42 protein-coding genes, 1 tRNA gene, 1 pseudogene and 1 other annotated feature (2 of these 45 cut by a window edge) are annotated in these 57,671 nt (G+C 45.2%); of the genes and pseudogenes, 39 read left to right on the plus strand and 5 right to left on the minus strand.

The features are described from left to right. The 13 genes and pseudogenes from rph to ACRRU2_RS14690 all read left to right on the plus strand — a co-directional run. On the plus strand, positions 1 to 485 hold the 3' portion of the coding sequence (rph, locus tag ACRRU2_RS14630; protein ID WP_432502677.1) for a ribonuclease PH. 262 nt of this gene lie to the left of the window's left edge; only the last 485 of its 747 coding nucleotides appear in the window; its start codon lies off the left edge, out of view; its stop codon occupies positions 483 to 485. Continuing rightward, complete coding sequence (gene rdgB / locus ACRRU2_RS14635) at positions 482 to 1,150, plus strand: RdgB/HAM1 family non-canonical purine NTP pyrophosphatase (RefSeq protein WP_331697079.1); 669 nt, start codon at positions 482 to 484, stop codon at positions 1,148 to 1,150. Before rph ends, rdgB begins: the two co-directional genes overlap by 4 nt. A gap of 120 nt (positions 1,151 to 1,270) precedes the next feature. Next, positions 1,271 to 1,603, plus strand: coding sequence for a hypothetical protein (locus tag ACRRU2_RS14640; protein WP_432502680.1), 333 nt, complete (start codon positions 1,271 to 1,273; stop codon positions 1,601 to 1,603). 248 nt (positions 1,604 to 1,851) lie between these two features. Continuing rightward, positions 1,852 to 2,784, plus strand: a complete 933-nt coding sequence (locus ACRRU2_RS14645) for an ABC transporter permease (RefSeq protein ID WP_432502741.1) — start codon at positions 1,852 to 1,854, stop codon at positions 2,782 to 2,784. A 31-nt stretch (positions 2,785 to 2,815) separates the two neighbouring features. Beyond that, positions 2,816 to 3,715, plus strand: a complete 900-nt coding sequence (locus ACRRU2_RS14650) for a carbohydrate ABC transporter permease (RefSeq protein WP_331697076.1) — start codon at positions 2,816 to 2,818, stop codon at positions 3,713 to 3,715. Between the two features lie 64 nt (positions 3,716 to 3,779). Further along, positions 3,780 to 5,441: an extracellular solute-binding protein gene (locus ACRRU2_RS14655; RefSeq protein WP_432502744.1), complete on the plus strand. Its 1,662-nt coding sequence runs from the start codon at positions 3,780 to 3,782 to the stop codon at positions 5,439 to 5,441. Positions 5,442 to 5,521: 80 nt separating this feature from the next. Next, positions 5,522 to 7,096, plus strand: coding sequence for a response regulator transcription factor (locus ACRRU2_RS14660; protein WP_432502682.1), 1,575 nt, complete (start codon positions 5,522 to 5,524; stop codon positions 7,094 to 7,096). Positions 7,097 to 7,127: 31 nt separating this feature from the next. After that, a complete protein-coding gene (locus ACRRU2_RS14665) occupies positions 7,128 to 8,891 on the plus strand; it encodes a sensor histidine kinase (RefSeq protein WP_432502684.1) in 1,764 nt (587 codons plus the stop codon). Positions 8,892 to 9,001: 110 nt separating this feature from the next. Beyond that, positions 9,002 to 10,279 (plus strand): annotated as a pseudogene (locus tag ACRRU2_RS14670) (glycosyl hydrolase family 8); the annotation flags it as partial. Positions 10,280 to 10,303: 24 nt separating this feature from the next. Next, entirely contained in the window at positions 10,304 to 10,795 is a 492-nt protein-coding gene (locus ACRRU2_RS14675; RefSeq protein ID WP_432502747.1) for a DUF7594 domain-containing protein, read from the plus strand. A 20-nt stretch (positions 10,796 to 10,815) separates the two neighbouring features. Beyond that, on the plus strand, positions 10,816 to 15,927 hold the full coding sequence (locus ACRRU2_RS14680; RefSeq protein ID WP_432502686.1) for a glycosyl hydrolase family 8: 5,112 nt from the start codon (positions 10,816 to 10,818) through the stop codon (positions 15,925 to 15,927). 79 nt (positions 15,928 to 16,006) lie between these two features. Beyond that, positions 16,007 to 16,972 (plus strand): N-acetylglucosamine kinase, encoded by a 966-nt coding sequence (locus ACRRU2_RS14685; protein WP_432502749.1) that lies wholly within the window; start codon positions 16,007 to 16,009, stop codon positions 16,970 to 16,972. A 29-nt stretch (positions 16,973 to 17,001) separates the two neighbouring features. Further along, positions 17,002 to 18,306 (plus strand): 6-phospho-beta-glucosidase, encoded by a 1,305-nt coding sequence (locus ACRRU2_RS14690; RefSeq protein WP_331697072.1) that lies wholly within the window; start codon positions 17,002 to 17,004, stop codon positions 18,304 to 18,306. Between the two features lie 96 nt (positions 18,307 to 18,402). On the opposite strand, the gene ACRRU2_RS14695 is transcribed toward ACRRU2_RS14690, so the two are convergent. Then, positions 18,403 to 19,074, minus strand: a complete 672-nt coding sequence (locus tag ACRRU2_RS14695; RefSeq protein WP_432502689.1) for a helix-turn-helix transcriptional regulator — start codon at positions 19,072 to 19,074, stop codon at positions 18,403 to 18,405. Between the two features lie 150 nt (positions 19,075 to 19,224). Between ACRRU2_RS14695 and ACRRU2_RS14700 the strand changes: the two genes are divergently transcribed. Continuing rightward, a complete protein-coding gene (locus ACRRU2_RS14700; protein WP_432502691.1) occupies positions 19,225 to 20,625 on the plus strand; it encodes an MFS transporter in 1,401 nt (466 codons plus the stop codon). A 396-nt stretch (positions 20,626 to 21,021) separates the two neighbouring features. Here ACRRU2_RS14700 and ACRRU2_RS14705 read toward each other — a convergent pair whose 3' ends face one another. Then, entirely contained in the window at positions 21,022 to 21,312 is a 291-nt protein-coding gene (locus tag ACRRU2_RS14705; RefSeq protein WP_331697069.1) for a phosphatidylinositol kinase, read from the minus strand. Positions 21,313 to 21,436: 124 nt separating this feature from the next. Then, positions 21,437 to 22,234, minus strand: a complete 798-nt coding sequence (locus ACRRU2_RS14710; protein WP_331697068.1) for a DUF2935 domain-containing protein — start codon at positions 22,232 to 22,234, stop codon at positions 21,437 to 21,439. A 209-nt stretch (positions 22,235 to 22,443) separates the two neighbouring features. On the opposite strand from ACRRU2_RS14710, the gene ACRRU2_RS14715 reads away from it, so the two are divergent. Then, positions 22,444 to 23,208 (plus strand): polysaccharide deacetylase family protein, encoded by a 765-nt coding sequence (locus tag ACRRU2_RS14715; protein ID WP_331697067.1) that lies wholly within the window; start codon positions 22,444 to 22,446, stop codon positions 23,206 to 23,208. Positions 23,209 to 23,547: 339 nt separating this feature from the next. Here the strand turns inward: ACRRU2_RS14715 and ACRRU2_RS14720 are convergent, their stop codons facing one another. Together ACRRU2_RS14720 and ACRRU2_RS14725 are read right to left on the minus strand one after the other, a co-directional pair. Further along, positions 23,548 to 25,092: a glycine betaine uptake BCCT transporter gene (locus ACRRU2_RS14720; protein WP_331697065.1), complete on the minus strand. Its 1,545-nt coding sequence runs from the start codon at positions 25,090 to 25,092 to the stop codon at positions 23,548 to 23,550. Between the two features lie 247 nt (positions 25,093 to 25,339). Continuing rightward, positions 25,340 to 25,416: transfer RNA gene (locus ACRRU2_RS14725), tRNA-Arg, on the minus strand. A 243-nt stretch (positions 25,417 to 25,659) separates the two neighbouring features. On the opposite strand from ACRRU2_RS14725, the gene ACRRU2_RS14730 reads away from it, so the two are divergent. The 24 genes from ACRRU2_RS14730 to ACRRU2_RS14845 form a co-directional block, all read left to right on the plus strand. After that, complete coding sequence (locus ACRRU2_RS14730) at positions 25,660 to 26,553, plus strand: hypothetical protein (RefSeq protein WP_432502694.1); 894 nt, start codon at positions 25,660 to 25,662, stop codon at positions 26,551 to 26,553. A 100-nt stretch (positions 26,554 to 26,653) separates the two neighbouring features. Next, positions 26,654 to 27,946 (plus strand): trigger factor, encoded by a 1,293-nt coding sequence (gene tig / locus ACRRU2_RS14735; protein WP_432502696.1) that lies wholly within the window; start codon positions 26,654 to 26,656, stop codon positions 27,944 to 27,946. A 224-nt stretch (positions 27,947 to 28,170) separates the two neighbouring features. Next, positions 28,171 to 28,761 carry an ATP-dependent Clp endopeptidase proteolytic subunit ClpP gene (gene clpP, locus ACRRU2_RS14740; protein ID WP_331697062.1) on the plus strand — a complete coding sequence of 197 codons (591 nt, stop codon included), beginning with the start codon at positions 28,171 to 28,173 and terminating at the stop codon, positions 28,759 to 28,761. Between the two features lie 21 nt (positions 28,762 to 28,782). Further along, entirely contained in the window at positions 28,783 to 30,039 is a 1,257-nt protein-coding gene (gene clpX, locus ACRRU2_RS14745; protein WP_331697061.1) for an ATP-dependent protease ATP-binding subunit ClpX, read from the plus strand. Between the two features lie 155 nt (positions 30,040 to 30,194). Then, on the plus strand, positions 30,195 to 31,304 hold the full coding sequence (ispG, locus tag ACRRU2_RS14750) for a flavodoxin-dependent (E)-4-hydroxy-3-methylbut-2-enyl-diphosphate synthase (RefSeq protein ID WP_432502699.1): 1,110 nt from the start codon (positions 30,195 to 30,197) through the stop codon (positions 31,302 to 31,304). Between the two features lie 165 nt (positions 31,305 to 31,469). Beyond that, positions 31,470 to 33,176 (plus strand): ATP-dependent protease LonB, encoded by a 1,707-nt coding sequence (gene lonB, locus ACRRU2_RS14755; RefSeq protein WP_331697058.1) that lies wholly within the window; start codon positions 31,470 to 31,472, stop codon positions 33,174 to 33,176. A 38-nt stretch (positions 33,177 to 33,214) separates the two neighbouring features. Further along, positions 33,215 to 35,548 (plus strand): endopeptidase La, encoded by a 2,334-nt coding sequence (gene lon / locus ACRRU2_RS14760; protein ID WP_331697057.1) that lies wholly within the window; start codon positions 33,215 to 33,217, stop codon positions 35,546 to 35,548. Positions 35,549 to 35,572: 24 nt separating this feature from the next. Next, positions 35,573 to 36,160 (plus strand): ribosome biogenesis GTP-binding protein YihA/YsxC, encoded by a 588-nt coding sequence (gene yihA, locus ACRRU2_RS14765; protein ID WP_331697056.1) that lies wholly within the window; start codon positions 35,573 to 35,575, stop codon positions 36,158 to 36,160. A 257-nt stretch (positions 36,161 to 36,417) separates the two neighbouring features. Further along, on the plus strand, positions 36,418 to 37,008 hold the full coding sequence (locus tag ACRRU2_RS14770) for a non-ribosomal peptide synthetase module (RefSeq protein ID WP_331697055.1): 591 nt from the start codon (positions 36,418 to 36,420) through the stop codon (positions 37,006 to 37,008). A gap of 1,432 nt (positions 37,009 to 38,440) precedes the next feature. Continuing rightward, complete coding sequence (speD, locus tag ACRRU2_RS14775) at positions 38,441 to 38,839, plus strand: adenosylmethionine decarboxylase (protein WP_331697054.1); 399 nt, start codon at positions 38,441 to 38,443, stop codon at positions 38,837 to 38,839. Between the two features lie 191 nt (positions 38,840 to 39,030). Beyond that, complete coding sequence (gene hemA / locus ACRRU2_RS14780; RefSeq protein ID WP_331697053.1) at positions 39,031 to 40,401, plus strand: glutamyl-tRNA reductase; 1,371 nt, start codon at positions 39,031 to 39,033, stop codon at positions 40,399 to 40,401. A 141-nt stretch (positions 40,402 to 40,542) separates the two neighbouring features. Beyond that, entirely contained in the window at positions 40,543 to 41,355 is an 813-nt protein-coding gene (gene ccsA, locus ACRRU2_RS14785; protein WP_331697052.1) for a cytochrome c biogenesis protein CcsA, read from the plus strand. Positions 41,356 to 41,377: 22 nt separating this feature from the next. After that, positions 41,378 to 42,352, plus strand: a complete 975-nt coding sequence (hemC, locus tag ACRRU2_RS14790) for a hydroxymethylbilane synthase (protein WP_432502704.1) — start codon at positions 41,378 to 41,380, stop codon at positions 42,350 to 42,352. Positions 42,353 to 42,398: 46 nt separating this feature from the next. Next, on the plus strand, positions 42,399 to 43,241 hold the full coding sequence (locus tag ACRRU2_RS14795; RefSeq protein WP_432502706.1) for a uroporphyrinogen-III synthase: 843 nt from the start codon (positions 42,399 to 42,401) through the stop codon (positions 43,239 to 43,241). A 1-nt stretch (position 43,242) separates the two neighbouring features. After that, positions 43,243 to 44,241 (plus strand): porphobilinogen synthase, encoded by a 999-nt coding sequence (gene hemB / locus ACRRU2_RS14800; RefSeq protein WP_432502708.1) that lies wholly within the window; start codon positions 43,243 to 43,245, stop codon positions 44,239 to 44,241. 1 nt (position 44,242) lies between these two features. After that, complete coding sequence (gene hemL, locus ACRRU2_RS14805) at positions 44,243 to 45,547, plus strand: glutamate-1-semialdehyde 2,1-aminomutase (protein WP_331697048.1); 1,305 nt, start codon at positions 44,243 to 44,245, stop codon at positions 45,545 to 45,547. Between the two features lie 103 nt (positions 45,548 to 45,650). Further along, positions 45,651 to 46,628: an RluA family pseudouridine synthase gene (locus ACRRU2_RS14810; protein WP_432502711.1), complete on the plus strand. Its 978-nt coding sequence runs from the start codon at positions 45,651 to 45,653 to the stop codon at positions 46,626 to 46,628. 100 nt (positions 46,629 to 46,728) lie between these two features. Then, the gene (locus ACRRU2_RS14815) at positions 46,729 to 48,156 is read left to right on the plus strand and encodes a LysM peptidoglycan-binding domain-containing protein (RefSeq protein ID WP_432502713.1); all 1,428 of its coding nucleotides are present in this window, start codon (positions 46,729 to 46,731) and stop codon (positions 48,154 to 48,156) included. Positions 48,157 to 48,348: 192 nt separating this feature from the next. Beyond that, a complete protein-coding gene (locus ACRRU2_RS14820) occupies positions 48,349 to 49,719 on the plus strand; it encodes an extracellular solute-binding protein (RefSeq protein ID WP_432502715.1) in 1,371 nt (456 codons plus the stop codon). A gap of 83 nt (positions 49,720 to 49,802) precedes the next feature. Next, positions 49,803 to 50,696 (plus strand): carbohydrate ABC transporter permease, encoded by an 894-nt coding sequence (locus ACRRU2_RS14825; protein WP_432502717.1) that lies wholly within the window; start codon positions 49,803 to 49,805, stop codon positions 50,694 to 50,696. A 75-nt stretch (positions 50,697 to 50,771) separates the two neighbouring features. Then, a complete protein-coding gene (locus ACRRU2_RS14830) occupies positions 50,772 to 51,584 on the plus strand; it encodes a carbohydrate ABC transporter permease (protein ID WP_432502752.1) in 813 nt (270 codons plus the stop codon). A 9-nt stretch (positions 51,585 to 51,593) separates the two neighbouring features. Beyond that, positions 51,594 to 53,381, plus strand: a complete 1,788-nt coding sequence (locus ACRRU2_RS14835) for a cache domain-containing sensor histidine kinase (protein WP_432502719.1) — start codon at positions 51,594 to 51,596, stop codon at positions 53,379 to 53,381. Next, complete coding sequence (locus tag ACRRU2_RS14840; protein ID WP_432502721.1) at positions 53,378 to 54,550, plus strand: response regulator transcription factor; 1,173 nt, start codon at positions 53,378 to 53,380, stop codon at positions 54,548 to 54,550. Before ACRRU2_RS14835 ends, ACRRU2_RS14840 begins: the two co-directional genes overlap by 4 nt. 232 nt (positions 54,551 to 54,782) lie before the next feature. Continuing rightward, positions 54,783 to 55,018 (plus strand) — a binding site (T-box leader). Positions 55,019 to 55,171: 153 nt separating this feature from the next. Next, positions 55,172 to 57,671: the 5' portion of a valine--tRNA ligase gene (locus ACRRU2_RS14845; RefSeq protein WP_432502723.1), read on the plus strand. It continues 152 nt past the right edge of the window; only the first 2,500 of its 2,652 coding nucleotides appear in the window; the start codon lies at positions 55,172 to 55,174; its stop codon lies off the right edge, out of view.

Here is a 57,671-nt window from a genome sequence, read left to right on the forward strand (position 1 = left end):
TGGAGATTCAGCGTTTGATCGGCAGAGCGCTTCGTTCTGTAGTAGATTTGCACGCATTGGGCGAGCGTACGATTACGCTGGATTGCGATGTTATACAAGCAGATGGCGGCACAAGAACAACTTCGATAACAGGAGCATTTGTAGCTCTCTCAATAGCAGTCCACAGATTGTCTCAGTCCCATTCCTTCACGAAATATCCAATTACCGCTTTCCTTGCTTCAAGCAGTGTTGGTATTATTAATGACGAGGCTATTCTTGATTTGAACTACGAGGAAGATTCCAGCGCGAAGGTGGATATGAATGTAGTTATGACTGGCAGCGGCAAATTTGTAGAGGTGCAGGGAACAGGAGAGGAAGCTCCATTTTCTCGCCAGGAGCTCAATGAGCTGCTTGAGCTGGCTGAATCTGGCATTCAACAATTAATTTCAATTCAAAAGGAAGTGCTTGGCGAAAGAGGCACGAGAATTGGGGAGGCTTCACAATGAGTAATGAGCAACTGGACTCGAGCCCAAAAACAATCGTTATTGCTACAAGAAACCCTGGCAAATTGCTAGAATTTCAGCATGCTTTGCAAACAGGCGATACGATTGTAACCAGCCTAGCCGATTATCCTGATATACCGGATATTGTAGAGGACGGCGATACTTTTGTTGCCAATGCGCGCAAAAAAGCAAAAACAATGGCTCTTGCACTTGGCATTCCTGTGCTAGCTGATGATTCGGGCCTTTGTGTAGATGCGCTTGACGGTGCACCGGGCGTCTACTCCGCGCGTTATTCCGGCGAAGGCGCAACTGATAAGTCTAATAATGACAAACTGCTGCATGAGCTTAAGGCCGCAGCTGCACATATAGAAGCCAAGGAAATAGAAGCATGGCCAGCGGACAGAAGCTTGCTGAGCAAGGCGCATTTCGTATGCGTGCTGTCCTTGTATGATCCAATCAAAGATGAGTTTATAGAAGCAGAAGGTACCGTTAGCGGTTATATTATGGACAAGCCTCTAGGTGAAGGCGGCTTTGGCTATGATCCGCTGCTATGGCTGCCACAGCTTGGGTGCTCTATAGCTGAGCTTTCAAAAGCGGAAAAGCAGCAGATTAGCCATCGCGGAGAAGCACTGAGGAAATTGCTGGCTAAGCTTGAAGGGCAAATGTAAGCTAATACATAAGTACATAACCCGGTTTGCGGCGTAAAGAAGCAGGAATAAAAAAGGGATATGTTGGGGGAAGCTACCTTATCACCTATTAGAAATGCAGGTTTATAAGGAGGCTTTGGCATGGAGCAGCACAATCACAACGAGCATAATAAAAAACCTTATTATGTGTCTGTACACGCGATGCAAATACTCGCTGATCCTAAGGCGGCAGATTACGAGCTTGAAATTATTGCTAGCGAGCAAGAAGTCATGCAGCTTAAGGAATTATTTGATGAAATGTATCATAGCGATAATGGTATAGCCTTGACGAGCTTTCTCACCTTTTTTGAGTCAACGCCCAGCTCGGAGCTTATGGATGATTATGATCGAATTATTAAAGAAATCTATTCCAAGCTTTATGAACACGGGACGGACGAAACTAGGCAGCATATTGAATCAATGAATATATTGTAATGAAAAGCCCATCGAGATGATGGGCTTTTTTGTGCAATTATAAGCATTAATAAGTTTTACTATAAACTTGGACGGCGGAGAAGTTTATCCTTGCGAGAAATTGATGATTTTTAACGCAATCATTAATTAGTATCACAATTCGTTGACAATACAAGTAGTTTCTTCCATCGTCCTGTCGCTATAATGAGTGTCACAAGCCAAGTATGAAAGGAAGGGAGAAAACGTTAATGCCTCAACCAAATAAAGCGATGGGCAAGGCGCTTCCGCTTGAGCAACGATCTTATTGGAATCGGCTGGCTGCTCAATGGGATATACAGCTGATGGTCATCCCTGCGCTGCTCATGATCTTTGTATTCCAATACATTCCTATGTATGGGGTGATGATCGGGTTTCAGGATTACAGCTTATTCAAAGGCTTTTTGGATAGTCCTTGGGTAGGGTTTAAACATTTCAGCGCTTTTTTCAATGATTCAGATTTTTCAAGGGTGATGCGAAATACAATCGTAATCAGTTTTCTAAAGCTGCTAATAGGTTTTCCGGCACCTATCATCTTGGCGCTTATGCTGAATGAAGTAAGAAAGATGTTTTTTAAACGCTTCATCCAAACGATCAGCTATTTGCCGCATTTTATATCCTGGGTAATCGTAGCCCAAATGGTTTCCTCCATGCTGTCCACCGATAACGGCAGTGTGAATATGCTTTTGGTCAATTTTAATTTAATTGAGGAACCGGTCAGCTTTCTTTCTTTGCCGCAGTACTTTTGGAGCATTCTCGTTATGGCCGATGTATGGAAAGGAATCGGATTCGGATCGATTATTTATTTGGCAGCGATTGCAGGCGTCAATCCGCAGCTTTACGAAGCGGCATCGATTGATGGCGCCAGCCGTTTTAAGCAAATGTACTTGATTACCATACCGACTATTATGCCGGTCATCATTATTTTTATGATTCTTGCTATCGGCAATTTGCTCAGTGCCGGCTTTGAAGATATTTTGCTGCTGGAATCCCCGGCTATTCGTGAAGTGTCTGATGTTATTGATGTTTATGTTTATCGTATCGGCATTCAAAATCAAAGATATTCCTATGCGACAGCGATTGGGCTGTTCAAAGCGGTTATCAGTATAGCATTGCTGGCTGCTGCCAACTACGCTGCCCGCCGAAGCGGCAATAGCTTGTGGTAGTAGGCTTGCGGCCAAGAAAGGATGATCAGCTATGATGAAGTTAAGCGGCGGGGATAAGGCTATGTATATCGTAATCTATACATTCCTATGCCTGCTCGGGTTTGCTACCTTTTATCCCTTTTGGAATTCAGCTGTTATTTCGGTCAACAATGGCGCGGACACCGCATTGGGCGGGGTAACCTTCTGGCCGAGAAATTTCACTTGGGATAATTACCAAATTGTATTTAAGGACAGCCGCATCGTCGACGGGTTTATCATTTCCGTTTTGCGGACGGTTGTAGGAACGTTCCTGTCCATTATAGCTACAGCAATTTTCGCATATGGCATGTCCAAAAAAAATTTGATGAACAAGAAATTTTATATGGTTATGTGTATTTTTACAATGTACTTTAGCGGCGGTTTAATCCCGTATTTCCTGCTAATTCGTGAGCTTGGCATGATGGATACTTTTTGGGTCATGGTTATACCAGGAATGATTAGTGTATGGAATATGATTATTTTCAGAACTTTTTTTCGAGGGCTTCCCGATGGGCTGGAGGAATCAGCGAAAATTGACGGTTGCACGAACTGGGGAACACTTTTCCGAATTGCTCTGCCGCTGTCAGGCCCGGTAATTGCTACGTTATCTCTATTTACGGCGGTGTATCACTGGAACGATTGGTTTGCACCAAGTATTTTTATTAATAAAGCAGAGCTGCTGCCTATTCAAACGAAGCTTCAGCAAATATTGAATTCCAACATTATGACTGAGCAAATGTCGCAGCTCAATTCAGCTGCAAAGTCTGCGATGTCGCGCATGAGAAGCAATGTGACTACTAAGTCCCTATCGATGGCTACGATGATGGTCGCCTCAATCCCGATCATGCTTGTTTATCCGTTTGTTCAGAAATATTTCGTAAAAGGCGTTTTGATAGGTTCGCTTAAGGAGTAGTTTGAAGCAAATTGCTTTGAACATATAACAAAAAAATGAAAGGGGATATTTACAGATGAACAAAATGAACAAAATGAACAAAAGCTTTAAGATTTCACTTGCCGTCATCTTTGTTTTTACGATTATATTAACAGGCTGCAGCAAAGACAGCGGATCAAACGAGAAACCAAATACAAGTCCTGCTGCGACGAACGTGAACAAGGATGAAGAGGAAAAAGGCTTTGTACTTGGGGAAACACCAGTTGATTTTACCTTTTATGGCCATTATGACTGGTACACGATGTACCCTTGGGGTGAAGATGCAGCGACTGCCTGGATTAAAGAAAATAAAAAGGTAACGGTAACAAGTATTCCTTCCGGCAACAACGCTGAGCAAAAGTTAAGCACGATGATTGCTTCGAAGTCTTTGCCGGACGTCATATGGCTGGAACGCGGCTCCGATGTGGAGAAGCTGCGCGAAGCCGGCATGCTGGTGCCTTTTGATGATTGGCTGGATAAGTACCCGAATATGAAAAAATGGGTTGGCGAGTCTACGATTGATTTACTTCGCTCTCCAGACGGTAAACTTTATCAGTTTCCGAATTGGTATACAACACAGCCTAACGGAAATTCCGGCTATGTCGTCAATAAGCGTATTTACGAAGAGCTTGGCAGCCCTAAGCTGGAAACCTTCGACGATTTGTACAGCTATTTGAAAATGGTAAAGGAGAAGTATGGTTCAAGCGTTACCCCTTTTGATCCGGGCATAGAACGCCAAGGAATCGAGCTGATGGTATCTGGCTTTGCAAATGATTTCCCTAAAACTTATATTAGTCAGCTTGCGGTGCCAGAAAACGATAAGCTTACTTCATTATTCGTAAACCCTGTTTTCCGCGAAATGATGGTTTTTGCCAACAAGCTGTTTCAAGAGAAGCTGATTACGCATGATGCCTTAACGCAGACAGAAGATCAAGTGAAGGAGAGAATGTATTCCGATCGCGTAGCTGTATTTGCTGCCTCAACCCCTACAGAGATTGCTGCGCTTGCAGATTCGCTCGTAAAGGAATCAAATCCGAATCATCCAGGCTATATGATGATCTGGCCGCTTCATAAGGAAGGCGTCGATAAAAACAAAGTGTGGCCGGGAGACTGGGCGAGTGTTGGCTGGAACGTAAGTGTTATTACAACGAATCATAAAAACCCTGAGCATATTTTTGCATTTTTAGATTGGTACACGGGAGAAGAGGGACAGCGCACGATATTCTGGGGTCCTGAAGGCTTGTACTGGGAAGGCACAAACGAGGAAGGCGGACCGCTATTTAATGATCGTTACTTCTCTGAGAGCGCTAAGGTTGCCGAGCTGATGAATACGACCAACAACTTCCAATGGAATGGAAATACAGTCTTTATCGATACGCGCAAAGCTGCAATTGAGCTTACTTTTCCGGAAGAAAAACGAAATTGGGAAACGAGATGGCAGACAGAAATTACTTGGAAAACGCAATTTAACGCCTCGGCATTTGTTAATTTGCATCCTTTTCCAGATTCAGATGAAGGAATTATTGAGCAAAAAATAGAAGATATTTACACGGAATCCTTCTCCAAAGCGCTATATGCCAAAAACGAAGAAGAAGTGATTAAAATTTTAGATAAAGCCGAGGCAGATGCCCAGAAGGCAGGATATGAAAAATTGCTTGCTTTCCAAACTAAAATTTGGCAGGAAAATTTAAAGCTATTAAGCCAATAGTGCTTGAACTTCAATAGGATTGGGGGGGCTCCCCCCTAATCTCTTTTAACTTCACATAAATTGCTTATTGAGGTGAGTGCATGGCATATAAAATTGTTATCGTGGACGATGAACTGCTTGATTTGCAAGCGCTGGAAGTGTTTTTTCCTTGGAGTGATTTAGGATTTGAAGTTGTGGGAGCCGTTAACAGCGGCTTTTTGGCGTTGGAGCTCATGAATGAACACACTATTGACCTCCTAATAACAGATATACATATGCCGCTTATGACTGGACTGGAGCTTGCCAGAAAAGCGATCGATAAGCAAAGTGATCTGCGAGTTATGTTTATAAGCGGTCATCAGGAATTCAATTATGTCAAGGCAGCTCTGTCATTGCAGGCCAGCGGCTATTTGCTTAAACCATTTGATGATGATGAAGTGAAACAATCCTTGCTTTCGATTAGAAGCGAGCTTGATAAAGAAAGAATGAGACGTGAAGCCGAGGAAAATTATAAGCAGCTAATTCCCAAGATACAAAAAGACTTCTGGCAAATACTGTTGGAGGACCCTGCCAATCCACAATATATGCATACATTTAATGAAATCGAAGAACAGCTTCAATTATGCTGGCCGATCCAAGTAGCTGTCTTGGAGCCTGACGATTTGGCCTGGAAGCTCAATCACTACTCGGAACATGAAAAGAATGAATGGATTGCTATTTTTCGCAAATACACCTATGAGGCATGTCAAGAAAGAAACATTAATTATGTAAGCAAAATAGGGGAGCATCGCCTCGTGATCCTGTTGGAAAATTGCCTGTCAAGAGGTGTAGATTTGCATGATATGAATGATAGGATACAACAAGAGCTGCCATTTTCAATTACAGGCGGCATAGGAGAAGCTGTTTATTGTAAGGAGAAGCTTCGAATGTCCTTTAAACAGGCTGCAGCAGCGCTTGATCACAAAATGTTCGCCGGAAAAGGCAAATGGATTGCCTACTCCGACATACCGTGCTCTGAGAAAATGCATGCAGAGCATTTGGACATTCAATTGGATACGTTGCTTGAATCTGTTGCTAATTACGAGCTCGTTAAGCTGCATGATGAGCTTGCGGTTTTATTTCGAATGACTGCGCAATGGTCATCGCGGTTTACCGTATACAATTTTGTTTTGCATATTGTGATGAAACTGCAGCTGTTTCTGCATCAGGAGAATGAAGACTTGTTTAAAATATTGAATCTTGAGCTGAAGGATTTGGACGTGTTGCTTCGCTTCGAGACGATCAATGATATTCAAAGCTGGCTGAGAAGAAATTTGTATGAAATATCCGAGCTTCTTAACCAAAAACGTCAAAATAAAAACAGCCGTTTAATCCGAGATGTTATGGATCACATCAAAGAGCATTTGCAGGAAAATTTGACTCTGCGGCAAATGGCGGATCGCTTCACTTTCTCTCCTAATTATTTGGGTTTGCTGTTTAAGGAACAGACAGGCAAGCATTATAGTGAATATGTAATCGAGCTGCGGATGGTCAAGGCGGCAGAGCTGCTAAAGGATCCTACGATAAAAGTATATGAGGTAGCGGACATAGTCGGGTATCGCTATTTGCCTTATTTCAGCAGACAGTTCAAGAAGAGCTTTGGCATGACCCCCAATGAGTATAGAAAACAGGTATAAGTTCAAGATTTGATTCCAAAGGAGAGCTGATATGGAGCCGCGACAAAAGCTGCGATTTATACCGATAGGCTACAAAATGATGCTTTCTTACTGCTTGCTTATTGTGGTTCCGCTAGTTACTGTCGTTGCTATAGCCAGCACGATCTATGTGACTTCTATTCGCGAACAAACAAAAAACAATATTAATGGCACTTTGCAGCAAATAACGGACAATATTACATATAAGCTGGATGCGGCCATTCATACCTCCAGGCTGCTGTATCATGATTCTAAGCTCATATTCATTTTAAAACAAAAACATGAGGGTTGGGATGAGTATGATAATACAGCTAATTATTTGTTGCCGAAGCTGCAGGATACTATAAAATCGTCCAATTTACCGGCCTTGCTTTCCTTCTACATCCATAACAAAACACTTTATGAAGTGTACAGCCTAAAAAGGATAGCTGTACCCTATGTATTAACCAATGGCAGCTTTGACTTATATTATATTGATCGGATAAAAGACACAGCTTGGTATATGGAATTTCCTGCGGAGGAATACGGGCATACGATGCGTTGGGCTCAAATAGAGGATGATGCAGAGCATGGTTTAATATCGTTGCTGCGGCGTGTAGTTGATGTGCGAGAATTTAGAGACTTCAAAGAGCTGGCTTTTATGAGAATTACATATAATCTGTCGGATTTATTTCATAGCGTGGACAGCGAAAAAATTGGCGAAGGAAGCTCCATCTATATCGTGAATGAGCAGGGAGAGATTGTATATTCCTCTGGGGAACTGCTGCTTGCGGCTCCAAATCAGATTGACAGCGATTATTATAGTGAGCATATTGTGCTTGAAGAAAGCCTGCCTTATTTGAACTGGAAATTGATAACGCTTATTCCGACTACAATTATAGAAAAAGATATTGACCAAGTGCGTACGGTTACGGTAATTGTCGGCATCGCTTGTTTAATTGTGTTTATTATGGTCGGCTATTTTTTAAGCGGTTATTTCTCAAAAAGGGTTGGGAAAATTGTGTCGGTGCTAAGCGCATTCCGCGAAGGGGAATTTCACAAGCGGATGAACTATAAAGGGAATGACGAATTTGGCATGATCGCCAAAGCGCTGAATGATATGGGAAAGGATACCGAAGCGCTCATAGACGAAGTTTATTTGACGAATATTGAAAAAAAGGAAGCAGAGCTGGAATCCCTGCAATCCCAGATTAATCCCCATTTTTTATATAATACGCTGTCTTCCATCAGCTCGTTGGCTAAATTCGGCGAAGTAGAGAAGCTTAACCGCATGGTAATCGATCTTTCCAAATTTTATCGCCTAACGTTGAATGACGGGAAGCACCTAATATTGCTGAGGGATGAATGGGCGCAGGCGCAGGCTTATATTAATATTCAGCGGACGAAGTATGGCGAGCAGCTGCAAGCCTGGTACGACATAGATCCCGATGCGCTGGATTGTGAAACAATCAAGCTGATTCTCCAGCCGATCATTGAAAATGTGTTTGAGCATGCCTGGACGGAAAGCGGCGTTAGAATGCGTGTCATTATTCAAAAAGCAGATAAAAAGGTTGTCATAAAAATAATTGATGACGGTTATGGCATGCATCCGGATACGATCCGGCAAATATTCGATCCTTTGGATCAATTAAACGTAGGCATCGGCATCCGCAATGTCGATCAGCGCATTAAACTTCATTATGGCAAGCCGTATGGCGTTTCTATCTTCAGCAAGCTGGGAATAGGAACAACCGTCTTGATCATCATTCCGGCAAATCCACCCATATCTGCAAAATAATTAATTTATATCAGTAATCGTTGATTATGCAAGTAGTTTAACTTGTTACGCACCTTCTATAATGAACATGCAGATCAAAAAATCATCTGTAATTCCAAGGAGGTGTCTATATGTTAGTCTCTATTTTTACGCGTGTAAAAAGCTTGAGAAAAACGTTGCTGGCCGGTCTAGCAGTGCTGCTGCTAGCCAGCTTGCCACAGCTGCCATTTGTACCGGGCGGCTTGGCAGCAGCGGCCAATGAAGCAAGGCCGTTTCCTCAGCAGCAAACATTTGCCGGCATCATTAAACCTAATCATGTCAGTCAGGCTTCACTCAACGCATCTGTTTCCTCCTATTATGACTACTGGAAAGGCAAGTACCTTAAAAATAATCTATCCTCGCTGCCAGGCGGCTATTATGTGAAAGGAGAAATTACCGGCAGCGCGGGAGGTTATACCCCTCTTGGCACATCCGAGGGTCAAGGCTTCGGCATGATTATTACCGTGCTGATGGCTGGTCACGACTCTCAAGCCCAAACCATATACAACGGATTATTCAAAACTGCGCGAGCGTATAAAAGCTCCATTAACCCTGCATTGATGGGCTGGGTAGTCGCAGATCATGTGAATGCTCAAGGAAATTTCAGCTCGGCTACTGACGGCGATCTGGATATTGCGTATTCGCTCATACTAGCTCATCACCAATGGGGCTCGGGCGGCACGATCAACTATTTGCAAGAAGCTAAAAATATGATAAATGCGATCAAGTCAAGCAATTTTACTACGAATAATCGCTTGAATCTTGGTGATTGGGACTCCAAGAGCGCTTTGAATTCCAGGCCATCTGACTGGATGTTCAGCCATCTGAGAGCTTTCTACGACGTAACAGGCGACAATACGTGGAACAACGTCATTAACACGCTATACACGACTTATAGCCAGGTAAGCAACAGCTACGCTTCCTCTACAGGACTTATTTCAGACTTTATTGTAGACAATCCGGCCAAACCGGCGCCTGAATGGTTTTTGAATGAATTTAAAGAAACCAATCAGTATTACTATAATGCTGCCAGAGTACCGCTGCGCGTAGTAATGGACTATGCCTTTTACGGGGAGACAAGAGCAAAGACGATTGCGGACAAGATTTCCGGCTGGATAAAAGGCAAGACTGGCGGCTCGCCTTCAGCGATAACCGCGGGTTATACACTAAGCGGCAATGCTCTGAACAGCTATAGCTCTGCCGTATTTACATCGCCTTTCATTTCTGCAGCAACCGCTAACTCTAGCCACCAAAGCTGGGTAAATGCCGGCTGGGATTATATGAAAAACGCGAAATCAAGCTATTTTAGCGACACTTACAATTTAATGAATATGCTTTTTGTTTCCGGAAATTGGTGGAAGCCCGCTCCTGCAAGCGCCTCCACAGGCTATACACTGGCAGTTACAGCCGACAGCTATGTACATGGCGGTATGACAAGTACCAACTATGGTACAGATACGACATTGACGGTAAAGAAAAGAGATAACAATTCTGCCTATGTGAGAGAAGCTTACTTGAGATTTAATAAATCCTCTGTTTCTGGAACGATTAATTCTGCTCAAATCAAGCTGTATGTGACTAGCTTGCATAGCAACACGCCGACCTTCCCTCTTAGAGCATATGGCATTCAGAACAACTCTTGGACGGAGACGGGAATTACGTATGCCAATCGGCCAACGGAAGCTGGAACCGCTTTGGGCTCTGCTACTGCCAGTGCAGCGGGACAGTATGTTTATTTGGATGTTACTTCCTATGTTCAGCAGCAATCAGGCAATCAATTGAATTTTAGAATCATAGGCTTGACCGAAGATTATGGGGCGGCATTTGCATCGAAAGAAAATACAACAGCCTCCAGACGTCCAGTTCTTGTTATTAACGGCGGTTAACGTTCGAGAGGAGAAAAATAATGCCCAGATTCAATCAATCAAATAAGCGGGGAATAGCGATACTGCTGGCAGCTATGCTGCTGCTGTCGAACCTGTTTGTAACCAGCAAAAACTATGTCAGTGCCGAATCCGGCACTGGCAGCAATCATACGATTGCAGCCTGGATGTCGCAGGGCGGCATTGTGAATGAAAATCGGATAGCCGGTGCCACGAGCGGATTATATCGCAATCTTGCCCAAATGACGGTTATCGGTAATGTCAAATATGACTCCGCTTCAGGGAATACGGGGTATGTTGACTGGAGAGAAGGCATTAATACAAAGTATTGGCTTGTTACACTATCTACTAAGAATTTCGACAATATTACATTATCCTCCGAGCAGCGCTCCGGTAACTCTGGGCCGAAGGATTTTGCTGTAGAAGTAAGTACAGATCAAATCCATTGGACGAAGGTGAAAGATGTAGTGCTGCCGCCTTCAAGCAGCTGCAATTCCGATGATTGCAGGCTTGTTGATCAGAAACTGCCGGAATGGATGAGCGATCAGGAGCAGGTTTATATTCGCTGGGTCATTCAATCGGCTGCTGCAGCAAACCCGCAAAGGGAGCTTGGCGAATGGGGAGTCAGCACGATCGATAATGTCATTATCAAAGGAAACGCGCTCGGCGAAGTGATCGAGCCGCTGATCGCTGTCAGCACAACGCCAGCTCATCAAGACAAGCAAGTGAACAAAGATACAGAGGTCGCAGTCGTTTTTAATAAGGAAATCACACTCCTTGATAACGGCATTCAAGTCGTAAATGGAAGCGATGAAGCTGTTAGCGGAACATATGCAACTATTGATGAGGCAAATAAGTCGCGTCTGATCATCCATACACCTCAGTTTGACTATGGAGAAACTTATACGATAACGATAAAGAAAGAAAATGTGCAGGGTATAGAAGGAGCAGCTCTTATTAGTGATTTTACCTGGTCCTTTACTTTGGCTGAATCGCCTAATAAGCCGAGGCTCGTAAACATGGCTTTCAATGGTGACCCGAGAACGAGTATTGCTTTTGCATGGTATACCGACCAAATGACTCCTACAGTAGCGGAAGTGATCGAGGCTGATAAAGTAACTGGCGATGTATTTCCTGATACCGGTGCCAAAGTATTTCGCGGAACAGAAGAAATTGTAAACACCTATTTGGTCGCCGGTGATCGTCAAACAGATAAGCGAACGGCATTTGTAAGCCACAAGGTCATTGCCGATGGTCTTGAGCCAGGGGTTACATATCGGTATCGCCTAGGTAATGGAGAGAGTGGTTCGTGGAGCAAGGTCGGCTCTTTTACGACAGATACCGCTGAGCATCAGGATTACCGCTTTATTGTAGGGGCTGATTCACAGGCCTCCAGCCTTTCCAATTTCGAAGCATGGGGCGATACGTTTAGAAAGGCTGTTCAATATATGGGGAGCCCAAAATTTTTAATTTCGGCTGGAGATTTAGTGGACAATGGCGATCTGGAGACGCAGTGGCAATGGATGCTTCAGGTAGCAGAGGATTCCTTGCTGCATGTGCCTTTCGTGCCTGTGCTGGGCGGGCATGAGGTCAATGATTATGATGGGGACGTTACGACGGACAACAGCAATTTTTATCATCATTTCAATGTACCGCGGCAAGTAGTAGCAGGCACTCATGAAGGCTCGGTATATTCTTTTGAGTACGGTGACGCTCTTTATATCGTGTTTAATTCACAATATGAAGGCGGATTGGCATCCAATGGCAAGGATATTGATTGGGAAGATCCGGAATTTAGAGCGCAAGTTAATTGGATGAAGCATACAGTGGCGAAATCGGATAAAAAGTGGAAATTTGTTTCGTTTCACAAAAGCCCATACGCCTCTGGCGATAATTCTGCGCTTTACGAGGACGAACGTGTTCAATTTTACCGTCAGCATTTGATTCCTGTTTTTGATGAGCTCGGTATTGATATGGTGTTTGAAGCCCATGACCATATGTATATGCGATCCTTCCAGATGTATGGAAATAAGGTTATCCCTGAGGATGAACTGACATTTGATGGAAATGGCCATGCCGTTAATCCTAAAGGAACGATTTATTTAATGCCGAATGCACTTGGCAATAAATTTTATACGAAGCAAGAATATTTGCATGAATTTGATGAAAACTGGAATCCAGTTATTAAAAAGGACGAGAACGGAAATCCGATTCTCTATGATCATTTCTTTGCCAATATTAACGAGCAGCCATTCAAAAAAATGTTTATCGATGTGTCCGTTACTAGTGATGTTCTGTCCTTTGATTCTTTCACAGCTGCGGTTGCTGATGAAGAAAAGGAGGGTACAGTCGGCAAAGGCCTATTTAAATATGATTCCTATGGTATTAAACGTACTGATTTAAAGCCGAACGCGCCAGCAAATGCGGCAGTAAAAGTAGACGGAACAGCAGCAACGATAACCTGGTCCGCGCCTGAAAGCAGCGATGAACCAATTAGAGGCTACCGCATCTACGAGAAAAACGACAAGCTTGCCGTTCATTGGAGCGAGTATATTGCTGCTGAACAGGATATGGCAGATTACAGCTTGGTTGTCCCACAGCTGAACCCCTCAAAAAAATATGATTTTGTTATAAAAGCTGTTGGCGCCAGAATGAACTCAATTGGCGTGGAAGTAACGACAATTGACGGGCCTGTGGAGCTGGAGCCGCCTTCAGCGCCAACTGATTTGTCCGGAACGGCGGTTTCTCAATTTGAAGTTAATTTGAAGTGGGCAGCTCCATCAGGAAACGTAGAAGTTTCCGGGTATCATCTGTATCGTGACGGCGTAAAAATTGCCAACCTGCCAGCGAGTGCAGCAGCCTATGCGGATTCAGGGCTAAGTCCAGATACGAATTACCTCTATCATGTTACGGCTTACAGTCCTGAGAATGTGGAATCCATGGCCAGCAACAGCATTGATGTAAGGACAAATACAGAGCCATCCAGTACTGGTCTAAACAGGCCGTTTCCGCAGCATACCGATTATGCAGGCAATAGCATCAAGCCGAATCATATCTCGCAAGCGGAGATGGATGCAACGGTTTTACGCTTATTCCAGGAATGGAAAAACAAATATTTAACTGAAAATCCATATGACGCATCGCAAAAGTATGTCTGGTATTCAGACGGAAGCTGGTTTGAGGAAGAAACGGATGAGGAAACCGGCATGACTTATATGCCGATTACGGTATCCGAAGCACATGGCTACGGCATGCTCATATTAGCGCTAATGGCAGGTCTGGAAGAGGATACACGCGATGATTTTGATGCTATGTTCCGTTATTTCAAGGCTCATCCAAGCGAAATCAATCCAAATTTAATGGCTTGGCAGCAAGGGGATACAGGAACTGCGATTATTGATATCAATGGAGTAGATTCAGCTACTGACGGCGATATGGATATTGCCTATGCGCTGCTGCTGGCTCACAGCCAGTGGGGAAGCTCGGGCGATGTTCATTACTTGAATGAAGCGAAAAAGTTAATTAACGCGATTATGGACGCAGAAGTCAATAAGACGGATTGGACACTGCGCATTGCGGATTGGGCTACTTCCGGCAAGTGGGCAAGCGCTACTCGCCCTTCCGATTGGATGACGCAGCATTTGAAGGATTACCGCCTCGTAAGCGGTGATAAGCGCTGGGATCAAGTGATAGACCAGACGTATGCCATATTAAACAGTCTATTTAAGACTCATAGCACAGAAACAGGGCTTATTCCGGACTTTGTTATTAAAGATGGCCAATCCTTTATACCTGCTCCGCCTTGGTTTTTAGAATCCGAAAATGACGGAGATTATTATTACAACTCTGCGAGAACACCATGGAGACTGGGCACTGATTATTTAATATCTGGCGAGAAACGTGCACTAGAACAGCTGACAACTATGAATAATTGGATTCGCGCCAAAACGGATCATACGCCTTCGAATATAAAAAGCGGATATACGCTTGACGGCGACACGGAGCTGGCAGAATGGGAGGATCTTACGTTCTCTGCCCCATTTATGGTAAGTGCAATGATTGATCAATCCAATCAGCAATGGCTCAACAAGTTGTGGGATTACAATGCTGCGCCAAAAACAGAGGATGAGGTATATTTCAGCAACAATATCCGGCTGCTCAGCATGATCGTTGCATCAGGGAATTGGTGGACACCGGCAATCGTTGACTATGAAGCGCCTGCTAAACCGGTTATTGATTACGCTAATGCAGTTTCTAGCTCGACGATTCAGCTGAAATGGCTGGCTTCGACTGATAATGTAGGGGTAAAAGGGTATAAAGTTTTCCGTGACGGCGTAGAAATTACAACAGTTGCTAGTCATGAATTTAAAGATACAGGCCTACTGCCAGCAAAGCAATATGCTTACACTGTTATTGCCTATGATGCAGCTGGCAACCAATCCGAAGCAAGCAATGTGCGGCTCGTTACAACGTTGAACAATGTGCCAGGCACCTGGCAGCCGGAAAAGCCAGTTAAAGAGGAGCCAGGCGATGGTGACGGAGATGAAGACCTTGAAGAAATAGACGATCAGGAAGTTCCAAAATTTGATGTTAGCGATATTAAGCAGCATTGGGCGGAAGCTATTATTAAAAAGGCTTTACAGAGCGGCCTGTTTAAAGGCTACCCTAATGGCACCTTCCAGCCTGATCGGGCTATTACAAGGGAGCAATTTGCAGTTGTAGCAGCTAGAGCGCTGGATTTGCCTGCCAGCAAGCGCAGCTTGACCTTCTCAGATGAAGCAAGCATTAGCGATTGGGCTAGGCAGGCGGTAGCCCAGTCGCTCGAAGCGGGACTGGTGCAAGGGTACGGTAACGGCACCTTCCAGCCCCAAGCTAATATTTCCCGCGCTGAAATGGGGGTGATCTTGGGCAGAATTATTAGGCTTAAAGGTTTGTCCGAGCAAGCCGGTACAAGCGATCAAGCTTCATACGCGGATGAGTCAAGCATCCCGTTTTGGGCGAAGCAAGAGGTTGCTGAAGTAAGCAGAATTGGAATTATGCAAGGCAAAGGACAGAATCGATTCGCGCCTGCTGACAATGCTACAAGGGCTGAAGCTGTGAAGGTATGGCTTAAATTGATGGAATTTATAGAGTAGGACAATGTAGTCCGTATTAATTGGGCAGGCTGGCATTTGATGAATGCCGGCCTGCTATTAGCAGGAGGGGAGTAACGTGATGTATTTAGGCATCGATGCTGGAGGCAGTAAAACTCATGCTGTATTGACGAACAATAAAGGGGAGTTGATTGGCCAAGGCATGACGGGCAATGGCAATCATCAGGTGAAATATGAAGAGGCAAAAGTTAATATTGTTAAGGCCTGTAATTTAGCACTGCAAGCTGCAGGCGCTGTCAAAGATGATGTAGCTTTTGCTTATTTCGGACTGGCAGGGGCGGACAGAGAGCCTGACTATAAAATTTTAAGACCATTAATAGAATCGATAGGGTTTCCTGCTTATAGTTTAACATGCGATACGATGATCGCGATGAGGGCAGGCACGAAAAGAGCGTATGGAGCGGTTGTTATAAGCGGAACAGGCTTTAACAGCGCTGCAAGAAACAAACATGGAGAAGAATTGCAATATGGCGGCTTTGGCTATTTGTATGGCGATGGGCAGGGGGCAGGAGCGGACTTGTCTGTTCATGCGTTCCGCAGCGCGGTGCGCGCCTGGGATGGCCGCGAACAGCGTCCAACGCTGCTGAGCAGCTTGGTGCCCGAGCATTTGGGCTACGCAACAGTTGAGCAAATGTACCATCATATGCTTGATCATCAAATCTATCCTCCATTAGAGCTTGCCAAGCTCGTGTTTGAGGCGGCGGAGCGCGGGGATGAGGTGGCTATTTCCATATTGAAAGAAGTGGGCGATGAGCATGGCAACGCGGTAAACGCGCTTATACGCCGTTTAAATATGCAGGCTGAAGCTTTTGATGTTGTTCTGGCAGGCAGTGTTTTAACAAAAGGCAAGACGCTTCATATGGTGCGAGCGATAGAAGATGCTGTAACCCGTGTTGCACCGCGGGCATCGATCGTCAAATTGGATGTGGAGCCTGTTATAGGTGCTGTAATGAGCGCAATGGAAGGTGGCGGAGCAGTTATTACTGCAGAGATTGACGCAGCGCTGCGAGCAATTAAATTTGAATAAAGCTATTTTGGAAATAAGGAGCGGACAGGATGCAGAAAAAACACTTGAAAATTGCAGTTATTGGCGGAGGATCTTCTTACACGCCGGAGCTGGTAGAAGGGTTGATAAATAAATATAATGAAATGCCGATTAAGGAGCTATGGCTTGTTGATATTGCCGAAGGAAAAGAAAAGCTTGATATCGTAGGAGCGTTGGCCAAACGAATGATCGCGAAAGCCGGCTTGCCCATTCGGGTGGAGCTTACGCTAGATCGGCGTGCAGCGATAGAGGGCGCTGATTTTGTAACGACACAAATGCGTGTCGGACAGTTGCAGGCAAGACGCAAGGATGAGCATATACCGATTGCTCACGGCGTTATCGGACAGGAAACGACTGGTCCAGGCGGCATGTTTAAAGCGCTGCGCACCATTCCGGTTATATTGGATATTTGCTGTGACATAGAGGAGCTGGCGCCGCAAGCATGGCTGCTTAATTTTACAAACCCTGCTGGGATGGTTACTGAAGCCGTGCACAAATATTCCAACGTCAAATCGATAGGCTTGTGCAATTCTCCTATTAATTTTCTGAAGTTTTTATCGAAAATGTACAAAGTAGAGGAGAACCAGGCTTTAGCGGAGTTTGTCGGCATTAACCATTTGCACTGGGTAACTGCAGCTTACGTTAATGGCGTGGATAAGCTGCCGGAATTGCTGTCAGGCGAGCAGGAGTATGTGGCGGCTAATGTGTCTGCGCTTGATTGGGACCGAGAATTTTTGCAGGCCCTGAGGGCAGTGCCAACGTATTACTTGAAGTATTTTTATATGAAAGATGAAATGTATGCTGATTTATTGGCTCTTCATGAAAAAAATGAAACTAGAGCGGATGTCGTGAGCCGGGTGGAGAAGGAACTGTTCGAGCTGTACAAGGATGTGGAGCTAAGTGAAAAGCCGCAGCAGCTGCAGCAGCGCGGTGGAGCCTACTATTCGGAAGCGGCGGTTAACTTGATGCACTCCTTATATACGGATAAACGGGATATCCAGACATTGAATGTGCAGAATGACGGCACACTGGATTTTTTGCCGCAGGATGCCAGCATTGAAGTGAACTGCGTCGTGACAGCGCAAGGAGCTTTGCCATTGCGTCCGCAGCACATCCCAGAAGCGATTACAGGGCTGATCAAGGCAGTGAAAACCTATGAGTCACTCGCTATTAAAGCTGCAATTACAGGTGAATACGCTGCCGCGCTGCTCGCGATGACGCACCATCCGCTAGTGCCGAGCGCTGCAGTCGCCAAAAAATTGCTTGACGAAATGCTGGAAGCAAACAAAGCTTATCTTCCTCGATTTTTTGCATAATTAACAGCAAATTGCATGAAAAGGGTATCCTTTGGGAAGCGCTGCAGACAGCGTTATTCTATCAAACGGATACCCTGCTTTAGTATACAAAACTATTTATGAGTCAGATTTGGCGTTCGGCGTAACTTTATATAGACAGCGGTTATCCCCTTTAAGAATATGCTCGCCTCTAATAACCTCAGTTCCTTCACCAATGACCGTACGGAACATTTCCAGCTCCATTTTACATAAATTCGTACATGCCTTGGCAGCCTCGCAAATTGGGCAATGCTTCTCGATGAAATAATAGGAGCCGTCTTCATTCTCGACAACTTCGGCCATATAGCCCTCGGCTGTACGGGATTTTGCGAAGTCCTCTAATTTCACTTTCAATGATTTGGCATGCTGAACCATACTTAGATAGCTGTCTGACAGCTTGCGGTTATGAACCTCAAGCAGTCTGTCGAGACCCTCTTCCCCGAACGTTTCCTTCATAGATTCGATCAAGCCGATCGTAAGCTCAGCGTAACCGTCAGGAAATAAGCGGTTCGCTTCAGTTGTAAGCCGCCACATTTTGGCGGGCCGTCCCATTGCACGCGGCTCCTCTGTATAATCAACCATTTCCTGCTCCTGCAAGTCATAGAGATGCTGTCTGACTGCCATCGCTGTAACCTGCAGCTGACCAGCCAGCTGATGGGCGTCCATAGCACCATTATGTTTAAGCAGCTTTATAATCGATCTTCTTGTCCGGTCTGCGCCTTCTTTCCCGCGGGAAGGCTTATTATTCATCACAATCACCCTTAAAATCTAATTCTAAGGAGATTATAAAGAAAAAAGTTGACAAAGTCAAAGCGGCAGTTTATTTTGTTTGTAAAGATCTTTTTTTAGAAAGTATCCGGATGCTTAATAATATTTACATCGGATGGAAGGTGAGAGAGATTGTCTTCATCAAGTATTTTTAGTCCCCGTTATCTGGCTTTATCGATTGGTATTATTTTGGCTGCGATGACGATCGGCTTCGAGGGGCTTGCCGTGACGACGGTTGCTCCGGTTATTGCCGGCGAATTGCAAGGACTTCATTTATTCGGATGGATATTCAGCGCTTATTTGCTTGCACAAATTATCGGAACCTTGGTCGTTGGCCGCCAAGTAGACAGAAAAGGGCCTGCTATTTTATTTTCGATAGCTATTTGCTTGTTTGCCGTCGGTTTAATTGCAGCAGCTGTTGCTGACAACATGTATGTGCTTATTGCCGCACGAGCCCTGCAGGGCTTCGGAGCAGGCGCTATGTATACATGTATATATACGGCTATTTCACTAAGCTATCCTGATGAGCTGCGTGCCAAAATATTAGGAGCGCTCGGTACAGCGTATGTTCTTCCTTCCATGCTTGGCCCTTATGTGGCTGGTTTGATAGCTGAGCAATGGTCCTGGCGTTTTGTATTTTGGGGAGTGCTTCCCTTTCTATTCCTGGCTGTACTGCTCAGCTTGCCGGTTTTTCGCAAAATTAAAATGGCCCAGGTTACAGCGAAAAAGGAATCAGGCGTGGTCGGCTTGTCCGTATTGCTTGCTATAGGTACGGGTGTGTTTCTAAGCGGACTTGGCATGCTGCCAAAGGTGCTTGGCATTGTGCTGACCGTAGCCGGATTGGCGCTTATGGCTCAGCCCCTGCTCAAGCTGCTTCCACAAGGGACACTAACCTTTCGGGCAGGGCTGTCAGCGCTCATCGCTTCCAGAGGGTTGTTTTTTGCAGCATACGTATGTACGCAAAACTTTCTCGTGCTCGCTTTGACTGATACAAAAGGCTTGTCTCCGGATATGGCGGGCTTAATTGTCGCAAGCGCAGCGCTCAGCTGGTGTATCGTCGCTATTTTGCAGGCGCGCTGGGATGCGGCAGATCAAGGCCGGGGCCGTCAAAAACGCATTATTGCCGGAATTTTACTAATGCTGGCCGGCATTGCTATTATGGTTTGGATTCCGGTCCTTACGATTTGGACTGCGATATTGGGTGAAGTTATAGCAGGAATCGGTATCGGTCTTGCCCATACAACGAGCGGGACTCTAGCATTCACCTTTTCTAAAGAAGGCGAATCCGGTCAAGTGTCTGGAAGTCTTCAGTTTGCAGATTCCTTTACTCCCGGTGTTGCAATAGGTATCGGCGGTGCGCTAATCGCATTGACTCAGGCAGGCGGAATGACCATGGAGGGCAGTATCACATTGGCAATGGCATTTAACCTTCTATTAGTATTACTAAGCATATTGGCAAGCGCCCAAATTAAGAAGAATCAGCCTGCACAACTGAATAAAAAGCATGCTCAGTCCTCTCCACGATCTACATAGCATGTACATATGACGAGCTGCTTTTCTGATTTTTGCGGTGCAGTCACCGCAACCGCAGCACCTTGTGCAACCGCAACCGCAACAACCTGTGTAACCGCAACTGCAGCATCTTGTGCAACCGTAACTGGACAGACGTTCCGTTATTGCGCTTAATCAGCTCTATTTGCCTTGTAAAAGTGACAGGCGTTCCGCTATTGCTCAAAAAAATCATAAGATAGGGTGAAAAATGAGCCCATAGCGGAACGTGTGTCCGTGAAATCTCGAAATCAGCCTTTTTAGGGCAAATAACGGAATGAGTGTCCGTGAAAAATTAAAAAAGACAGGGCAATCCCCGTCACAATCATGACATAGGGGAGAGCCCTGCTTTTTGCATGAGTCTGGATTTTTCTATCTGGATTAGAAAAAGAATGGCAGCAAAAATAAGCTGGCAATTAGCGGGAACGGAATGCGGCGGTGAATAAATCTGCGCCGCGGGAAAAAGCCCGGAGCAAAGCCGAATTGCCTGAAGGTGGCATCATTAGCGGGCATGCCAGACCAGCGATGCATCATTTCATTGGTCGGAATAGCAAGTGTGACATAATCCTGGTCGACATGTGCAATAAATCCGTCATGGGTCGCTCCGTCAGTTGTTTGAATGCCAACATATTTATTCATACAGCTCCAACAGATTTGCTGATAATTTTCCATAGACAGCCTCCTAAATCTTGTTATAAACCTTGATAGCAGTCTATGGATATTTATCCTATAATGCTCCCGGCAAACGCCTATTTCATTTGAAATAATTATTGTAGAGTGATGCTCAATGCAGAAGCTAAGCATTATTCCCCGTTAAACTATTTTCAAACATGTCTATGATGACGAGAAAATGCTCTGCTTCCCTAAATACATGGTCGGCTAATAAAGGATGAATAATACTCTTTATTCGGCAGGCTTCAATCAGGTCGCGTGCTGTTTTCTTAAAATCGCGAAGAGATTTGACAGAAACCCGGTTTTGATCGAGAAATTGATCCAAAAGCGGTACCGTTTGCGATTGTGGGCGCATAGAATCAAGATCCCTCGCTTGATATAGCAGTTGATCGAATTCATGGCTGAAATTATTGGCTTGTTCAATAAGCTTTCTTTCTGAAGGGTCGAGCAGATGGCTGATAAACTTGGCATGATCAGCCATTATTCGTAGGAAAAATACATTCTCATCGATAATGGCATCCGGCAGCGGCTCCAATTTGCCCATATTTAATTCTGCAAGCCGATTTCTAAAATAGTTGGCCTCTCTGCTCGTATGATCAACAAGCAAAGGGAAATTATTTGCTCCCGGAAGCTGACAGGTTACGATTAGCCCCAGAACCTTTCGTTTGAATGCCCAAATAAAAGAGGCCGCATGATAAACCTCTTCATTGAACCTTCTAATGACACTGGGGTCTGTACCTAAAGTAAAGGAATTAGCCCGATTTTCAATCCCTTCAAATACATTGTAAAATTGATTGGCTTCATTAATTAATTGTGTATCCTCGCATCGAAAGCCCAATTTTAAAAATAAAGAATGCTCCTTCATAATCCGCGACCAAAATCTTATTTCCTCAAGCGATCGAGCCACGAACTGATCTGACAATAGCAACAACTCCTTAACCTTCATAATCATTCTGATTATTAAGTACTGTATGACCGTACATACTTGTTCTATGTCAAATACCACGCGGCTTTGTCTCATTATTATTCAATCGTTATCATCAGGAAATTGTAATCAAGATCGGATAATTAACGAACCGTCAGATCATAATATGCGGAGATATATGTTACATTTTTTAAGGAGGGTGTCATTTGAATAAAAAGCGAGCAGTGATTGTAGCTTTATCCATATTAATCGTTGTACTTTTGTCAGGGTTTGAGAGCAGTCCTCAAAGAAAAAATCGCGATTATTACGAAATGCGAGGCGAAGTCATGTGGGAGGTTCATACGGATGAGAAGCTAATTGCATTCACATTTGACGATGGACCTAATGCCAATACGACTCCTTTAATACTGGATGTGCTGCAGCAATATGATGCGAAGGGTACTTTTTTTGTTATAGGCAATCGGATTGAACATAATGAAAATATAATAAAGCGTCAAATTACAGAAGGGCATGAGGTTGCTAATCATGGCTACAGCCATAAATTTTTTGACCGCAACTATCCAATCAGCACAATTAATAAAGAAATTACTGAAACAAAAAATAAAATTTTTGAACTAACTGGAAGCATTTCCCCCTGGTTTAGGCCGCCTGGAGGCCATATAAATGATCAGGTTGTGCAAGCGGCGAAGGAAAACGGATATACCGTAATTCTTTGGTCATGGCACCAGGATACGAAGGATTGGCGCTCTCCAGGAGTGAGATTTATCGTAAAAAAGGTATTAGATAATGCCCGTAACGGCGATATCGTGCTTATGCATGATAATGTTTACGGCTCTAACCAGACGGTTGAAGCGCTCAAAATCATTTTGCCGGAGCTGAAGGCAAGAGGCTTTAAATTTGTTACAGTGTCAGAGCTTGTCAGACATAAAAAATCAAACGAAGTAAACAAATTGCAGCTTGATTTAAAATAGTACAACATAAAAATGCCTCGAAACCTGTTTCAGTATTTCGAGGCATTTTATTATGGCTGAGTTACACCCAGCAAATGTAGTTCATTATTGTTATTTTAGAAGAAACCTCCAAAGCCAAAGCAGCTGCATACAATGATGACTAACAAAATGAAAAGTACCAGGATTTGACCTGTGTTATGACGGAAACTATCGCCAGCAATACCGGACATAGATAAACACCTCCTGTGTTTTTGTACATGATAGATTATGTCGTTTATTTATCATGTGATTGGGTGTTTGTTCCTTATATATTTGAATATGGGCCATTCATTAAGATTGAATTATCATATTCCCCGTTAACTATTGTTTAGCTGCTTCAATACTTTCCTCCAGCAAACGTTTTAATTTCAGGCGCTGCAACTTTTCTTTTTTACGTCGCTCTTCATCTTCTTTTTGCAAAGCTTTTAATAAAGAGAGACACATTCCAATTAAAACAACCGCAAACGGAAGTGCAGCTACAACGGACGCTGTTTGCAGCCCGGTTAACCCTCCGCTAATGAGCAATACGACCGCAATTGCAGATTGCAGCACTCCCCAAGTAATTTTAATTTTATTACTCGGGTTTAATTTACCATCTGTTGTCAGCATGCCGAGCACAAATGTCGCTGAATCGGCAGAGGTAATAAAAAATATCACAATTAAAATTGTTGCGACAACCGCTAAAATAGTTCCAAGGGGCAGCTGCTCAAGCGTTAAAAATAACGCAAGTGTCGTATCCTGCTGAATAACCTCAGATAATTTGACAGTATCAAAAAGCTCTAAATGCAACCCCGTTCCGCCAAACACAGAAAACCAAATGAAACCGAACAGACTAGGAATAATCGCAACAAAGATGACGAATTCCTTAATCGTTCTTCCTTTAGATACTCTGGCAATAAATGTGCCCACAAATGGAGCCCAGGAAATCCACCATGCCCAATAAAATAGCGTCCAGGTCCCAATCCAGTTTGATTTAGAAAATGGAGTAAGCCGCAAGCTCATGTTAACAATATTTTGCAAGTAATTCCCTAACGTTGTCGTAAACGTATCAAAAATAAACGAGGTCGGTCCCATCATCCATACAAAAATCATCAGCAGCACTGCGATAATTAAGTTGGTATTGCTCAAAAGCTTAATGCCTTTATCCAAGCCTGTGCTTGCTGATAATATGAACAAGACGGTAACAAAAACAATAATAATGATTTGCCATAAAACGGAAATCTCCACTCCAAACAAATGGTTTAAGCCGCCGTTAATTTGCAATGTGCCTAGACCAAGCGAGGTTGCGACACCGAACACTGTGGCGATAACCGCCAAAATATCGATTGATTTTCCAAGCCAGCCAGCCACTGCCTTTTCGCCCAACAACGGGATAAACGTAGAGCTGATCAAACCTTTATAGCCTTTGCGAAATTGGAAATACGCCAGTGCCAGCGCAATGATTGTGTAAATAGCCCACGGATGCAGCCCCCAATGGAAAAAAGAGTATCGCATGGCCAGTCTTGCCGCATCTGTCGTTCCTCCTTCTACTCCTTCGGGAGGAGATATATAATGAGAGAGCGGCTCGGCTACTCCCCAAAACACAAGCCCAATGCCCATTCCGGCGCTGAACAGCATCGACAGCCAAGAAAGTGTCGAATACTCAGGCTCGTCATCCTCATCGCCTAATTTAATACTGCCAAAACGGCTGAAAGCTAGATAAAATGCAAATAAAAGAAAAAACAGTGTCGCCATTAAATAAAACCAGCCGAAGTTTTTAATCGAGAAAGTGTAAGCCGCATTAGCGATGCTTGCCAGTTGTTCTGGCGCAATAGCCCCCCATATAGCAAAAAGAGCTACAATTACAATTGTGATTATAAATACCATCTTATCCCACGCTCCAAATCTTAGCCGCATCACTGCAAACATCTCTAGGGTGTTGAAAATATGTACATTTTGAACACTTTTACAGTATGTGTAGCTGCAAATTTGTTATGCAAAATAACTGGCTTGTTCGGGAGAAGATGTAATTTTTTACATAAGCAGACCAATAGCAAAAAAGCCCTGAACCCCAATTTACCAAAGGATTCAAGGCTTTCTCATATGTATCAATCTTATTGATTCTTAATTAAAATGGCGTCCCAGGAGGGATTCGAACCCCCGACAACTCGCTTAGAAGGCGAGTGCTCTATCCAACTGAGCTACTGGGACATATGTATAATGCGCATGAGTAATACTATATCACGGACATTAATAATTGCGCAAGTACTTTTTTAAAAAAATTCGCAAATTAGCCGATAGTTTTTTATTGAACGCTGGCATGATATAATCTTACGCGAGATTGCAAAATACATATACAACAGAGTTTCGTCATAAGGCGGTGTTAGTATTACAACTCCAGACGATAAGGATAAGACAAACAACAACAAGGATAATATTTATTTATTTCCTAAAATGCTTGATGAATATCAAATTCAATTAACAAGAATGCTGGAAGCCGAACAGTTCGAGGAAGCCAAGCGCCTGCTTCATTTTTTGCTTCAATGCCAAGGCCAGGATGATGTGCACTACTCCGAATGGGAGAGCTTGCTTGAGTGGCTTAATATGGCGTTTCCAGCATATGAGACAGAGGATGCGCTGCAGATGGCGGATCAGGCGGATGACGACCCTTATGGGGAGGAAGAGCGTCTGAGGGCTGAATTGCTGAAGTCAGAGCAGCTGGACGAAGCGTATATGAATCAAATCGTATATATTATTCAAAATCATCCGATGCTGGAGCAGCAGCTGCTGGCGCTGGAACGTGCAGTCTATATGTCCTTGCCGCTTATTGATGACCAGTTGATACAATGGCTGGAGTCTGAGCAAATTCATCCTGTGCTTCAATTCAAAACGCTGCAGTGCTTGAAGCGCAGAGGCGTAGACCGATCGGTTACCCTGGAGCGGATGGGCGAGAAGGTGACGCTTGCTGTTGCGGACACGCCTTTGTCATTGTCCGAGTACCCCGAGCCGATTTCCGCTATTTTGAAAAAAACTGAATCTGTCATCGAGCAGGACGATCCTACGCTGCCTTATTTTGCAATGGAGCTTTGGAAGGACTGCTTGCAATTTCTTTATGGAACGGCTACATACGCTCGAATGGCGGATGAAAAAGTTTTATCCACTCAATGTTTTGCTGCAGCGCTGCATTTGACGTTGTGTTTGACGGTATACGGAAGGGCCAATGATGATGAAATCCGCGATTTGTACGAAATAAATGACAGCTCGAGATTTTGTTATGAACAGGCCTGCAGAGTGCTACGGCAGGTAGCTGTATTGCTTCAAGGCAATGGAGATGAACATCAACCTTGATCTCAATCTTGAAAAGCTAGTACATCTTGATTATAATGGAATGGTTTATAAAACGTGATAACATGCGTAGTATGCGCATTTTTGGAGGGGAAGGCATAAAATGAAAGCAACATGGGAAAAAATAGACAAGAATCTTGTCTCAATCGAGGTTGAGGTAGAAGCAGAGAAAGTTGCTCAAGCACTTGACCAAGCATTTAAAAAAGTAGTTATGAAAGTAAACGTACCTGGATTCCGTAAAGGCAAAGTGCCTCGCGGCATGTTTGAATCGCGTTTTGGTGTAGAAAGCCTGTACCAGGATGCAATTGATATTATGCTTCCTGATGCTTATACACAAGCGATCAAGGAAAACAATCTTGAGCCGGTTGACCGTCCAGAAATCGACGTTAACCAAATTGCAAAAGGCGAGGCTTTCAAATTTACAGCAAAAGTGACTGTAAAGCCTGAAGTTAAACTTGGCGATTACAAAGGTCTTGAAGTTAAAGAAGTTACAGCTGAAGTTTCAGACGAGGAAGTAAATGCTGAGCTTAATAATCTGCAGCAGCGTCATGCTGAGCTTACTGTTATTGAAGAAGGACCAGCAGAAAACGGCGACATTACCGTTATTGATTTTGACGGTTATGTTGACGGCGAGCAATTCGAAGGCGGCTATAGCGAGCGCTATTCTCTAGAGCTTGGCTCGAATTCCTTTATTCCAGGCTTTGAGGATCAAGTTGTTGGCATGCAGCTCGGAGACTATAAAGATGTAGAAGTTACATTCCCAGAGAGCTACCATGCTGAGCAGCTAGCTGGCAAGCCTGCTGTATTCAAAGTTAAACTTCACGAAATCAAACGCAAATCACTTCCAGCATTGGACGATGAGTTTGCAAAAGATGTAAGTGAATTCGATACGCTTGAAGAATACAAAGCTGATTTGAAAGCTAAGCTGCAAGAGCGCAAGGAAAAAGAAGTTGAGCAAGCGCGCGAGGTTGGCGTTGTAGATGCAGCTACTGCTGCATGCGAGGTTGACATTCCAGAAGCTATGATCGTAACAGAAACAGACTACATGCTAAAAGACTTTGAAAACCGTCTTCGCATGCAAGGCATGAATATGGATCTATACTATCAATTCTCTGGCCAAAGCGAGGAAGTATTGCGCGCTCAAATGCGCAATGACGCTGAGAAGCGCGTACGCAACAACCTTGTTTTGGATGCAATTGCCAAAGCCGAAGGCTTTGAAGCGACAGAAGAGGATATTGCTGCTGAGCTTGAAACGTTGTCCAAGTCTTACAGCCGTCCGGTTGAAGAGCTTCGTGACATTTTTGAGAAAAACGGCAATATGGCAAATCTTGAAGAAGATGTTCTTCTTCGTAAAACAATTAAGTTTTTACTAGATAACAGCAAAACAGTTGCCTAACAGATGTAAATAAAATAAAATATTGGCAATACTCAATGTAAGGCGCGTGAATCACGTGCCTTATTTTGACCCTACATAATGGAAGTGCAACTTGAACACTCTTTACTTACGTACATAACATGTAACTGTCGCCGTATACTATACTATTGGAAAATGACATTGATACGCTGGCATGTTACAATAAGGAAGCTACTCAAAGTCGAAAATGAAACGAGGTTGGTCGCATGAATCTGGTACCGATAGTGGTCGAGCAAACAAATCGAGGAGAACGCTCCTATGATATCTACTCACGTTTGCTAAAAGATCGAATTATTTTTCTCGGGAGTGCAATCGACGATGATGTTGCAAACTCAATCATCGCTCAGCTTCTGTTTTTAGCGGCTGACGATCCAGAGAAAGACATTCATCTGTATATTAACTCTCCTGGCGGCTCTGTGACGGCAGGTATGGGCATTTACGATACGATGCAGTTTATTAAGCCAGACGTATCTACGATCTGCATGGGTATGGCAGCAAGTATGGGTTCTTTATTGTTAACGGCAGGCGCCAAAGGTAAGCGATTTGCGCTTCCTAATGCCGAAGTAATGATTCATCAGCCGCTAGGCGGCGTTCGCGGACAAGCGACGGATATTAAGATTCACGCTGATTGGATTTTGAAAACAAAGCAGAAGCTGAATCAAATATATGTTGATCGTACAGGCCAGCCTTATGACAAGATTGACCGCGATACGGATCGCGATTATTTCATGGGAGCCGAGGAAGCTTTGGCTTATGGCTTGATTGACAAAATCATTACATCCTCAGATTTAAAATGAGTGATATAAAGGAGTGAGTACATGTTTAAATTCAACGACGAAAAAGGTCAGTTGAAGTGCTCGTTTTGCGGTAAATCTCAAGATCAGGTTCGCAAGCTGGTTGCTGGCCCTGGTGTCTATATATGCGATGAGTGTATTGAGCTTTGCACGGAAATCGTAGAAGAGGAGCTAGGCAACGAGGAAGAGCTTGATCTGAAGGATATTCCGAAACCAAAGGATATTCGAGCAATTCTTGATTCTTACGTAATCGGACAGGACTTTGCCAAAAAATCTTTGTCTGTTGCGGTGTACAATCATTACAAGCGTATCAATTCCGGCAGCAAAATTGATGATGTAGAGCTGCAGAAAAGTAATATTTTGCTGCTTGGGCCTACAGGCTCAGGTAAAACATTGTTAGCTCAGACGATGGCCAAAATTTTGAATGTGCCTTTTGCTATTGCCGATGCTACTTCTTTGACAGAGGCTGGCTACGTGGGCGAGGACGTTGAAAATATTTTGCTGAAGCTGATCCAAGCTGCGGACTATGATGTGGAAAAGGCTGAGCGCGGCATTATTTATATCGATGAAATTGATAAAGTAGCGCGCAAGTCGGAAAATCCATCTATTACACGAGATGTTTCTGGCGAAGGCGTTCAGCAGGCGCTGCTGAAAATTCTTGAAGGCACGGTTGCTTCAGTTCCTCCGCAAGGCGGACGCAAGCATCCTCATCAGGAGTTTATTCAAATTGACACGACGAATATTTTGTTCATTTGCGGCGGCGCGTTCGACGGGCTGGAGCAGCTGATCAAGCGTCGTATCGGCAAAAAGGTTATCGGCTTCAATTCCAACACAGAGGCACAAAAGGATTTGAAGGCTGGAGAATATTTATCGATGGTTTTACCGGAGGATTTGCTCAAGTTCGGGCTTATTCCAGAGTTTGTTGGCCGCTTGCCGGTTATTTCAACTTTGGAGCCGCTTGATGAGCAGGCGCTCGTTCGTATTTTGACAGAGCCGAAAAATGCGCTGGTGAAGCAGTATCAGAAAATGCTTGAAATGGATAACGTCAAGCTTGAATTCGAGCCTGCTGCGCTGGAGTCGATCGCTGCAGAAGCGATTAAGCGCAATACAGGCGCTCGCGGACTTCGTGCGATAATAGAGGGCATCATGCTTGAGGTAATGTACGAAGCGCCTTCCCGTGAGGAAATGAGCAATTGCGTTATTACGGAGGAAGCTGTTCAGGAGAAGATTAAGCCTGAGTTGACTGCGAAGAAGGATAGCAAAAAGGAAGAAAGCGCCTAATCGACGTTTATTAAGTTAAAGAATTCCACCTGAAGGCAAGCGGTGATCCGCTTGTCTTTATTCTAAAGGCGCATGGCTTATTTGCTTGCATACTCTAGAATTCATGAAGAAATCGTGAAGGGTGGACCCTTTGACGTTCATGGGAGAGATTACTTATGTACTTACGTCAAGATACGGTTGCGGTAAAAGTCGGCAATCTAACGATTGGCGGCTGCAATGAAGTCATTATTCAAAGTATGTGCACGACCAAAACAGCTGATGTCGAAGCGACAGTCAGCGAAATTTTGCGGCTCGAGGAAGCAGGCTGTCAAATTGTTCGCGTAACGGTCAACAATAAGGAAGCTGCTGAAGCTATTAAAGAAATTAAAAAACGCATTCATATTCCCCTTGTAGCTGATATTCACTTTGATTACCGCTTGGCGCTTGCGGCCATCGAGAATGGCATCGATAAAGTTAGAATCAACCCGGGCAATATCGGCCGCCGTGAAAAAGTTGAGGCAGTAGTTAAAGCGTGCAAGGAAAAAAATATTCCTATCCGCATAGGGGTAAACGCCGGATCGCTGGAAAACCATCTGCTTGAAAAGTATGGCTACCCGACAGCTGATGCTATGGTTGAAAGTGCATTATTCCATATCGGTATTTTGGAGGAGCTGGATTTTCATAATATTATTGTGTCTCTTAAGGCTTCAGACGTGCCTATGGCGATTGAAGCTTATTCGAAAGCCGCACAGGTTATCAAATATCCGCTTCATCTCGGCATTACAGAAGCGGGCACGCTTCATTCCGGTACGATCAAAAGCTCAGCAGGCATTGGCGCGCTATTGTCGCTTGGCATAGGCAATACTTTGCGGATTTCACTAAGCGCCGATCCAGTTGAAGAGGTAAAGGTAGCTCGCGAGCTGCTTAAAACATTTGGACTTATAACGAATGCTGCTACATTAGTATCCTGTCCGACCTGCGGCAGGCTCGACATTGATTTATTCTCGATTGCCAATGAGGTCGAAGAGTATATCTCTAATATTAAAGTGCCTATAAAAGTATCTGTGCTTGGCTGTGCAGTTAACGGTCCTGGAGAAGCTAGAGAGGCTGATATCGGCATCGCAGGCGCTCGGGGCGAAGGTATGCTGTTCCGCTACGGAGAGATGATCCGCAAGGTTCCTGAGGCTGAACTGTTAAACGAGCTTAAGAAAGAGATTGACGAGATTGTACGCGTATATGAGGCCACCGGTGAAATTCCAGGGCGCAAGCATCATACTACTGCCTAATGTTTGCTGACAGTTCGGTTGTCTGCCCAGCATGCAGCATCCTTAAAATCACCCGAAAGGGTGATTTTTCTATTTTGACGGCACCAAAGACGATTATTACCACTTTTATGAGGGAATACTGACATTATACGTATTGGCTTATACGAATGGAAGGAGTCGGTATTAATGAACTTTGGTGTTGTGTTAATGATTATTCAAGTGTTTTTTGCAGTCGTTATAGGGCTTTATTTTTGGAACTTGCTGCGTACGCAAAAAACGAATCGATCAGCTGTTGATAAGGAATCACGCAAAGAGATGGAAAAACTGCGCAAGCTGCGTTCCATTTCTTTAACAAAGCCTTTAGCTGAGAAAACAAGGCCGCAATCGCTTAGCGATATCGTTGGCCAGCGTGACGGCTTAAAGGCGCTTAAAGCTGCCTTGTGCAGCGCCAATCCGCAGCATATTATTATTTATGGGCCTCCAGGTGTAGGCAAAACGGCCGCTGCCCGCGTAGTATTGGAAGAGGCTAAGCGAAATGCTGCTTCACCTTTTTTGCCTGATGCGAAATTTACGGAGATCGATGCGACGACAGCACGGTTTGATGAGCGCGGAATCGCTGACCCTTTAATCGGCTCCGTGCACGATCCGATTTATCAAGGCGCAGGCGCAATGGGTGTTGCAGGCATCCCTCAGCCAAAGCCCGGTGCGGTAACGAAAGCTCACGGGGGCATTTTGTTTATTGACGAAATAGGCGAGCTGCATCCGGTGCAAATGAATAAACTGCTGAAGGTGCTTGAGGACAGGAAAGTATTTTTGGAAAGCGCCTACTATAATTCCGAGGATACACATATTCCTCAGTATATCCATGATATATTTCAAAATGGCTTGCCTGCGGATTTCAGACTAGTTGGAGCGACGACTCGTTCGCCGCAAGAAATTCCGCCAGCTATTCGTTCCAGATGCATGGAAATATTTTTTCGCCCGCTGTTGGCAGAGGAAATTGCTCTGGTAGCAGAAAACGCAGTTAAAAAGATTGGCTTTGCCCCTTGTCCTGAAGCGATAGAGGTTGTCACGAGATATGCGACCAATGGACGCGAGGCTGTCAATGTCATTCAGCTGGCAGCAGGAGTTGCGATGTCTGAGAACCGTGATAAAATATTGGCAGCCGACATTGAATGGGTAGTCAATAGCAGCCAAATACCGCCTCGGCCGGATCGCAAGGTGCCTGAGAAGCCGCAAATTGGCTTTGTAAACGGGCTTGCCGTGTATGGGCCGAATATGGGTACGCTGCTTGAAATTGAGGTAAGCGCCATTGCTGTCGCTCCTGGAAAAGGGCAGTATACGATTACAGGTGTTGTCGATGAGGAAGAGCTAGGCGGCGGCGGTTCGAGAACGCTGCGCCGGAAAAGTATGGCGAAGGGCTCAATTGAGAACGTGCTTACGGTATTACGCAGATTTGGGCTTAGTCCGCAAGATTTTGATCTGCATATTAATTTCCCTGGCGGCACGCCAATCGACGGGCCATCGGCTGGCATCGCTATGGCAACAGCTATTACATCAGCGATTAAAGGCTTGCCGATTGACAATAAGCTTGCAATGACAGGCGAGGTTGGGATCCATGGTAATGTGAAGCCGGTGGGCGGAGTTCTGGCCAAGGTGGAAGCAGCCTTTCAAGCCGGAGCCACTCAAGTTGTCATTCCTAAAGAAAATTGGCAAGAGGTATTTGCTGATTTAGAAGGACTTAAGGTAATCGCTGTAGAACGATTGGAAGAAGTGTTTGAGCAAGCATTTCCGCTTGAAAATCTCGTTTCTGAAGAAATGCTGCTGCCAAAAGGGGCAGAATTATTTTCACGTACGAATGTCCCTTATTTGCAGGCAGATCAAGCGGAATGATAAACTATCAGATATAAGACATCAATGGAGGTGCTGGTATGGGCAATAGTAAGGCGAAAAGCCGCAAGCTGCCCTTGCTTCCTTTGCGGGGGCTGCTCGTATATCCCAGCATGGTGCTCCACTTAGACGTGGGAAGGGATAAGTCGGTACGCGCGCTTGAGAAAGCGATGGTTGATGACCATATGATTTTGCTTTGCTCGCAATCTGAGGTCAATATTGAGGAGCCTGCGGAAGCGGATATTTATAAAGTCGGAACGATTGCGAAAATACGGCAAATGCTGAAGCTTCCGAACGGGACGATACGCGTATTGGTTGAAGGAGTCACTCGTGCTGAAATTACGAGCTATTTAAACAATGATCAGTTTTATGAGGTAATGGCGATGGAGCTTCCAGAGCAGGAATCCGATGATCCGGAAGTGTCAGCCTTAATGCGCTCGGTGCTTAGCCAATTTGAGCATTATATTACCTTGTCCAAGAAGGTTACCCCTGAAACCTATGCGGCGGTAGCGGATATTGATGACCCAGGACGTCTAGCGGATGTAGTAACGAGCCATCTGTCGCTTAAGATTAGAGATAAGCAGGATATTTTGGAGCTGGTTGATGTAGGCAGGCGCTTGGAGCGGCTGCTCGATTTGCTGCATAATGAGCGCGAGGTGCTTGAACTGGAGAGGCAGATTAGCCAGCGCGTGAAGAAGCAGATGGAAAAGACGCAGAAGGAATATTATTTGCGCGAGCAGATGAAGGCGATTCAGAAGGAACTGGGCGAAAAGGAAGGCCGAGCAGGGGAAGTGGATGAGCTTAGAGCGCAGCTTGCTGAAGCAGGCATGCCGGAAGCTATTGAGGAGAAAGTAAAAAAAGAAATCGACAGGCTAGAAAAAATGCCTTCGGCATCCGCAGAGGGCGGAATTATCCGCAACTATATTGACTGGCTTTTAGCGATTCCTTGGAAAGAGACGACCGAGGATGATTTGGACCTGGACAGAGCGGAGCAAATATTGAATGATGATCATTTCGGGCTGGATAAGCCGAAGGAGCGTGTGCTGGAGTATTTGGCCGTTCAGAAGCTTGTCCAAAAGCTTAAGGGGCCTATTTTGTGTCTTGTAGGACCTCCCGGTGTCGGAAAAACCTCGCTGGCTCGTTCCATTGCTAAGTCGCTGGGCCGCAAATTTGTTCGAATTTCGCTTGGCGGCGTGCGCGATGAAGCGGAAATCCGCGGACATCGCCGGACCTATGTAGGTGCAATGCCAGGACGGATTATGCAAGGTATGAAAACGGCAGGCAGCTTGAATCCGGTATTTTTGCTGGATGAAATTGATAAAATGGCAATGGATTTCCGCGGCGACCCTGCTTCCGCCCTGCTTGAGGTGCTCGACCCAGAACAAAATCATACGTTCAGCGATCATTATATTGAGGTTCCCTATGATTTGTCGCATGTGATGTTCGTTACTACAGCTAATGCGCTGCATCAAATTCCTAGACCTCTGCTTGACCGTCTAGAGGTTTTGTATATTCCTGGCTATACAGAGCTGGAAAAGCTGGAGATTGGCCGGAAATACTTGCTTCCGAAGCAAATAAAGGAGCATGGCCTGACAGAGGAGCAGCTTACTGTATCACAGGAAGTACTGTTGCAAATTATTCGTAATTATACGCGTGAATCAGGCGTTCGAAATCTGGAGCAGCAAATTGCTGCCGTATGCCGCAAGGCAGCCAAGCTGCTTGTATCGTCCAAAAATGGCGAGCAGAAGGTTGAGGTCACTGAAGTGCTTCTGAAGGAATGGCTTGGTCCAGCTAAATTCCGATTCGGGCTTGCGGAAAGCGAGCATCAAATCGGAGCCGTTACTGGTTTGGCATGGACGGAGGTAGGCGGCGATACGCTAGTCATTGAAGTAACGGTTATGCCGGGCAGCGGCAAGCTGACACTTACCGGCAAGCTGGGCGACGTGATGAAGGAATCTGCGCAGGCAGCCTTCAGCTATATCCGCTCCAAATCCGCAGAGCTGCAAATTGCTCCGGATTTTCATGAGAAGAACGATATTCATATTCATATCCCTGAAGGAGCTATTCCGAAGGATGGCCCTTCAGCAGGCATCACGATGGCAACTGCGCTCATTTCCGCGCTTACTAATCGTTATGTCAATAAGGAAGTAGCGATGACCGGAGAAATTACGTTGCGAGGCCGCGTGCTGCCGATTGGCGGACTTAAGGAAAAATCGCTGGCCGCACACCGTGCGGGCATTAAAAAGGTGCTTCTGCCAAAAGAAAACGAACGGGATTTGTTGGAAATCCCAGAAAGCATTCGTGCCGAGATGGAATTTGTGCCGGTCAGCCATATGGATGAAGTGCTGCAGCATGCTATGATTGCAGCCGAGTAGTTTCGTCAGAAAGCAGGTAAAAAAATGAAAATTTTAGACGCGCAATTTGTAATAAGTGCTGTAAAGCCAGAGCAATACCCGGCAGATGATCTGCCGGAGATTGCCCTGGCTGGGCGCTCTAATGTCGGCAAGTCCTCTTTAATTAACAAAATGATGCTGCGCAAAAATTTGGCTCGCGCAAGCTCGCAGCCGGGCAAAACGCAGCAGCTCAACTATTACCGCATTAATAATATCGTCTATTTGGTTGACTTTCCGGGCTACGGCTACGCTAAAGTGTCCAAGACGCAGCGTGAGAAGTTTGGGCAGATGGTTGAAACGTATATTCGTGAGCGCAAGGAGCTGAAACTGCAGCTGCTTGTCGTTGATGTCCGCCATGAGCCGACCAAGGATGACCAGCTGATGTACGAATGGCTGAAGTATTACGAGGTGCCAACAGTTGTAATTGCCACAAAAGCAGACAAAGTGCCGCGCTCGCGCTGGGATAAGCATATGAAGGCAATTAGAACGACGCTGCAAATGAATGCGGAGGATAAGGTCGTCCTCTTTTCATCAGAAACTGGCCATGGACGCGATGAGCTTTGGGATATCATTAACGAAATTATCGCAACATAGGGTCGTAATCGCATCATATACATCTTAAAAGACGAGGATTCAGCGTAATTTAGCGGCTTCGTTAAAGATTTTTCCGTTTTTTTGTGAAATTTGACTGAATATCGAGAGCGGTTCGCAGGAAATCATCGTACTAATCACGTATAATATTAGTGAGGCTATTTTTAGAAAACGGTATGTTTGCTGTAAAGGGTAACCAAGTTCTTCTGGAATGGCTGATACTGGACCTGATACAGGTTCCAAGAATTGAGGAGATTTTTATGGCTAAACGGCTAGCCACTGAGTATGTAAACGCCAAACTGCAACTAAGTCATGATGAAATGTCCAAGTTTATCCTGTTTATGGAGGAGCAGCAGCTTCAACTGCAAGTGATGGTGCTTGATAACGGGAATCAAGAGCTTGTTCTTCACGATACGGCAGGGAGGGAGGAAGTTCGCCTTTCATTCGAAAGAATGAAGCATGCGTATGTATGCGAGCTTTCATGCCGTCTTGTTAAGCCAAAGCTGACGAATGTGATGCGCAAAGCAGTATCCACATTCAAAGGCAATGCGACAGTAAATCGAATCTACAGTCATTATACGATGATATACCATTATATAAACGGATCTGTTCGCAAAATTATCGAAAGCTCCAGCACTGGAGAACGTATTATTTTTGAACATAAGGATACGGCGGCTCAATTGGAGCGTATTTTCCAGAGCAGGCTTGTGGAGCGTGAAATCAGGCTCGTTCATGCAGCTATCAATGAGCTGCTTGACCTTCGTAATCAGACGAAGCAAAAGACTGAAATTGTGGAAATCGATAATCGATTGGCAGAACTTACAAAAAAATTGTTTGTTTTGGAAGGCTAGCAGAAAAGGACCGCATATTGCGGTCTTTTTTAATTGGGCTAATGAGTACAGTTCGTGTAGGAGTCAAGGTTCATCCGAGTAAGGTGCGAGCAGGTGTCGTAGTTCATCTAAGTGGAATTTTGTCAGGCCGTTGAAAAACGCTAACGGAACTTAGACACGCTATTGTACGGAAATCAGCTTATTCTAAAAATCTAAAGGAACTGAGAAACCTTATTTACTCAAAGTCACTACCTAGACAGGGAAAAGATCACCTATAGCGCTCCACAGTTCCGTTATAGTTTTAAAACACCTTTTTATTACTAAATAGAGCCTCTCAGTTCCGTTACAATTCTAAACAGATGGCATTACGACTTTTGCTCGGTTTTTTAACTACTACAACGAATTGACGGCTTACCCGCTTTAGGTCTGTTATCCGGGCTATTAAGCTGCTGCGGAGCTTTTCCATCAGTCTAAATTTGTGCATCTAGTTCAAGCTTTTTAGGCGGATAAGCTGCTCTAAAGGGAAAACATGTACTTAGTTAAGGAGAATTCCTGAATATTGGCTAAATTTGTTCAATCTAACTACATGAAATCCCTTTAGTAGACGGCTAAGCAAAAAAGAGTGTGTCGATTCATTGTGGATAGGCAATAAGCAATAGAAAAAGCAATAGAAAAAGCAATAGAAAAAGCAATAGACAGAGGTGTCACTGCGATCAAGTTGAAATTCCGACCACTGTTATAGTCCATTTTTCTTGAATATATAACTCCTGTAAAGTATAAAATTGGTCTACAAAGGCGGCCGCTGCCGTTTTCATTTCCAAACTTGCTTTCCGTGCCCCGTTCTTATTACTTAGAGCTCTAAATAGCCGTATGTTCACATATATCGCTAAGCGGGTGGATTCGTTAAAGGTTCAAATCCTAGCTGGTCAGTCGTTCCGTTATTATGCCCAAAATGGCAGTTTCAAGGTAGAAAAGTGACAGACGTTCCGCTATTTATTAAAAAAGCGAAGGAAAACGACTTGATAGAGCTGAATAGCAGAATGTGTGTCCGCGAAAGTGAAAATATGACGGTTTTAAGGCAAATAGCGGAACGTGTGACCATGGCGCTCGCCTCATTATAGGCAACTATATTCGACTGGAGTTCCGAATACTAATTATGTAAATAATTTACGCAATGAACGCTTTTCTGGTGTCAGTTTAAATAATAAAATGCTGTTTTTGGACAAGTATAAAAATTCTTTTTAAAAAACAGTTGCTTTTATTGCGGATAGATGTTATTTTTAATGTCGTTGAAATCTTTACTGTGTGAAACGTATTTCAATAATTAGGAACCAGGATTCACTCAGGACATGGTTAATGTTGCGAGAGATTAATCCCTCGAGAAGTGAATGACGTAGGTCCTAGCGGATGAAATTTTTCAAACATTTTATTCCTAGGAAGGGGGAACCGGAAGATGGAATACTCAACTTTCGGAAGGCACGTTGCTGTTGACGCTTGGGGTGTGGATTTTGATTTGCTGAACAGCGCAGAATTTTTGCAATCTCATATGGTAGAAGCTGCGGAGGCTTGCGGTGCAACCGTATTATCCGTTCAGTCCAAGCAATTTGAACCACAAGGCGCCACAGTGCTAGTGTTGTTGTCGGAAAGTCACCTCTCGATTCATACTTACCCAGAGAGAGGCTTTGCAGCACTTGACTGCTATACCTGCGGTGAAACTGTTGATCCTCAGCTTGCGATCGACTACATGCTATCCGTATTGAAGCCGAAGACGACTCATGCGAAGAAGCTAGTTCGTGGCATGGGCGAGCTGCAAGTAGAAGAACCAAAAATGAAACAAATCGAGCTTGTATAAGTTCTTAAATTAAAATTGCTTGAAGTAACCATGGGTCCAATCCATGGTTATTTCTTTTCTGATAGGGAATAATGAAAATGAATTTTCAAACATTATTCATAAATGAATAAAATGAGAAAGTTAAACTATGCTATACTTATCGTAGCTTGACAACCGTTTGTATAAGGGCAGAAGGAGGCAGGCATTCGCTCATGCACATTATTACTGTAGGACTAAATTATCGCACAGCACCCGTTGAAGTCAGGGAGCAATTTGCTTTTATGGAAAAAGAGCTGCCAACTGCTTTAAAGCAGTTTATGGATACAAAGAGCATCATGGAATGTGTCATTGTGGCGACCTGTAACCGCACTGAATTATACGCAGTTGTGGACAGGCATCATCTATGCGGGCATTATATTCGCAGCTTTATGGAGAACTGGTTTAAACTGCCTAGAGAGCACTTTACTAGCCATTTATATATGTATGAGGATGAGAAAGCAATTGAGCATTTATTCCGGGTTACAAGCGGTCTTGATTCTATGGTTATCGGGGAAACCCAGATTTTGGGCCAGGTCAGGGACGCGTTTTTGCTTGCACAAGCTCAGAAAACTACCGGAACGATATTCAATATGCTGTTTAAGCAAGCTGTGACAATGGCAAAACGTGCTCATTCTGAAACAGCTATAGGAGAAACGGCGGTATCTGTAAGTTATGCCGCAGTTGAGCTGGGCAAACGGATTTTTGGTACTTTTCAGAAAAAGTCCGTTATGATTATTGGAGCTGGCGAGACTGGCGAGCTGACGGCAAAGCATCTATATGCCAATGGCGCTGAGCGGGTTGTTGTCGTAAATCGTACTCGCGAGAGAGCCATATTGCTGGCGGACAAGTTTAATGGAGTTGCCTATTCTATGAGTGAAGCGCTGGACAGGCTTCATGAGGCAGATATTATTATCAGCTCTACTGGAGCGGAAGGTTTTGTGCTTAACCGCGAGCAGGTAACTGCTGCGATGAAGCGCCGCAAATCCAAGCCATTATTTATGATAGATATTGCTGTTCCAAGAGACTTGGATCCGGCAATAGCGGCTGTTGATAATGTATTTTTATATGATATAGATGATTTGGAAGGGATCGTAGAAACAAATCTTGAGCATCGTCGTCAGGAAGCGGTCAAGATTGAAGCGATGATAGAAGAAGAAATTGTATTATTCCATGATTGGTATCGCACGCTTGGCGTTGTTCCGCTTATCCGTGCGCTGCAAACGAAATCCACTGATGTTCATGCCGAAACGATGGGCAGCCTTAGAAATAAATTGCCTGACCTTGATGAGCATGAGTGGAAAGTAATTAGCAAATTAACGAAAAGCATGTTAAATCAAATGATGCAGGATCCGATATTGCGAATTAAAGAGATGGCAGCCGAGAAGCGGGCAGATGAGGCAATGAATACATTTGTGCAATTGTTCGCTCTGGATGATTATTTGGCTAAGGTGCGCGAGGCAGAGCTGCAAGCGGCCGAGCAGGCTGCTGGTGCAAAAACAAAATCCGATACAACTCAATCTGTTGCGGCGCTAGTACGTTCTTAATTAACTCTCATAGCCAGATTCTTTAAACTATAAGAAATGAAGGTTTAACGGAAACGCGCCTCCTTTGTTAAAGAGAAGGACAGCGTAGCCGTTTATCCTTGGGGGCATCTACGGATAAGCATGCTGTAAGGTGGAGGGAGTATGGGATCTGCAAATTGGATGTATGATGCAATGCTTTATGTATATGCCCTGAGCCTTCTGTTCTATTTTTCCGATTTTGTTGATGCTAATCGGAAAGCTAAGCGGATAGGTACAGGGCTCCTTATTTTTGTATGGCTGCTGCAAACCGGCTATTTATTTATTCAGCTGCTGCGGCATGATGAAGCATTACAAATCAATCCATTTGAGTATTCATTAGTTTTTTCATGGTTTCTAGTAACGGTGTCATTAATTATTAATCGGTTTTTTTATATAGATTTAATCGTTTTTTTCGTCAACGCCGTAGGCTTTGCTGTGCTCGCGTTGAACTTTTACAGCAATCCAAGAGGCAGCCAGCGGTTCGAGCTGTGGCAGACAACGAAAGAGATGCTGTATGTACATATCAGTTTAGTGCTTGCCGCATATGCATCTCTGACGATTGGAGCTTTGCTTGCGGGCATGTATATGTTTTTGCATAATCGCTTGAAAAATAAAAAGTGGTCCAAAATGATGCGCCGCTTTCCGAGTCTGGATACGATTGACCGATATATGGAGCGCTCAGTCATTATAGGGGTGCCGCTCCTGACAATGTCGCTGGCCGTTGCGGTTACCTCGCTGCTTGTAGAAGGCCGGGCGATGTATTTGCTTGATTGGAAGGTACTTGCTTCCTTCGCAGGGCTTATCCTTTATGTGCGCTACATTTATTTGCGCGCTGTAAACGCGATGACAGGTCTGCAATTGTCAAAGCTTTTTCTGGTCGGATACGGCTTGCTAATCGTCAATGTAGTAACAGATTCCTTTTCATCGTTCCATTAATTTAAATAGGAGGCAGTTTGTGATGACTAGTGTAGATCATGTACAGCGAGTAATAAAAGTTGGGACTAGACAAAGCTCATTAGCTTTGACGCAAACCGGCCAGGTTATCGATCAGCTGCAGCAAATTTGCGAGCAACACGGCTTAAACTATACGTTCGAAATTCATAAAATTGTAACCAAGGGAGACCGCATCCTCGATGTGACGCTGTCGAAGGTAGGCGGCAAAGGGTTGTTTGTAAAGGAAATTGAACAGGCGCTGCTGGACGGTGTTATTGATTTGGCTGTTCACAGCATGAAGGATATGCCCTATGAGCAGCCTGCAGGCTTAATGAACGGCGCTACTCCCAAACGGCTGTCTGCACAGGATTGCTTGATTATGCGCAAGGGAAGCAGCTTTGCGGACCTGCCGCCAGGAGCAAAAGTCGGAACTAGCAGCTTGAGGCGTTCCTGTCAGCTTAAACATGCAAGACCTGATCTGCAGATCCAATTTATTAGAGGCAATATTGATTCCCGCATACGCAAGCTTGAGACGGAAGGCATGGACGCAATCGTGCTGGCAGCTGCAGGACTGACTCGCATGGGCTGGGAGGATCGTATCTCCGCTTTAATTCCAGAGGATATTTGTGTGCCTGCTGTAGGCCAAGGAGCGCTTGGCATTCAATGCCGTGAAGCCGACGGTGCGATTAGGGACCTTCTGCAGCTTCTCAATGATCCAGACACGGATAGAACGGTTAGAGCTGAGCGCAGCTTCCTGGGAACGATGGAAGGCAGCTGCCAGGTGCCAATCGGCGCTAATGCGGTTTTATTCCCAGACACTTCCGCTGCAAATGCAGCACCGATTATTGAGCTCACAGGTATAGTGGGTTCTGCTGACGGCTCCGTCTTGTTAAAGGAAATTCGTCGCGGGCACGATCCGGAGGCACTTGGCCAAGAGGTCGCGAAATTGTTGCTGGCTAACGGTGCCGACCGCATTCTTGAGCAACTTAAGCACGAATAACCCAGCTATCGTTAGGCAACAGTCAGACAGATTTGGCGGTGAGAGTGTGGAAACGGAGAAAAAGGTGCATAGCAACATAGAAAAACCGCTGTTAGACATGCGGATTGTCGTTACTCGAGCACGCTCTCAGTCGCAGCAGTTTATGGAAAGCATTGCGCAGCTTGGCGGCATTCCTTGCGAGCTGCCAGTGATTGATATAAAGAAACCAGATGATACGGATGTAATCGCCCAGATTAAACAGGCTTTGCTGGCAGCTCCAACTTACGATTGGATTGTTTTTACTAGTGTGAACGGCGTTGAACACTTTATGTATTGGCTGGATGATATGCAGCTGGAGCTGAAGCGATTCGTTCAAGCCCGCATTGCGGCAGTGGGGCCGAAAACCGCTGAAGCTTTAAAAAAATACGGCCTGCATGTTGAGCAGCTGCCGGATCATTATCATGCGGAAGGCTTATTGGAGCTGCTGCAAGGCCTGGTTCATCCTGGACAAAAGGTGCTTTTGCCTAGAGGCAATCTGGCACGCAAAATTTTACCAGACACGTTAAGAAACATTGGTATAGATGCAGTTGAAATTACCGTATATTACACAGTTGCTGCTCAAGCTCATGAGCTTGAGGCGCTGGGGTGGCTTAAGCGGCGGGAGGTAGATATCATTACGTTTGCCAGCTCTTCTGCCGTAAACTATTTTGTTGAAATGCTGCTGCAGAACGGGATAGGCAACCCGGTGCAATTGCTGGAGCATGTGCCGCTTGCAAGCATCGGGCCGCTGACGAGTCAGACGATTCGATCGATAGGTCTTGAAGCAGCCATAGAGGCGGAGCATTCTACGATGCAGCATATGCTGGAGGCTATAGTAAATTATACGAATAAAGCAGGAGAGGATCGTTAAAATGACATTTCCGATAGTAAGAAACCGCCGTTTACGAGGAACATCAGCACTTCGCAATTTAGTAAGGGAGACAGTGCTTACGCCGAATGATTTTATTTATCCCCTGTTTGTGACGCATGGCAGCAATGTAAAAGAGGAAATTCCTTCGATGCCAGGCGTATATCATTATTCGCTTGATCTGCTGGAAGCAGAAATTAAAGAAATTGCAGAGCTTGGCATTCAAGCGATTTTATTATTCGGGGTGCCTGATTATAAAGATGCGGAGGGCAGCTCTGCATTTGCGCAGGACGGTATCGTCCAGCAGGCAGCAAGAGCTATTAAACAATGGGTGCCAGACTTGCTGATTGTTGCAGATACTTGCTTGTGCCAATTTACAGATCATGGCCACTGTGGAGTGATAATAGCGGATAAAGGTACTGGCACGGCTACGGTAGATAATGACCGATCCTTGGAGCTGCTTGTTCGCACCGCAGTTTCCCAAGCGGAAGCAGGCGCTGATATTATCGCTCCATCGAATATGATGGATGGCTTCGTGCAGGCGATAAGAGCAGGATTGGATGCAGCAGGCTTTGAGCATATTCCGATTATGTCCTATTCTGTGAAATATGCTTCCGCTTATTACGGGCCTTTCCGTGAGGCAGCGCATTCGGCACCGCAATTTGGAGATCGCAAAACGTATCAAATGGATCCTGCCAATGTACGGGAAGCGCTTCGCGAGGCGGAGACCGACACGGCTGAAGGAGCAGATATGCTTATGGTTAAGCCGGCCTTAGCCTATATGGACGTTTTGAAGCTGCTGAAGGAGCAATTTGATTTGCCTGTAGTAGCCTATAATGTGAGTGCGGAGTATTCGATGGTGAAAGCTGCTGCTGCTAATGACTGGATTAATGAGCAGGCGGTTGTTCTGGAAACGCTGCTAAGCATGAAGCGCGCCGGAGCAGATATTATTATTACTTACCATGCGAAGGATGCGGTTCGCTGGCTGAGAGGGGAAGCTTAACATGAACAATGAACAAACGCGGGTAAGAAATGATCAGCGTTCAGCTGAAGCATTTGCAAGAGCGAAAAAAGTCATTCCGGGCGGAGTCAACAGCCCTGTGCGCGCTTTCCGTTCAGTAGGCTTGACTCCTGTCTATATGGAGCGCGGCGAGGGCAGCCGTGTCTTTGATATAGACGGCAACAGCTATATTGATTATGTTGCTTCCTGGGGACCGCTTATTATGGGCCACGCTCATCCAGAGGTTGTAGAGGCCATTAAGAAAACAGCTGAAAAAGGAACAAGCTTCGGCGCACCTACAGAGCTGGAAACATTGATGGCTGAGCTTGTGTGCGAGCGCGTGCCTTCAGTTGATATCGTTAGGATGGTTAATTCAGGAACGGAAGCTACGATGAGTGCGCTTAGATTGGCGCGCGGCTATACAAAACGATCGAAAATTATGAAATTTGAAGGCTCCTATCATGGGCATGCGGACAGCTTGCTGATTAAAGCAGGCTCTGGCGTCGCAACATTGGGGCTGCCTGACAGCCCGGGCGTTCCGGAGCAAATTGCGGCCCATACGATTACTGTACCTTACAATGATTTGGCATCGGTCAAGCTTGCTTTTGAAAAATTCGGCGAGGAAATAGCTTGTATTATAGTTGAACCGATAGCAGGCAATATGGGTGTCGTTCCGCCGCTTCCTGGCTTTTTACAGGGGCTTAGAGACATTACGGTACAATATGGCAGCCTGTTAATTTTTGATGAGGTTATGACAGGGTTCCGGGTAGGCTACAGCTGTGCGCAGGGCTTATTTGATATAAAACCGGATCTTACTTGCTTTGGCAAAGTAATCGGCGGCGGGCTTCCGGTTGGAGCATACGGCGGAAAACGCGAGATTATGGAGATGATTGCGCCTAGCGGACCAATCTATCAGGCTGGCACGCTTTCCGGAAATCCGCTTGCAATGGCTGCAGGCTATACAACCTTGAAGCTGTTAACGCCTGCTGTTTATGAACAGCTGGAGCAGCAATCGATGAGACTGGAGCAAGGCTTTAAAAGCAATGCAGCGAAGCATGGCATTGATGCAACAATCAATCGGGTCGGTTCAATGGTTTGCCCGTTTTTCACCGATCAGAAGGTCGTTGATTATGAGACTGCCAAAACATCGAATCTGGAGCAGTTCAAAGCATATTTCTCTTCCATGCTTGATTTGGGAGTAAGTGTGGCGCCGTCTCAATTTGAGGGCATGTTTGTGTCAGCAGTCCACTCTGATGAAGATATAGAAGCTACAATTGCTGCACATAGCGAGGCGCTAAGCAGACTGTAGCCTGTGCTGCTTATAAAGCATATACAAATTGTAAGCAATAATAACTGGCAAGCCTGCGCTACTGATCGGTAGAGCAGGCTTGTTATGCAGTTGGGGGTAAGACATGGATTGGCATATTGCTATTAATCGATCGGGAGAATGGATGGAGCTGGATTGGGAGCTTATTGCAAGGTGGGAAATCGGGAGAGCTTCTGATGCTGATCGCATAACAAAGCAGCTGCCAGAACCGGGAAGTCACGTTCATCTCGTTAAGCAGTGGCTTATAGAAGCAGAATTTTTTCCTGCCAAGTGGATAAATCGTTTGTTTTCTGTAGGCGGAATGAAATGGCGCGGCCATTTTTTGCAATTGCATGCCTTTCCGAAGGTTGATCTGAAGAAGGAGCCGTTGTTCGTAAAGGCTATGCGCGTGCAAGAAAAGCTGCAGATTGAAGTTTTATATGAGGATGATTATTGCCTTGTATTGCTCAAGCCGGTTGGCATGCCGGTTCATGAAGCCAACGAGCGGCAAACAGCCGTGCTCGATATCGCAGCGGCGCAATATGCAATGTCTGGCTGCGAGGAGCCTTTTCCTGTAAGGCATATTCATCGGCTTGACGCCGATACGTCCGGAGCTGTGCTTTATTCTAAAAATGACCTTGCGCAATATCGGCTGGATGAGGCGATGCGGAGCAATCAGGTTGAACGTTATTACATAGCTGCCGTTCATGGCGTGCTGAAAAAAAATAGTGGCGTCATCAAACTGCCTATTGGCAAGGACAGGCATATAAGCGGCAAGAGAAGGGTTGCGCAGGGCGGCGAGATGGCTGTTACGCATTATCAATGCCTGGCAAGAGGAAGCGACTGCTCGCTTGCAGCCTTGCAGCTTGAAACGGGCAGAACACATCAAATCAGAGTTCATATGAGTGATATGGGCCATCCTTTAATAGGGGATTCCTTATATGGGGGCGTTGGAAATCTGGGACATCAGGCGCTGCATGCGGAAAGGCTTATTTTTCCTCATCCGATTACAGGTCGGCGTATAAATGTAGAGGCTCCTTGGCCGGAATGGCTTAAAAAATTTGCAGAGCAAATGAAAGACTAACAATTTGATAGGCATGCTTATGACTATTCTACCATATAGATAAGTAGTGGATGTATCCGTTAATTACAATGCATTCAACCTATGGAGGGAGGACTGTAGCGTGTCAGATCAAACAAATGGTCTTCGATTTGATGTTTATGAGCGTGTTCATTTGCCTGAAGATGTAGCGGCGATAGATGAATTGGAGGAAATAGAGCTCATTCCCCGTATTGCAGTTATAGATGAAGGGGAACAAGCCATATTAAGAGGTCAATTGCTGCTGAACGGCGTTTATCGCGGCCAAGAGGAGCAAGACGGCCTATTAGTACTGGAGCATCGCATTCCTGTTGAAATTTCGCTGCCGATGAGCAGGGTCTCTCGTCTTGATGATATATCGATTGATATTGACAATTTCGATGTTGATATATTGTCTGCGCGTACTTTGAATATTACAGGCGTGCTTTCTTTGAAGGGCTTGCTTGTAGAATCATTGGATGAGGAAGAAAATAACTGGAGCGAAGAGGTGTACACCGCTGTACATGAGCGGGCGGATGAAGTACAGCTTCATGCGCAGCAATTCGAATCTTCCCAATATCAACCCCATTTTTCTTCCTACATAGTGCAGGAGGATGAAGAAGAAATATCATACGACCGGTCAAGCGATGAGGATGAAGAGGCCGAGGCTGAGTATGCCGCTGATCACGCGTATGATAGCGAGGAAGATGCTGAACAAGAGCAGGAAGAAGAGGAAGAAGAGGAGCGTCCGGAAGAGCAGCTTGATGAGCAATGGGATAACATTGCCGCTTCTGATTCAGATGAGGAAGAGTGGGAGCAGGAAACGGTAGAGCTCGCAGCAGATGACCGTGAGGAAGCAGCAGAGAATTGGCAAACTGAGGAGCAGGCTAAGTGGCAGGCGCAATGGCAAGCGGAACAGCTTTCTTATCAAGCTTCTGCTGCTGTACTGCGTGATCCGGAAAATGCAGAGCAAAATGAGGAGATTTATGAGGATTCCGATCTAGCTGAGGAAGAAGAAGAACGTCCACAGTATACAGCGGTTGAGCAGGAGGCGTCATTCGAGCAATTGGAGGATACTGCGGAAGAAACAGAGCTTTCTTTTGCGCATAATGAAGCTGTTGTCCCTCGCGAAGAAGCTGCGCCTGAGAAGCAGAGCTTGCAAATTGCCTTTAATGCGAAGCCTGTGAGCGAGTCAGGCGAGGAGCAAAGCGGTTTAGGAATCAGCTCACTGCTGCAATCGAGCAAGAGAGAAAGCGCTGCGCGCAAGGCGGCTGTACAGAGCGATATAGAAGCAGTCGCTGAAGAACAAGAGCGTACAGAAGAACAGGAAGAAGTGGAATGGAAAAAAATGTTTTTAAATAAAAGCGCTTCTGATCAAAGCTTTAAAAAGATCAGGCTATGCATAGTACAGCGTGAAGAGACGCTGGAACAAATTGCGCTGCGCTACAGTCTTAATCCGCGAGAGATTTTGCAGCACAATCGTCTTTCTGAGCCATCTGTATCCGAAGGGCAAATTATATATATACCTTCATAAGGCATAATGCAAACAGGCTGCCGCCAAGATCGTTATTGAATCTTGGCGGCAGCCTGTTTGTCTTTTGCAGATCAGACTCAATTTACAAACGGCTATCTATAAAAAACAAACATCTCTTCTTGATTAACTTTATTGTTTGCCTCTCCAATCTAAAGCATAATAGCTTCATAATGATTCGAGGGGGAAGATGTTATGGCAAAGGGAAAAATAAAATGGCTGTCTGCAGTGGTTGCACTTATTACGGCGTTCAGCTTGACTGCTGCATGCGGAGGCGGTACGTCTGATGGAGGAAATAAAGGAAATCAGGGAAATCAAAGCAACCAAGGCGGCACGAGTAATCAAGGGAATAAAGGTAACAACGAGAAAATAACGATTACGTTCCAAAACATTTATCCCGATCCGACCGACCCTAAGTATCAAATGCTGCGTGATATTGTAAGCGAATACGAAGCAGCGAACCAAAACATTAAAATCGAGCTGGATTCTTTAAATACAGACCAGCAGAAGCTCAAGCTGAAAACACAAGCGGCATCGAAGGAAGTGCCTGATATTACAATTGTGAATCCGGCAGCTCAAATGCAGCCGTTCGTAGATGCAGACCTGTTCGCACCGCTTAATGAGATGGTGGAAAAGAACGGCCTTAAGGGAACTTTCCAGGAAGGCATTCTTGACTACTATACCTTCGACGGCAATTTGTATGCTTTGCCAGACGGCAATAATATAGCGATCGTCTATTACAATAAAGAGCTGTTCCAGCAAGCGGGTGTAACGGTGCCGCAAACCTTTGAAGAAATGGTGGAAGCAGTAAAGAAGCTGAAGGCAGCAGGCATTACGCCAATTGCGATCGGTGAGAAGGATACTTGGACGGGATCATTTTTATTCATGAATATATTGCTGCGCACGAATCAAGGACCTGGCTTCCTGAATGCAGTGCTGGATGGCAGCAAAACTTTTGAGGATCCGGCCTTTACGGAAGCCGTTGATGCATTCCAGTCTCTAGTGCAGGCAGGTGCTTTCCAGGAAGGTGCGACTTCATTCGATTATAATGCTGGCGAGAATTTGTTTAAAACAGGCAAGTCGGCGATGTACTTTATGGGCAGCTGGGCGACTGGCGGTATTGAAACCTCCGAGGTGAATGCGAATGACAATGTCGGTGTATTCAAGTTCCCTACGGTAGGAGGAAAAGGGGATGTGAATGAGTTCATGCTTGCCCCGGGCAGTGCGTTCGCTGTATCGAAAAACAGCAAGCATTTAGCTGAAACGCTTGATTTCCTCAACTTTTTTATGATCAACTATCCGAAAAAAGCTTTTGACGTGAAGGGTGCCGTCGGTGTTGCTCAAAATATTGACGGAGATTTTAAAGCAGCAGGCTACTCAAATATGGCAATGGACGTACTGGGCTTGTTCAAAGATGTGAAGGGCGGCGATCTGGCCTTCGACAATACAATGAATCCGGGTACGGCTCAAGTGCATCTAACGAGCATTCAAAGTCTTTTTGTATCGAAAAAAGATGCAGCGGCTATCGCTAAGGAACATCAGACAGCCTATGAGGAAAACAATTAAACATGGCTAAAGCTAGTTGGAAAGGGGAAGCCCGGCGCTCCTCCTTTCCAGATTGCAAGCGGCTTTGAAAGAGGTGAGACGCCGTGAATGTGCTGAAAGTGTCCCGCTGGACGATTGTGGCATTTGTGCTGCCCTGCTTGTTTGTATACTGCTGCCTGGTATTCGTACCGATCTTAATATCGATCTATAGCGGCATGCTGGATTGGAATGGCATTGGCGCTTCTAAATTTATAGGTTTGGCAAATTTTAATAGAATGCTGACAGCTGATCCAGTTTTTTGGCCTTCTGTCGGCCGGACGTTTATGCTTGCCGGATTTTCTATGCTTATTCAGCTTCCGATTGCGCTCTTTGTCGCTATTTTAATCAGCAGATTTGTACGCAAGCCAAATTTTTTTGTATCGAGCTATTTTCTTCCTGTTATTTTATCTGTAGTCGTCATTGGCCAGCTATGGAAAACGATATATGATCCTGCCTCTATGGGCGGCATGATTAACCAAATACTCATTAAACTCGGTCTGAATGACTGGACGCATGCCTGGCTTACAGAGCCAAAATATGCTATATTTGCGATCATTCTCGTTGCTTTGTGGCAATATTTGGGCTACCACGTGCTCATTCAGTTTACTGGCATACAAAATATTCCGGCAGAATTGTATGAAGCCGCTAAAATCGATGGCGCAGAAGGGTTCAAGGCCGACCGTTATATTACGCTGCCGATGATTGTGCCTATTTTTAAAATTTCAGTCGTGCTTTCCTTTATCGGCTCGCTGCAATCCTTTGATTTAATCATGGTTATGACGGGTGGCGGTCCGGCGAACGCAACCGACGTAATTGCAAGCCATATGTATAAAATGTCGTTTCTTTCGCAGAAATACGGCTATGGCAGCGCTGTAGCTTCGTTTTTAGTCATGGTCTGCTTAATCGCTACGCTCGTGATCAATTATTTGTTTAAACGGTTGGAAAAACGTTATGTTTAGAAGGGGGCGCTTGAAATGAGTCGAAATATAAAGACAGCGCCTGCAACCGATCAGCGCAGCCGCAGCTTTTCTGTTATGAAAATAATTATTTTTTTCCTTTTGTCACTATTGCTTGTGACGCAGCTGTATCCGCTGCTATGGCTTTTTCTTTATTCCTTCAAGACAAATGAAGAAATATTATCAGGCAGCTTCTTTGCTTTGCCAGCCAAGTGGCAGTGGCAGAACTACACTGCCGCGATCGAGGGCGGCAGCTACTGGAAGTATTTGTCCAACAGCTTGTTTGTTACTTCGATTACTATGGCAGGCGTGCTGCTTCTGGCTTCGTTGACCGCTTTCGCAATAACCCGATTCAGATGGAAATATGGCCAGCTCGTCCTGCTGCTCTTTTTGCTAGGGATGATGATTCCGCTGCAGAGCACGCTGCTGCCGCTTATGATTATGTTCAGCACTATAGGCATATTAAACACGCATCTGTCACTTATTTTGCCGTATGTTGCCTTCCAGATTCCGATAGCCGTATTTATTCTGAGCGGCTTTATGAGAACGATTCCGCATGAGATAGAAGAATCCGCTATTATGGACGGAGCAGGAGCATTCCGGATCTTTCGGAGCATCGTACTTCCTGTTTCCATCCCGCCGATCATGACGGTTTTGATTTTAACCTTTATTAACATTTGGAATGAATATATTTTGGCTGCGACTTTTATATCATCGGAGCGGCTTAAAACACTTCCTTTCGGGGTATACAGCTTTGTCAGCCAATACTCCGTCAATTATGGAGCGATAGGCGCTTTTCTAGTGCTTGGAGCTTTGCCGGTAATTATTATTTACTTCTTGCTGTCAGAGAAAATTACGAAAGGCATGGTAGCAGGCGCCGTTAAGGGGTAATATGAAAGCATGAAAAATTTTCAATCGATTCATAATCGCTTGTTTCTTATATTTCTGCTTAGCTCGCTAGGACTGCTGGCTATCGTCAGCTTTGCTTATTACCAGCGCGCAACCGATCAAATAAAAGAGAAGGTCGTCACCATTGCCGAGAAAAATATATCGCAGACGGTCGGCCTTTTCGATCTGCTGCTGAAAGGCTATGACAGCGTTACAAAATCTCTGAACAGCAATTATGATTTAATGAGGCTCCTGCAGAATTACGCTATTGCGGATACGGTCGAAGCCGTTAATTTGGAGAGACGAATTACTGATAGCATAGGCGCTATTTTTTATTCCCGCAGCGATATATTAGGTATTCATATTGTTACTAACGAAGATAAAGTGTTCAGCTTTGACCGTTCCAATGGAGCCTCAGTCCGGGACTATTCCGAGATGGCCTGGTTTGCGGAGCTGCAGCAATCGACCGGAGAAATGAGATGGCTCGGCGTATACCCTGAATCGTTAATGAGCGGGGGGATACGTCAGCCAGTTTTTGCATTCGGCAGGCAATTATATGAGCTTACCGCATTGAAATCTATCGGAGTCTTTCTGATCGAAACAGATGTAGGAGCGATATACTCAGCGCTGTCGAATGCGAGCCTAGGTCCAGGCAGTTATGTCATCATACAGGACGCATCAGGTCAGGATATTATTCGGACTAGCGAGGATGATACCGAGCTGCCTGCAAACCTTTCCAACAGCTTGCGCGAGGGGGAAATAATAGTACATGGGACCGATCATGCTTTAGTCACTGCTGCCAAGATCGGGATGGCTGAGTGGACGATGCTCGGCGTCACGCCGAGCCGGGAGCTGCAGCTGGAGCTGAAGGAAACGCAGCAATTTTTGCTTACGGTTATATTAGTGCTGGTAGCTGCAGCTACTATTCTAGCAACGCTTGTGTCCCGTTCATTCTCCTCGCCTTTCAAGAGGCTAATCCAGCAGATGAAACAGGTGGAGCTTGGCAACTTTAAAGGAAGAGTGCATGTCGAATCTTACGGTGAGCTTAATGTTCTAGTAGGCTCATTTAATCGAATGGTAGAGCAGATGGATGAGCTGATTGAGCGCATCAAGCTGGCTTCGATTAGTGAGAAGCATGCAGAGCTGCAGGCGCTGCAGGCCCAGGTAAACCCTCATTTTCTTTTTAATACGCTCGATATGATTTATTGGATGCTGGATGAGCGCGAGAATGACCGGCTGGGCGGAGTTATTTTGGCGCTGTCGAAAATTTTTCGCTACAGCAGCGACTGGGAAGAAGCATCACGCGTTTCGCTGCAGCAGGAGCTGGAGCAAATCAAGCATTATTTTACAATTATAGAAACTCGGCTTGGCGGACGGGCAAATCTTTATATTGAGGTAGAGGAGCGTTGGCTTAAAACATTAGTTCCCAAAATGATCTTGCAGCCAATCGTTGAAAATGCGGTCAAATATGGACTGGAGCCGCTTAATCGGTCAGGTGTGCTAAGGGTATACTCTAGGCATGCAGCAGGAAAGCTGGAAATTATTGTAGAAGATGACGGCGTCGGCATGGAGCAAGAGACGCTCGAACGGGTTGTTCATTCGCTCGCAGGCAGAGAGAATGCCGAGAAAGCAGGCAATGAACGGGAGGAACGCCGAAGCATTGGTCTGCTTAATGTACATCGGCGCATCAGCCTCATGTTTGGTGAAAGCTATGGGCTGCAAATACAGAGCACGCTTGACAAGGGAACGATTGTTACGGCATCCTTTCCGGTGCTTGACAGAGAGGAGGATAAGCGATGAATATTCTCGTGGTGGACGATGAAAGTGTCATTCGCAACGGAATCGAGAGAACGATCCGCAATCATTTTCCACAGCATCAGGTTTTTATTGCTGCCGGCCCTGCTGAAGCGGTTGAGCTGCTTCAAAAAGCGGCGATTGATCTTGTCCTTACGGATGTATTAATGCCAGGTATGACGGGACTGGAGCTGATCAGCCTGACACGGGGGCGCCTCGCCCATATCAAATGGATTGTTATTTCGGCATACTCAGAATTTGCGTATGCTCAGGAAGCAGTCCGGCTTGGCGCCAAGGATTATTTACTGAAGCCGATCGGGAAAGATAGCCTCATCGAGAAATTAAAAGAAATGGATGAGGAAATCGCTGCAGAAAATAAACGGTTAAAAGAAGTGAAGCTGCTCACGCAAAATTTAAGATTTTTGCGCGAGGCTGTTACGGCTCGCTGGGCGTCCAATCTCGATTTGGGAGGTATCGATATATCACCTATAATCGGAGATCATCCGTATTTTCATCTCATTATGCTGAGGATGGACGGAGAAGCTGATTTAAGATTGGAGCATTTCATTGTCGATAATGTGTTATCTGAGCTGATGGATTGTGCAGGAAAAGGCTTTGTTGCAAGCATAGACAGCAAAAATCTGCTCGGGCTCGTCACATTGCGTGAAGGGGAAGAGCTTGGCAAGCTGATCGAACAGCTGCGGACCCATTTAAAACGCTATTTGAAAATACCCTTTCAAGTACTGCATTCCGGCCTTATTAATAATATATCGTGCGTTCCTGAGCAGATTAGACTAATGCGCAAGATGTCAGAATCAAAAGTGTATGATCATTATGCAAGCGGCGGTGAAAAGGCGGTTGAGGTCGCGCTGCAGTATATCCACACTAATTTTGCAGCAGAGCTGACGCTTGAGAAGGTTGCTTCATTCGTATTTTTAAACCCTGTATATTTCAGTCAGCTGTTTAAGCAGAAGACGGGGCATGGCTTTAAGGATTATGTAACCCAACAGAGGCTTGACCGGGCGATGTTGCTGCTTCGGGAGTCTGAGCTGAAAATAAGTGAAATAGCTGAGCGAGTCGGTTATCCTGATGTGCGGCATTTCTCGCAAATATTCCGTAAAAAGACAGGTCTCACACCATCGGAGTGCCGTTTGGGCGGCTCAGTAACTCTATGAAAAAAAGAGTCTCTCATGCCGTGATCAAATGAGGCGGATGCATAAGGATGTTTCCCGTATACGATATAAGTAAAACATTCATCGACACCTAGTACATCGCCCCAATTTTGCTGCGCATATTCATTAACGACAGCTTTTTGTACATTTTTCCGATGCCTTCTATTTTATCAAGCTAAATGAAACAAAGGTTGACTATAGTCAACAAGAAATGTATGATTAATTATATATGTTTTGAAAGACGTTGAAGGGGAATAGTGCACAGTCAGCCTTCAGAGAGCGGAGCCGTTGCGCTGTGAGGTTCCGCAGGTTATTGCTGTACACGAGTCGCCCTGGAGTTGCCCGATTGAATCGATATTGATCGTCGACTAAGTCAGGCCGGTTACAGCCGTTATCGTGTTTGAGTGTCATGCTGCGATCGCCGCATGGAACAAAGGTGGTACCACGGAAGCAGAACCTTTCGTCCTTTATTGTGAGGATGGAAGGTTTTTTATTTTTAAATATAAGACATGTATAAGTTGTGTTCCCTTATGATGTTCTTATATTTCACCGGTAAACGCGCCTAGTTCGTTTAAGCGAAAGACGGCGGAGCCGTTTATCCTTAGCCAAGTTGATTTGTGGAGGATGGAAGTTATGTCAGATAAGCAAGCGAATATTTCAATGGCAACGACGTATGATCCAAAAGCTGCCGAGCAGAAATGGTATAAATATTGGCAGGAAGGAAATTACTTTGAAGCAGGAAAACGGCCGGAGGCTGAAACCTTTACGATCGTAATACCTCCGCCCAATGTAACAGGCATGCTTCATATCGGGCATGCGCTTGATTTTACATTGCAGGATATTTTAATCCGTACAAAAAGAATGCAGGGCTTCGATACGTTGTGGCTGCCAGGGACAGACCATGCCGGCATCGCGACACAAACGAAGGTGGAGCAAAAGCTGCGCGAGCAGGGCTTGTCGCGCCATGATCTAGGCCGCGAGGCTTTCCTAGAGCAGGTATGGGAATGGAAGGATCAATACGCAGGCACGATTCGCGATCAATGGGCGAAGATGGGCCTTTCGCTTGATTATTCGCGCGAGCGGTTTACTTTGGATGAAGGGCTTTCCAAGGCTGTTCGTGAGGTGTTTGTTTCCTTATATAACAAAGGGCTTATTTATCGCGGCAAAAAAATTATTAACTGGGATCCGGCTGCAAGAACGGCGCTTTCTGATATTGAAGTAGAGTACAAAGAGGTTAACGGCCGCTTGTATCATTTGCAATATCCATTAGCTGACGGAACAGGACATCTTACTGTTGCGACAACTCGCCCTGAGACGATGCTCGGCGATACAGCTGTTGCGGTTCATCCTGAGGATGAGCGTTACAAGCATTTGATCGGAAAAACCTTGCTGCTTCCAGTTGTGAACAGAGAAATTCCGATTATCGGCGATGAGTATGTGGAGAAAGAATTTGGATCGGGAGCAGTTAAGATAACACCTGCACATGATCCGAATGACTTTGAAGTGGGCGAGCGCCATCAGCTGCCGCAAATCATCGTAATGGATGAGTCCGGCGTTATGAATGATGAAGCTGGCCCGTATAAAGGAATGGACCGTTTTGAATGCCGTCAGAAGCTTGTTGCTGATCTGCAGGAAAGCGGCATATGCGTGCTGATTGAGGAGCATGTGCATCAGGTTGGGCACAGCGAGCGCAGCGGAGCAGTAGTTGAGCCGTATTTGTCCACACAATGGTTTGTAGCGATGAAGCCTTTGGCTGAAGCAGCAATTAAAGCGCAGAAGGAAGGAAAAGGCGTTAACTTCCTGCCTGACCGCTTCGAAAAAATATATATGAACTGGATCGAGAATGTTCGCGACTGGTGTATTTCCAGACAATTGTGGTGGGGCCACCGCATACCTGCCTGGTATGACGAGGCAACTGGCGAGATGCATGTGTCGCGCGAGGATCTTGCAGGCGATCATTTGATTCAAGACAACGATGTGCTTGATACATGGTTCAGCTCCGCTTTATGGCCGTTCTCAACACTGGGCTGGCCGGAGCAAACTGAGGATTTGAAACGCTTCTACCCAGTTGATGTCATGGTAACGGGTTATGATATCATTTACTTCTGGGTTGCTAGAATGATATTTACAGCTCTTGAGTTTACGGATCAAATGCCGTTTAAAGATGTGCTGCTGCACGGGCTTGTTCGTGACCGCGACGGCCAAAAAATGTCTAAATCGCTCGGCAATGGTGTAGATCCGCTTGAAGTTATTGAGCAGTATGGCGCTGATGCTATGCGCTTTATGCTCTCTACAAGCAGCACACCTGGCCAGGATTTACGCTACCGTACCGAGAAGGTAGAGCAGGCGCGTAATTTTGCAAACAAAATATGGAACGCTTCCCGCTTTGCGATGATGAATCTGGAAGGCTTTGAAGCGAAGGATATCGACTTGACTGGCAAGCTAGGCACAGCTGACCGTTGGATTTTGCATCGCTTGAATGAGACGGTCAAAGACGTTACCCGCTTAATTGACAGCTATGAATTTGGTGAAACAGGCCGGCTGCTGTACAACTTCATTTGGGATGATCTATGTGATTGGTATATTGAATTTTCCAAGCTCAGCTTGAACGGGACTGATGAAGAAGCAAAGCGGGCAACGCAATCGGTGCTCGTGTATGTATTGGATCGCACGCAGCGTCTTATTCATCCGTTCATGCCATTTATAAGTGAGGAAATTTGGCAGCATCTTCCTCATGAAGGTGAATCGATCACTCTTGCGCAATGGCCGCGTTACGAAGCAGAATTGGAAGCTCCGGATGCTGTAAAAGAAATGGAACTTCTTATGGAAATGATTCGTGCTGTCCGCAACATTCGCGCTGAAGTCAATGTGCCGATGAGCAAAAAGGTAGAGCTGCTGGTAAAGCCGACGAGCGAGGCGGCAGCAGGGATATTGAGCTGTAACGAGGAGTTTGTTAAACGGTTCTGCGGTACTTCTTTGCTTGAGATCAACGTAGCGCTTCATGCGCCGGACAAAGCCATGACTGCTATCGTAACGGGAGCAGAGCTTTACTTGCCGCTTGCTGGCTTGATTGATATTTCGCAGGAGATTGCTCGTTTGGAAAAAGAAATGCAGCATTTGAATG

Source organism: Paenibacillus sp. GXUN7292, from assembly GCF_050864975.1.
GTDB lineage: Bacteria > Bacillota > Bacilli > Paenibacillales > Paenibacillaceae > Pristimantibacillus.

Coding starts and splice junctions, on each gene's coding strand:
- rdgB (WP_331697079.1), top strand. CDS start 482: ATGAGTAATGAGCAACTGGACTCGAGCCCAAAAACAATCGTTATTGCT.
- ACRRU2_RS14640 (WP_432502680.1), top strand. CDS start 1,271: ATGGAGCAGCACAATCACAACGAGCATAATAAAAAACCTTATTATGTG.
- ACRRU2_RS14645 (WP_432502741.1), top strand. CDS start 1,852: ATGGGCAAGGCGCTTCCGCTTGAGCAACGATCTTATTGGAATCGGCTG.
- ACRRU2_RS14650 (WP_331697076.1), top strand. CDS start 2,816: ATGATGAAGTTAAGCGGCGGGGATAAGGCTATGTATATCGTAATCTAT.
- ACRRU2_RS14655 (WP_432502744.1), top strand. CDS start 3,780: ATGAACAAAATGAACAAAAGCTTTAAGATTTCACTTGCCGTCATCTTT.
- ACRRU2_RS14660 (WP_432502682.1), top strand. CDS start 5,522: ATGGCATATAAAATTGTTATCGTGGACGATGAACTGCTTGATTTGCAA.
- ACRRU2_RS14665 (WP_432502684.1), top strand. CDS start 7,128: ATGGAGCCGCGACAAAAGCTGCGATTTATACCGATAGGCTACAAAATG.
- ACRRU2_RS14680 (WP_432502686.1), top strand. CDS start 10,816: ATGCCCAGATTCAATCAATCAAATAAGCGGGGAATAGCGATACTGCTG.
- ACRRU2_RS14685 (WP_432502749.1), top strand. CDS start 16,007: ATGTATTTAGGCATCGATGCTGGAGGCAGTAAAACTCATGCTGTATTG.
- ACRRU2_RS14690 (WP_331697072.1), top strand. CDS start 17,002: ATGCAGAAAAAACACTTGAAAATTGCAGTTATTGGCGGAGGATCTTCT.
- ACRRU2_RS14695 (WP_432502689.1), bottom strand. CDS start 19,074: ATGAATAATAAGCCTTCCCGCGGGAAAGAAGGCGCAGACCGGACAAGA.
- ACRRU2_RS14705 (WP_331697069.1), bottom strand. CDS start 21,312: ATGGAAAATTATCAGCAAATCTGTTGGAGCTGTATGAATAAATATGTT.
- ACRRU2_RS14720 (WP_331697065.1), bottom strand. CDS start 25,092: ATGGTATTTATAATCACAATTGTAATTGTAGCTCTTTTTGCTATATGG.
- ACRRU2_RS14730 (WP_432502694.1), top strand. CDS start 25,660: ATGCTTGATGAATATCAAATTCAATTAACAAGAATGCTGGAAGCCGAA.
- tig (WP_432502696.1), top strand. CDS start 26,654: ATGAAAGCAACATGGGAAAAAATAGACAAGAATCTTGTCTCAATCGAG.
- clpP (WP_331697062.1), top strand. CDS start 28,171: ATGAATCTGGTACCGATAGTGGTCGAGCAAACAAATCGAGGAGAACGC.
- clpX (WP_331697061.1), top strand. CDS start 28,783: ATGTTTAAATTCAACGACGAAAAAGGTCAGTTGAAGTGCTCGTTTTGC.
- ispG (WP_432502699.1), top strand. CDS start 30,195: ATGTACTTACGTCAAGATACGGTTGCGGTAAAAGTCGGCAATCTAACG.
- lonB (WP_331697058.1), top strand. CDS start 31,470: ATGAACTTTGGTGTTGTGTTAATGATTATTCAAGTGTTTTTTGCAGTC.
- lon (WP_331697057.1), top strand. CDS start 33,215: ATGGGCAATAGTAAGGCGAAAAGCCGCAAGCTGCCCTTGCTTCCTTTG.
- yihA (WP_331697056.1), top strand. CDS start 35,573: ATGAAAATTTTAGACGCGCAATTTGTAATAAGTGCTGTAAAGCCAGAG.
- ACRRU2_RS14770 (WP_331697055.1), top strand. CDS start 36,418: ATGGCTAAACGGCTAGCCACTGAGTATGTAAACGCCAAACTGCAACTA.
- speD (WP_331697054.1), top strand. CDS start 38,441: ATGGAATACTCAACTTTCGGAAGGCACGTTGCTGTTGACGCTTGGGGT.
- hemA (WP_331697053.1), top strand. CDS start 39,031: ATGCACATTATTACTGTAGGACTAAATTATCGCACAGCACCCGTTGAA.
- ccsA (WP_331697052.1), top strand. CDS start 40,543: ATGGGATCTGCAAATTGGATGTATGATGCAATGCTTTATGTATATGCC.
- hemC (WP_432502704.1), top strand. CDS start 41,378: ATGACTAGTGTAGATCATGTACAGCGAGTAATAAAAGTTGGGACTAGA.
- hemB (WP_432502708.1), top strand. CDS start 43,243: ATGACATTTCCGATAGTAAGAAACCGCCGTTTACGAGGAACATCAGCA.
- hemL (WP_331697048.1), top strand. CDS start 44,243: ATGAACAATGAACAAACGCGGGTAAGAAATGATCAGCGTTCAGCTGAA.
- ACRRU2_RS14810 (WP_432502711.1), top strand. CDS start 45,651: ATGGATTGGCATATTGCTATTAATCGATCGGGAGAATGGATGGAGCTG.
- ACRRU2_RS14820 (WP_432502715.1), top strand. CDS start 48,349: ATGGCAAAGGGAAAAATAAAATGGCTGTCTGCAGTGGTTGCACTTATT.
- ACRRU2_RS14830 (WP_432502752.1), top strand. CDS start 50,772: ATGAAAATAATTATTTTTTTCCTTTTGTCACTATTGCTTGTGACGCAG.
- ACRRU2_RS14835 (WP_432502719.1), top strand. CDS start 51,594: ATGAAAAATTTTCAATCGATTCATAATCGCTTGTTTCTTATATTTCTG.
- ACRRU2_RS14840 (WP_432502721.1), top strand. CDS start 53,378: ATGAATATTCTCGTGGTGGACGATGAAAGTGTCATTCGCAACGGAATC.